39 protein-coding genes, 1 tRNA gene, 2 pseudogenes and 1 CRISPR repeat array are annotated in these 45,488 nt (G+C 41.1%); of the genes and pseudogenes, 20 read left to right on the top strand and 22 right to left on the bottom strand.

Features of this window, described 5'->3' with window-relative positions; all coding sequences use genetic code 11:
- Positions 1-493, top strand: a pseudogene (locus V7K89_RS16315) (hypothetical protein); the annotation flags it as partial.
- Between the two features lie 214 nt (positions 494-707).
- Here V7K89_RS16315 and V7K89_RS16320 read toward each other — a convergent pair.
- Positions 708-1,610 (bottom strand): class I SAM-dependent methyltransferase, encoded by a 903-nt coding sequence (locus V7K89_RS16320; RefSeq protein WP_335188831.1) that lies wholly within the window; start codon positions 1,608-1,610, stop codon positions 708-710.
- A gap of 115 nt (positions 1,611-1,725) precedes the next feature.
- Between V7K89_RS16320 and V7K89_RS16325 the strand changes: the two genes are divergently transcribed.
- The 3 genes from V7K89_RS16325 to V7K89_RS16335 all read left to right on the top strand — a co-directional run bounded on the left by V7K89_RS16325 (position 1,726) and on the right by V7K89_RS16335 (position 3,963).
- The gene (locus tag V7K89_RS16325; protein ID WP_335188833.1) at positions 1,726-1,866 is read left to right on the top strand and encodes a hypothetical protein; all 141 of its coding nucleotides are present in this window, start codon (positions 1,726-1,728) and stop codon (positions 1,864-1,866) included.
- A gap of 74 nt (positions 1,867-1,940) precedes the next feature.
- Positions 1,941-3,452, top strand: coding sequence for a hydroxysqualene dehydroxylase (locus V7K89_RS16330; protein WP_335188835.1), 1,512 nt, complete (start codon positions 1,941-1,943; stop codon positions 3,450-3,452).
- A 145-nt stretch (positions 3,453-3,597) separates the two neighbouring features.
- Positions 3,598-3,963 carry a DUF6464 family protein gene (locus tag V7K89_RS16335; RefSeq protein WP_335188837.1) on the top strand — a complete coding sequence of 122 codons (366 nt, stop codon included), beginning with the start codon at positions 3,598-3,600 and terminating at the stop codon, positions 3,961-3,963.
- A 45-nt stretch (positions 3,964-4,008) separates the two neighbouring features.
- On the opposite strand, the gene fmt is transcribed toward V7K89_RS16335, so the two are convergent.
- Positions 4,009-5,013: a methionyl-tRNA formyltransferase gene (fmt, locus tag V7K89_RS16340; protein ID WP_335188839.1), complete on the bottom strand. Its 1,005-nt coding sequence runs from the start codon at positions 5,011-5,013 to the stop codon at positions 4,009-4,011.
- A 1,123-nt stretch (positions 5,014-6,136) separates the two neighbouring features.
- Here fmt and V7K89_RS16345 point away from each other — a divergent pair.
- On the top strand, positions 6,137-7,471 hold the full coding sequence (locus tag V7K89_RS16345; protein WP_335188842.1) for a hypothetical protein: 1,335 nt from the start codon (positions 6,137-6,139) through the stop codon (positions 7,469-7,471).
- 466 nt (positions 7,472-7,937) lie between these two features.
- Here the strand turns inward: V7K89_RS16345 and minE are convergent, their stop codons facing one another.
- The 5 genes from minE to V7K89_RS16370 all read right to left on the bottom strand — a co-directional run bounded on the left by minE (position 7,938) and on the right by V7K89_RS16370 (position 12,602).
- Positions 7,938-8,234, bottom strand: a complete 297-nt coding sequence (gene minE, locus V7K89_RS16350) for a cell division topological specificity factor MinE (RefSeq protein WP_335188844.1) — start codon at positions 8,232-8,234, stop codon at positions 7,938-7,940.
- Positions 8,235-8,270: 36 nt separating this feature from the next.
- Complete coding sequence (gene minD, locus V7K89_RS16355) at positions 8,271-9,077, bottom strand: septum site-determining protein MinD (protein WP_292871659.1); 807 nt, start codon at positions 9,075-9,077, stop codon at positions 8,271-8,273.
- 172 nt (positions 9,078-9,249) lie between these two features.
- On the bottom strand, positions 9,250-10,293 hold the full coding sequence (minC, locus tag V7K89_RS16360) for a septum site-determining protein MinC (protein ID WP_335188846.1): 1,044 nt from the start codon (positions 10,291-10,293) through the stop codon (positions 9,250-9,252).
- 165 nt (positions 10,294-10,458) lie between these two features.
- Positions 10,459-11,781: a four-carbon acid sugar kinase family protein gene (locus V7K89_RS16365; RefSeq protein ID WP_335188848.1), complete on the bottom strand. Its 1,323-nt coding sequence runs from the start codon at positions 11,779-11,781 to the stop codon at positions 10,459-10,461.
- A 158-nt stretch (positions 11,782-11,939) separates the two neighbouring features.
- Complete coding sequence (locus V7K89_RS16370; protein WP_335188850.1) at positions 11,940-12,602, bottom strand: hypothetical protein; 663 nt, start codon at positions 12,600-12,602, stop codon at positions 11,940-11,942.
- A 388-nt stretch (positions 12,603-12,990) separates the two neighbouring features.
- On the opposite strand from V7K89_RS16370, the gene V7K89_RS16375 reads away from it, so the two are divergent.
- The gene (locus tag V7K89_RS16375) at positions 12,991-13,248 is read left to right on the top strand and encodes a Fic/DOC family N-terminal domain-containing protein (RefSeq protein ID WP_335188852.1); all 258 of its coding nucleotides are present in this window, start codon (positions 12,991-12,993) and stop codon (positions 13,246-13,248) included.
- Here V7K89_RS16375 and V7K89_RS16380 read toward each other — a convergent pair.
- Together V7K89_RS16380 and V7K89_RS16385 are read right to left on the bottom strand one after the other, a co-directional pair.
- A complete protein-coding gene (locus tag V7K89_RS16380) occupies positions 13,239-13,481 on the bottom strand; it encodes a DEAD/DEAH box helicase (RefSeq protein WP_335188854.1) in 243 nt (80 codons plus the stop codon). The genes V7K89_RS16375 and V7K89_RS16380 overlap by 10 nt on opposite strands.
- Positions 13,482-13,552: 71 nt before the next feature.
- On the bottom strand, positions 13,553-13,747 hold the full coding sequence (locus tag V7K89_RS16385; RefSeq protein WP_335188856.1) for a hypothetical protein: 195 nt from the start codon (positions 13,745-13,747) through the stop codon (positions 13,553-13,555).
- 151 nt (positions 13,748-13,898) lie between these two features.
- Here V7K89_RS16385 and V7K89_RS16390 point away from each other — a divergent pair, with 151 nt between their 5' ends.
- The 3 genes from V7K89_RS16390 to V7K89_RS16400 all read left to right on the top strand — a co-directional run bounded on the left by V7K89_RS16390 (position 13,899) and on the right by V7K89_RS16400 (position 15,601).
- Positions 13,899-14,066 (top strand): hypothetical protein, encoded by a 168-nt coding sequence (locus V7K89_RS16390; RefSeq protein ID WP_335188858.1) that lies wholly within the window; start codon positions 13,899-13,901, stop codon positions 14,064-14,066.
- Between the two features lie 22 nt (positions 14,067-14,088).
- Positions 14,089-14,376: a hypothetical protein gene (locus V7K89_RS16395; protein WP_335188860.1), complete on the top strand. Its 288-nt coding sequence runs from the start codon at positions 14,089-14,091 to the stop codon at positions 14,374-14,376.
- A gap of 103 nt (positions 14,377-14,479) precedes the next feature.
- Positions 14,480-15,601, top strand: a complete 1,122-nt coding sequence (locus V7K89_RS16400; RefSeq protein ID WP_335188862.1) for a Gfo/Idh/MocA family oxidoreductase — start codon at positions 14,480-14,482, stop codon at positions 15,599-15,601.
- A gap of 209 nt (positions 15,602-15,810) precedes the next feature.
- Here the strand turns inward: V7K89_RS16400 and V7K89_RS16405 are convergent, their stop codons facing one another.
- Both V7K89_RS16405 and V7K89_RS16410 read right to left on the bottom strand, forming a co-directional pair.
- The gene (locus tag V7K89_RS16405) at positions 15,811-17,100 is read right to left on the bottom strand and encodes a Glu/Leu/Phe/Val family dehydrogenase (RefSeq protein ID WP_335188864.1); all 1,290 of its coding nucleotides are present in this window, start codon (positions 17,098-17,100) and stop codon (positions 15,811-15,813) included.
- 496 nt (positions 17,101-17,596) lie between these two features.
- Positions 17,597-18,106 carry a GNAT family N-acetyltransferase gene (locus V7K89_RS16410; protein WP_335188866.1) on the bottom strand — a complete coding sequence of 170 codons (510 nt, stop codon included), beginning with the start codon at positions 18,104-18,106 and terminating at the stop codon, positions 17,597-17,599.
- A gap of 658 nt (positions 18,107-18,764) precedes the next feature.
- On the opposite strand from V7K89_RS16410, the gene V7K89_RS16415 reads away from it, so the two are divergent.
- Together V7K89_RS16415 and V7K89_RS16420 are read left to right on the top strand one after the other, a co-directional pair.
- Complete coding sequence (locus tag V7K89_RS16415; protein WP_335188904.1) at positions 18,765-19,085, top strand: hypothetical protein; 321 nt, start codon at positions 18,765-18,767, stop codon at positions 19,083-19,085.
- Positions 19,086-19,151: 66 nt separating this feature from the next.
- Positions 19,152-19,292, top strand: coding sequence for a hypothetical protein (locus V7K89_RS16420; protein ID WP_335188868.1), 141 nt, complete (start codon positions 19,152-19,154; stop codon positions 19,290-19,292).
- Here V7K89_RS16420 and V7K89_RS16425 read toward each other — a convergent pair.
- From V7K89_RS16425 to dcm, 7 genes are all read right to left on the bottom strand, one after another.
- Positions 19,283-23,401 carry a DUF1998 domain-containing protein gene (locus V7K89_RS16425; RefSeq protein WP_335188870.1) on the bottom strand — a complete coding sequence of 1,373 codons (4,119 nt, stop codon included), beginning with the start codon at positions 23,399-23,401 and terminating at the stop codon, positions 19,283-19,285. The genes V7K89_RS16420 and V7K89_RS16425 overlap by 10 nt on opposite strands.
- A 69-nt stretch (positions 23,402-23,470) precedes the next feature.
- Positions 23,471-24,013 carry a hypothetical protein gene (locus V7K89_RS16430; RefSeq protein ID WP_335188872.1) on the bottom strand — a complete coding sequence of 181 codons (543 nt, stop codon included), beginning with the start codon at positions 24,011-24,013 and terminating at the stop codon, positions 23,471-23,473.
- Positions 24,014-24,025: 12 nt separating this feature from the next.
- Entirely contained in the window at positions 24,026-24,166 is a 141-nt protein-coding gene (locus tag V7K89_RS16435; RefSeq protein WP_335188874.1) for a hypothetical protein, read from the bottom strand.
- An 11-nt stretch (positions 24,167-24,177) separates the two neighbouring features.
- A complete protein-coding gene (locus tag V7K89_RS16440; protein WP_335188876.1) occupies positions 24,178-24,747 on the bottom strand; it encodes a hypothetical protein in 570 nt (189 codons plus the stop codon).
- A complete protein-coding gene (locus V7K89_RS16445; RefSeq protein ID WP_335188878.1) occupies positions 24,744-26,078 on the bottom strand; it encodes a hypothetical protein in 1,335 nt (444 codons plus the stop codon). Before V7K89_RS16445 ends, V7K89_RS16440 begins: the two co-directional genes overlap by 4 nt.
- Positions 26,012-26,743: a hypothetical protein gene (locus V7K89_RS16450; protein ID WP_335188880.1), complete on the bottom strand. Its 732-nt coding sequence runs from the start codon at positions 26,741-26,743 to the stop codon at positions 26,012-26,014. The genes V7K89_RS16445 and V7K89_RS16450 overlap by 67 nt, the downstream gene beginning before the upstream one ends.
- Before the next feature lie 116 nt (positions 26,744-26,859).
- Positions 26,860-29,007 (bottom strand): DNA (cytosine-5-)-methyltransferase, encoded by a 2,148-nt coding sequence (dcm, locus tag V7K89_RS16455; RefSeq protein ID WP_335188882.1) that lies wholly within the window; start codon positions 29,005-29,007, stop codon positions 26,860-26,862.
- Between the two features lie 499 nt (positions 29,008-29,506).
- Between dcm and V7K89_RS16460 the strand changes: the two genes are divergently transcribed.
- From V7K89_RS16460 to V7K89_RS16470, 3 genes are all read left to right on the top strand, one after another.
- Complete coding sequence (locus V7K89_RS16460) at positions 29,507-29,734, top strand: hypothetical protein (protein ID WP_335188884.1); 228 nt, start codon at positions 29,507-29,509, stop codon at positions 29,732-29,734.
- 93 nt (positions 29,735-29,827) lie between these two features.
- Positions 29,828-30,196 carry a hypothetical protein gene (locus tag V7K89_RS16465; protein WP_442941688.1) on the top strand — a complete coding sequence of 123 codons (369 nt, stop codon included), beginning with the start codon at positions 29,828-29,830 and terminating at the stop codon, positions 30,194-30,196.
- 121 nt (positions 30,197-30,317) lie between these two features.
- Complete coding sequence (locus tag V7K89_RS16470) at positions 30,318-32,162, top strand: GmrSD restriction endonuclease domain-containing protein (RefSeq protein ID WP_335188886.1); 1,845 nt, start codon at positions 30,318-30,320, stop codon at positions 32,160-32,162.
- Between the two features lie 36 nt (positions 32,163-32,198).
- Here V7K89_RS16470 and V7K89_RS16475 read toward each other — a convergent pair whose 3' ends face one another.
- A complete protein-coding gene (locus V7K89_RS16475) occupies positions 32,199-32,360 on the bottom strand; it encodes a hypothetical protein (RefSeq protein WP_335188888.1) in 162 nt (53 codons plus the stop codon).
- 213 nt (positions 32,361-32,573) lie between these two features.
- Between V7K89_RS16475 and cas12k the strand changes: the two are divergent.
- Positions 32,574-34,435 (top strand): annotated as a pseudogene (gene cas12k, locus V7K89_RS16480) (type V CRISPR-associated protein Cas12k).
- A gap of 586 nt (positions 34,436-35,021) precedes the next feature.
- A CRISPR array of direct repeats spans positions 35,022-35,354; the repeat unit is 38 nt; unit sequence GGTTTCAACAACCATCCCGGCTAGGGGTGGGTTGAAAG.
- Positions 35,355-35,740: 386 nt separating this feature from the next.
- On the opposite strand, the gene V7K89_RS16485 reads toward cas12k, so the two are convergent.
- Positions 35,741-35,814, bottom strand: a tRNA-Pro gene (locus V7K89_RS16485).
- A 135-nt stretch (positions 35,815-35,949) separates the two neighbouring features.
- Here V7K89_RS16485 and lipA point away from each other — a divergent pair.
- The 5 genes from lipA (at position 35,950) to V7K89_RS16510 (ending at position 40,739) form a co-directional block, all read left to right on the top strand.
- A complete protein-coding gene (gene lipA / locus V7K89_RS16490; protein ID WP_335188890.1) occupies positions 35,950-36,834 on the top strand; it encodes a lipoyl synthase in 885 nt (294 codons plus the stop codon).
- A 24-nt stretch (positions 36,835-36,858) separates the two neighbouring features.
- On the top strand, positions 36,859-37,791 hold the full coding sequence (locus V7K89_RS16495; protein WP_335188902.1) for an NAD(P)H-dependent glycerol-3-phosphate dehydrogenase: 933 nt from the start codon (positions 36,859-36,861) through the stop codon (positions 37,789-37,791).
- A gap of 707 nt (positions 37,792-38,498) precedes the next feature.
- Entirely contained in the window at positions 38,499-39,749 is a 1,251-nt protein-coding gene (gene sigC / locus V7K89_RS16500; RefSeq protein WP_335188892.1) for an RNA polymerase sigma factor SigC, read from the top strand.
- Between the two features lie 34 nt (positions 39,750-39,783).
- A complete protein-coding gene (locus tag V7K89_RS16505) occupies positions 39,784-39,906 on the top strand; it encodes a hypothetical protein (RefSeq protein WP_335188894.1) in 123 nt (40 codons plus the stop codon).
- 377 nt (positions 39,907-40,283) lie between these two features.
- Complete coding sequence (locus V7K89_RS16510; protein WP_292844215.1) at positions 40,284-40,739, top strand: Fur family transcriptional regulator; 456 nt, start codon at positions 40,284-40,286, stop codon at positions 40,737-40,739.
- A gap of 131 nt (positions 40,740-40,870) precedes the next feature.
- Here V7K89_RS16510 and V7K89_RS16515 read toward each other — a convergent pair whose 3' ends face one another.
- On the bottom strand, positions 40,871-42,001 hold the full coding sequence (locus V7K89_RS16515; protein ID WP_335188896.1) for a peptidoglycan-binding domain-containing protein: 1,131 nt from the start codon (positions 41,999-42,001) through the stop codon (positions 40,871-40,873).
- Positions 42,002-42,010: 9 nt separating this feature from the next.
- On the bottom strand, positions 42,011-45,488 hold a 3,478-nt coding region (gene cobN / locus V7K89_RS16520; RefSeq protein ID WP_335188898.1), incomplete at its 5' end, for a cobaltochelatase subunit CobN.

Genomic DNA, 45,488 nt, shown 5'->3' on the forward strand with positions numbered 1-45,488 from the left:
GTCATTTGCTCACAAGGTGCTGATATCTTCAATCTTTCAGCTTAAGCCTTGTGAGTTTTCTTACAATAGCCCCTCACTTTTAAAACATCCTCTCATTACTGATTTACCTTTAGCAATAGAAGATGATACTAACTTCATTGACGCAATTAAGAGAAGCAGACAACTAAGCAAGGATTTAACATGGCGGATTACTGCCATTATATTCATATCATTTATAATTACTTTACCTATACAAATTTTAGAATGGTTGATTTATAGTAGAGGATTAAACATTTTAATACAACTAATTTCCTTATTGTTATCTGGAAATTGGATAAATGAAAAGAAAATGTTTATCAGTGCATTAATACTGATAATTTTAAATTTAATCAATGGCATAATATTGATGCCCTTTTGGCAATCTATTAAATCTGTAGTTTACTATGACATTATTTGTCGTCGAGAAGGTTTTGATTTAAAAATCAATACAGTTCAGATAAGCCCGAAACTCTGATGTAGAGACATGTATCGCGTCTTGAAAGACTACGTTAATAACCCTTAACCTAAGCGTATTGAATTATAACTAATTAATCAGACACGATATCATAATCATCTATGGATAATTATTGGAATTAAAAGGTATTTATTGTAAAAATAAAAGCACAACAATGTTGTGCTCATGTGATTATTTATATTCCGTTTATTGTGATAACCAGAAAATTTCTTAATTAGTCCAGTTGAGTACTGTACGCACTAAAACCATAAGCCAAAGTTTCTTTTAAATTATCTGATGGCTTAAGACTTCTGTTGATAGCATTAGCAAAAGGCACTGGAATCCCTTTGATGGTTTCCGGTAAAATTGCATATTCTGCTGTTGGTTCAACAATGTATTGTGGACACTTGGCTTTCATCCCAGCAGTAGCTAACATTTCTTGTATTTCAGTAGCTGAATATTGCTTGAGATAAACTGGATTTCTCACAAATGGGTTCAGCCTTCTGATAAAATTATGGATAATATGAGAAGGACAAGACTTATTGTGAAAAGAATGATTAAAAACAAAAATTCCACCAGGTTTTAGCACACGACATATATCAGCCAATAAATTTCTTAATTGTACATCTGGGATATGCATAAAAACACAGTTAGAAATTACCAAATCTATAGAATTATCTTCTAAAGGCAATGTCTCAGCAGAAGTACAAATCAAGTGAAATTCAGCTTCGGGGAAAAAATTGTATTCTTGTTTAACTTTGATTAACCGCCGCAATAAAGGTTCAGAAATATCAATGCCGTAATATTTCTCGCATTTGAGATTTTTTGCTTTCGAGAGATGTAAAGGTGCGCGACCATAACCAGAACCAATTTCTAGAATAGAACCAACAGATTTATTCAAGGGAAATTTGTTCCAAGTACCTCCAGGCGTACCAGTTAGCAAAGTGTAATCTTGTTTAATCGGCGATGTCTGTGCAACTTTTTCAATTTTTTGAGAACCATAATATGTTTTACCAATTGCATCCCATCTTTTTTTATGTTGAGTATTAGTTAATTGTTCATAGTCGCTAGGAAAATAAATACCATCTCGTAGTTCAAAGTCATTCAGACTGGATTTTACGTTTGCTAATTGAGACATTATGATTATTCCTCATCAATAATTAAGTTTGTTTCCTGTTATACTCTTAACTCAGCATTAACCGCAAGCAATTTTTTATGAATTGATCCATCTTAGCTTTTCTCAAAGTCTATATATGGTTCGTAGGTTAGCACAGCTATGCTATCAAAGCACGTATTGTATCCATAGAGGCGTAGCGGCTACTCTAGCCTTCGGCAACGACTACGTTGAACAAGAACGCCAAGGTCGAACCCGCAGGGTACGAAAACCGTTGTAATAGCAAGCCGTTATCTAATAAAAACGGCAAGTTCGTATACATTAGTTGATAGATTGCAACAATCGGAGGCTGCGATGGTAGCAGGGTTACAACAAAAACGGGTGGTAGTTGTAGGTGCTGGTTGGGCTGGTTTAGGAGCAACCTACCATTTGGCAAAACAAGGTTATGATGTGACACTTCTTGAAGCAGGCCCCTATCCTGGTGGATTGGTAGCAGGTTGGCAAACAGCTGCCGGAAAATCTGTTGAAGCTGGCATTCATGGGTTCTGGTATCCTTACAAAAATATTTTTTCTTTAATCAATGAATTAGAAATTAATCCTTTTACTACTTGGACTCGTTCTTCGCAATATTCGCCAGCAGGTTTGGAAGTTGAATCACCAATTTTTCAAGATTTACCGCGACTCCCCTCGCCGCTGGGAACTTTTCTCTACACTCAGTTTAAGCGGCTGCCACTAATTGACCGTCTTAGCGCTCTGCCTTTACTTTATGCTGTCGTTGATTTTGATAATTCCGATGCAGCTTGGCGGCGCTATGATTTTGTAACTGCCCGTGAATTATTCAAAGACTTTAACGTTTCTTCCCGACTTTACCGCGAGGCTTTTGAACCGATGTTATTAGTGGGCTTATTTGCCCCTGGCGAACAGTGTTCAGCCGCCGCAACTTTAGGGATGCTTTACTTTTTTATTCTGGCTCATCAACCTGATTTTGATGTGGTTTGGTGTCGGGGAACTGTCGGAGAAAAGATATTTCGTCCTTGGGTGGAACGTCTCGAAAAAGCTGGTGTGCGAGTGTTGCCCAAGCGTCGGGTTACAGATTTAATTGTTGATAGTAATCATCAAGCCAAGGCTGTGGTCTGCGGTGATGAAGTTTTTGATGCAGATGCCGTGATTTTTGCGGTTGGAATTACGGGGATGAAAAAAATTGTTTCAACTAGCCCGAGTTTACAAAGTCGTGAAGAATTCCGGAATTTGAGCAATTTAGGAGCAATTGATGTTTTAGCAACGCGGCTATGGTTTGACCGTAAAATTAATATTCCTCGCCCTTCTAATGCTTGCTTTGGATTCGACACAACTACAGGTTGGACGTTTTTTGATTTGAATGCTTTACATGATGAATATCGGGATGAGCCGGGAACAGTGATTGAAGCTGATTTCTATCACGCGAATCAATTTCTCAATTTGAGTGATGAGGAGATTTTAGCAATAGTTCAAAATTATTTAGCAACTTGTGTGCCAGCATTTCGTCAAGCAAAGATAATTGATAGTAGTGTAATTCGTCTACCTCAAGCGGTGACTCACTTTGCACCTGGTAGCTATCGTTATATGTTGCCAGCTAAGACAAGTTTTGAGAATGTGTTTATGAGTGGGGATTGGATTGTGAACCGTCATGGTTCCTGGTCACAGGAAAAAGCTTATGTTACTGGTTTGGAAGCGGCAAATTTGGTAGTGTCTTATTTAGGAAAAGGTCAGCCATCTGAGATTTTAGCTGTAGAAGAGGATGAAGTGCATATCCAAGTGGCGCGATCGCTCAACCAAACTTGGCGTAAATTGAGTAAATCTATCCTGCCTGACTTTTGGTTGCCGTAATTTGTAGGGTAGCACAGTAGTGTATCCCTACTGTATGTATATTTCTTGCAAATTTAGTCAATCATTAATTGTAATTTAAATTCGGTAAGCTAAAGAAAGCGATCGCGATACCATCCTTATAATGTAAATCAAATCACATAAGCTTATGGAGCCAGACTCTTTACAAACTGAGGTGATTTTGACGCACCCGCGTGAGTCCCTTGGTAGAGTGCAACTTGATTGGACACCCCAACCCGGAAACTATCTTGATTTTGAAGGTAAAACCTACGCGGTTTTAGAGCGCCGCCATAAATACAAACTTCAAGCTGGGCGCTACCGCTTGCATAATATTGCCATTTATGTACAGTCTGCTAAACGACCATCTGAGAAAAGTTTGGTAGCAGGACGTTGGGTAATCGGTGATGCCACCTGCTGCTACAATGCTCATTCAGAACTCATTCGCTGTGCAGTCAACCCAGATGGCCCTTGCGAATCTTGCCGCTTTTATGAAAAGTTAGAAGTTACAAGTTAAGAGTGAGGAGTTAAAAGTTATTCTCCCTCATCTCCTCCATCGCCGTCAGCTTCCCGTACCAAAAACTTCTCCCACAGTTAAGCGCGTACCATTTACAAAATCCCATCCCGACTGGGGACGTTTACCAGCTAACTGAACTTCTCGCAACAGCAATAAACCGTCCCCAGTTTGGACAATCGCGCCAATGCCTTTGACAATGCTGACTACAACTCCCGGTTGATCTGATACATTTGACAAATCAGGCAATTTATGAATCAATTCCTGTAATTCTGCTGGGAGATCGCGATCGCTTACAGAACTCAAAGGAGCAGAAGCAGTGATTTTCAACAAATTGTCACGAAAGGTAGCCGTGCAGTTAGGGTAAAAGCCTCTAATTTGATTGTGTAATTGGATCGCGCTTTTTGACCAATCCAAAGCATAATCTGGTTTTTGAATCAGAGGTGCATAAGTCGCTGCTAAATTATCTTGGGGAATTGGTTGAATTTCTTTACATTCCAACTTCAACAGAGTTTCCACCAACAAATCTCCACCGATCCCCGCTAATCTGTCGGCTAAATCTTGGGCATTATCCAGTAATTCAATAGGTGTAGTAGCTATTCGGAGCATTGCGCCAGTATCCATCCCCACATCCATTAACATCGTGGTGATCCCCGTTTCTTTCTCACCGTTATACAAACACCACTGAATCGGCGCAGCACCGCGATATTTAGGTAAAATCGAGCCATGCACATTAATACAAGCCAATTTTGGCATATTTAAGATTTTTGCTGATAAAATCTGTCCATAAGCGACAACAACAAACACATCTGCATCTAATTGTTTGAGTTTGGTTAAAGTTTCAGTGTCTTTTTTCACCCGTTCGGGTTGCCATACTGGTAAATTGTGAGCAGTAGCGATCGCTTTTACAGGTGAAGGCGTAAGTTTATTTCCGCGTTCTCGGCGTTTATCTGGTTGGGTGACAACTGCCAGTACCTCAAATTCTGAATGATTCAATAACTTTTCCAAGGTGGGTACAGCAAATTGAGGTGTACCAAAAAATACAATTTTCATTAATAATTAGTTGTTAGTCGTGAGTCATTAGACTTCTTGTATGAATCAATGAGCTTTCACCCTAAATCCCTCTCGTAAACTTGGGAGAGGGACTTTGAATTTGGCTCCCCTTCTCCCAATTTTGGGAGAAGGGGTTAGGGGATGAGGGCAAATTTTGCATTTGTGCAAGAGGTCTATTAGTTAATCGTAAGTGCGCCCCTGATAACTGACAACATTTAAGTTGCATGTTGAAACAGAATGCACTAAGCCAGCATCTAGCAGGCTCCTGGATTCGCGACGGCAGTTGCAAAACACAGTTGTTCGCTGTAAATAATATTCGCTGTTTGGTGGTACAATATTTTCGTATTCATGAAACCAAAGGCTGCTTGATTAACTTAGTTGTTAAGTTAACAAGTGTAATAGCAAAGTATCAGCCGCATCTGCCTCTAGTGAACCTAATCACTTAGTGGTTTATCGTTGTGAGTCGCTAGAGCATCTACCGAGTGACTTTTGTTGTGTTCTTGATCGTCTTTCTGAAATTAGCTTGAAATGTAGTTAAATTTCTGAAAAAATATTGCCTCTTCTAGCTATTTTTTTAGATGAGATAGCAATTTATAACTTTGGGTTGCTGATAGCAATATCTTCTGAGTATGATGTATTATGCGTCCGCGTTCCCAGGTTTTTAATTAACGCCTCACGTTTACCATCATGAGGGTTTGCGCTGTTATATTTAGTGTGTAACCTAGCTTATTTGATGTGTACTAGCGATCGCTAGTACGATCCCCGATAACTAAGTTATCTCACTCTTGTTTGCCAGCCTGATTCCTCAAACTACACCCGAAATATTTCTTAACTAAGACTTATTTTTGGTGTAGTGGAATATAGCGACATTATATATCGTGTAGTAATTACTGAGTTCTCAGCATATTTACTATACTTACATATTTTTGCCAAAAAATATTCAGTACCTCAGTAAGAAAAGGTGTAGACAATGATACTTAATTTTTGTAAAACTGTGCAAACTTTGAAGATATTATTTCGTCATTAGTTTTAGTTTCTTGTTATACATATAACTACCACCTGCCCCATTGCTGCTGATGTATTGCTTCTCACATAGCAATTGCCCCCTCTAGAGAGTCTACAAATGCTTAAACCCCTTTTGCTGTCAGGATGGTTCCGCACACAACCATTTCTCAATTATGTTGTCGCTGTGACACTACTTGCACCTTTATTAGGAGCATCGGCTCACTCGATCCCAGTAAGATCCGAAGTACATAAACTAACTTCGAGGGCTGGAGAATCTGACTCTAGATCAAAGGAAATAGCTGTAGTTGGGGAACCTGAGATAGCTGAAACATTAAAAACAGATCAAATCGAATCGACAACAGAAGAATTTGACTCTGTGCCAACACAAAGTACTGCTGTTCAGGAACCGCAAGTATTACCAGTAGATAAAATTGAGCCTTCGGCTCAAGTAGATAGTTATCTATCAAGCAGTGATTTAGATTTAAGCGATGTAACTGTTCCCGATTCTTTGGCAGCAGTTGAACTCGCACCATCAACAGATGTTCCTGTTAGTCAACTTAATTTAATCCGCAAACTTAAAGCTGCTAATGTCAAGTCTTTGAGAGGACAAGAAAATTATCTCTCTAGAGAAAAATCTTTTACTGAATCATTGACAGCAACTCAAGTAGCACCAACTATTAGAGAATCTCAATCAATCACAACGACGGAAATACCTGTTGTGGAACCAGTGAATGAGTCCCAAGCAGAACAAATAGATCCCATCGGTAGTCCTCATCCGATTCCTTGGAAATGGATTACAGCAACTCAAGAAGCTATTGCTTCTAATGGTGGTTCTGGAGTGCGTCACTATCGCAGCGTACCCGTGATTTCTCCAGATGGTAAATATGCTGTTTATAGTCGGGTGCAACTGGAGGTCAAACCTCAAATGTACAACAGCCGTGTCACCAGCGTTCTGTTTATCCAAGATATGCAAACTAAGAAATTGTGGGTGATGGCTTCAACGACTCCAGTTAGCGATCCTTTATTAAAGGTAAAGGCTGTAAAAGCGGAGTCTTCAGAAGAAACCGATATGAGCGGTAAAATTGGGGTACTAGTTCCAGTTAGCTGGTCAGAAAAAGGCGATCGCTTCTTAGCACGCAAATTTGATGGTATATTTAACACGGGTGATTCTACAGATAGTGCAGTGATCTGGGATCGGCAAAAAAATCACGCTAACACAGTAGCTCCTGTTAGTGACGAAGAACATGAAAAAGTTGCCGTATTGTTAGGCTGGAGTAAAAGGCAACCGGATCATGTGTTGTTCCGTGCAGGTGAATTAGGTGAGGAAAACTGGCCATTAATGCAAGTTGCTAATGATGGTAAGACTGTACCCACAACAGACCAAGATCAGCCGATTACTTTTGGTAAAAAGGTGACAGAAATTTGGGCAGGTCCACAAGTTGCCTACCGATAATTTATTAAATATCTTATATACTCCCGTTGTCGTCACTGGTGACAACGGGATTTTTTTATGTGATAAATATTTTTGGTGTTGCTGAGTTTAGATAGCCTAAGAATAGGTGTAAAAGCGCAGATATGACAACAACGATCACTCTATTGCTGCTTAAAATATCGGCAACAAAACCTGATTATTACAAGTTTGTTACTTCCCTACTGAATCCAATTCATATCAAGTTTGGGTAATTAGTTATGATTTCCACAGTCATTGCACCCCTCCCCTCAATCACCTCTTTGGTTGTGCAGAGGGGAAACAAAACGTAGCTTTGGCGCTGTGGGGTTCTTCGGGTTTAATAAGTAATCAAGCAGATATTATATCACAACTAGCTCAGTCAAAATCTCATGTTGTAATTCTTCATCCAATTGCGTTTGAATAATCTCTTAAACCAAAATTAGATGTAATCCTTACATGAAAATTAAAACTACAGAGGCTTATCACCTCTTTCCCATTCAGGTATTGTACCCTTCACCCGGCGGATGGGCAAATTAGCAATTAAAGCCGTGGTTCGTTGGTTACTTTCTAAAGAAAACTCCAAGCCCTCTGTCTCAACTTCGACATAGCGACAGACTACATCTAGGATTTCTTTCCGCATTTTTTCCAACGTTTGAGGATCTATATCAGCGCGATCGTGAGCAATTACCAATTGCAGGCGACGTTTAACTTGAGTTCGACTGCTATCAGTACCGCGAAAAAAAAGTTTTTCTAGAAGTTCAATCATTACGAATAGGTCTGGGGCGGAGACTGGAAAGGTAAGTTAAACAATCTTTGTCCACAACAACCTTCGTAGGCGGGCGAAGATGCTGTCTTGGGACGAGTCGATCTCCAGAAATTCGACACTTTCTCCTTCTAATCTACGAGCAATGTTCTCAAAGGCTGTGGCAGCTAAAGAGTGATTTTCCGCTAACACTAAGGGTTCGCCGCGATTGGTAGATACAATAACACGCTCGTCGTCAGGGATTACCCCGATGAGGGGAATGGCGAGAAGTTCCTGAACATCTTGCACTGACATCATATCATTTGCCTGCACCATTGCGGGTCTGATGCGGTTAATTATTAAATGAACACGCTTGATACCTTGTGCTTCTAGTAACCCTACTACCCGATCGGCATCGCGAACTGAGGAAATTTCTGGTGTGCTGACAATTAGCGCTTCTTTGGCCGGGCCGATCGCATTTTTAAACCCATTTTCAATCCCAGCAGGACTATCAATTATCACGTACTGATATTTTTGCGCTAGTGCATTCACCAATAACTTCATCTGTTCGGGTGTGACTGCATCTTTGGAGCGATTTTGGGCTGCCGGTAGGAGTACGAGATTGGGTTGGCGCTTATCTTTCACCAAAGCTTGTTCTAAACGGCACTCTCTAGCTAAGACTTCTACCGCAGTATAAACGATGCGGTTTTCCAACCCTAACAGCAAATCCAAATTTCTCAGACCAAAATCCGCATCAACCAAGGCAACTTGACGCCCCATTTTGGCTAAAGCCATACCCAAATTTGCTGAAACTGTGGTTTTACCCACTCCTCCTTTACCGGAGGTAATCACAATAATGCGAGTCATGATAGAAATGCGGTCAGTGAGGGTTCAGGAAATATAAAACAGTAAATTGCAGTATAAAGTATGAAGTATCGTATCAAGTATGAAGAAATATCTGTTCTCCCTGATGAGGGTGAGGCATGAATATTTGTTTTATTTCATCCTTACTTATATACTTCATTCTTTAAGTAAATATTTATGGTTCTTGATTGCTCTTGGTGAATTGGTTTCTGGAAAAATCAGTCGTCCTAGCGATACGAATTCCTTGGGGCGTAATATGTGCCACCTCTGGAAAAAACTGCATTGGCGGTTTTTCTGGTGCTCTAGCTACAGCATCTGCGATCCGCAATTGGGTTGGTTCCATTTGCAAGGCCATAATCAGACACTCACGATTGCCTCCAGCCCCAGCATGAGCAATTCCACGCAGACGACCCCAGATAATAATATCTCCATCTGCAATTACAATACCACCTGGATTTAAATCTCCCAAGAGAATTACTGTCCCAGGATGACGAATTTCTACTCCAGAGCGGACTGTCATTTCTAAATAAAGGGCATCTTCTTGGGGGATCGCTGTAGCTGTTGGCTCGGAACTCAAGGAAGTTACGGGCTGTAATTGTTCTACTGAATACCCTGATGTCACAGCAGCGATCGCCGTTTGCCGCCGACTGGTCGAGACAGATATCAGCCGGAGTTGGACTTCACTCAGAGCCTCGGCGAGTTCTTGGAGTTGTCTGGCATCTACCAAACGATCTTGTGCCATTAAATGCACAGGTGTATTAGATACACGGAAGCGCTCGCCTGCACTCAGACGTTGCCTTATTTGTTGCCAAATATTAGACCAAGTGAGTTCTGAGGCAGATACTTGAGATTCCGAGGGCAAAATTAATAAAAGTCGTCCCTCCTTACTTTTTAACTGGACTTGACTATTATCATTTACACGATGCCCTGGTAATGCTAACTCATCGGGATTTAAGTCAGTCAGGATAAAATCCGATCCAGCATCAGTATTTGTTGACTCTACATCTGGGTCAGCAGGATTTGACTCTACATCCCCAAGAACAGTATTTGATTTTAAGTAAAGGAGGACAGATTTTAATTCAGCATCTGGGAGGATAGAATCTGACTCTACATCAGAAACAGTAGAATTTACCTCTATCTCAGAAAGGATAGAGTTTGATTCTGCATTCGGAAGTGCAGAATTTGACTTTAGATTGGGAATCGCAGAATCAGAAGTCATGTAGTACTAGCCAAAAGACAATAGATTTTAAATTTTGGGTCGCACCTTTGGTGCGCTGACAGCGCAACTTAGATTTTGGATTTGTGTCACTCAAAAGGGGTGTTGGCGTAGCGGGATATTTGTCCGACATTAACCAAAAGACTCTTTAATCTAAAATCTCAAATCTTAAATTGGTACAGTCAACCTCTGATAAACTGTCACCAAGGCATCAGCATCGCCAACGTTACCTGGAAACAGCACCACAGGTAAATCAGGAAACTGAGGATGATCGGATGGCGTTAACACCATTGAACAACCAGCTAAAATTTGACCGAGTAAACGGGCTGAAGTTAAAGCTAGTCCAGTACTCAAGACATCGTTTGAAGTAATGCCACCCTTGCTGATTAAGAATCCTATATCAGATGGTAAACCGCGCACAATATCCATCAATAAACTCGAAACTTTTTTCCCAAAATCCAATCGTGTCTTGACATCTTTAAAATTCAGTTCCTGACGGCTAGTATAAACCACTGGTGTTTTGCCAGCTTTGTGTGCTGCCCGTGTACTTTCTTGAATTTCAGTTAGCAATGCCGCAGATTGATTTGCATCATCAAGTAATCGCGCTACATTCACTTCAATTCCCACTGTTCCTTCTACTTGCAACAGCGCCTCTAATTGCTGGGTAGTCTTTTTCACATGGGAACCAACAATCACTACACCTGGTTTGCCTTGGCGCACATACTGTGCCATGTTTTCGGCGGCAATTGGTTGGGGTGGTAAAGCAGCTAAAGCCGTCAAAATACTTGCTGCACTGCGAAATAAAAAGCGTTTCCCTTGAGTTGCGGCTGCTAATACATCTACTGCAAAGCGGTTGAGATCAGCTTGAGTTTCACCATCGACAACAGCGCACTGATTACCACTCAGTTTTAGCAAGCGTTCTAAACTACCAGCGCGAATCTCGGCGAGGAGAAACCTTTCTACTGCTTCAGCACTAATTCCTCCTTGAGTCTTTTCTTCAACGTACTTGGGTAAGTAACTGTAATGGTAGCTGAAGACTGAATCACGGGCAAATTCGGTTTCATGGACTGGGGTGGGGACACCAGCAATAATTAAATAATGCACGCTGTTGCTGGTAATGCGTCCGCCCTCAAAAAATGCTGGTACGAGAAAATGAGCATCAAAGGGGCCGAGTTCTTGGGCGATCGCATCAGTTTCAATAGGATAATGCCCCCGCAAAGTAGAATCAGAACGGCTGACAATCAGAAAATCCTCAATTCCTTCAGCCTTCAAAGCGATTTTGAGGTTGTGGCAAACTTCTTTGGTAACAGATGCAGCTGACTCTGGCGTTAGCGCTCTAGTATTAGTCAGCACAAAGAAAATCAGCGAATCATCCTGCAACCCACGGCGTAAAGTCTCTATATCCCAGTGCATTAGCAGCAAGCAGCTGTGGACTGTTTGAGAACCTGTAGGGTCATCATCCAGGACAATTATTTTAGGTTTGTTGCTCATTTAAGTCAACGGGGCGATTGTTTTCTGGGAAAGTGTTGAGCGTGTAGAAGTCACTAATACACAAAGCTTAGTCCACTAAGGTGGACTATCAAAGTCAAGGGTTTTCTAAGCTGCGGAGGCAGGTAAAGTTTCGTGTAGCCGCTTTTACAAACATTTTTTTAGCCTTTCTGCAATTTTCTGATTTCTGCTTGCACATCGATCGCAATTTGCAATGATTGATTTAGCAACTGAGCATATTCGCCTGCTTGACTACTAACTTGTAAAGCTCGCAAATTGGCTAAATTATTCACAAACAACTCTTGGTTACTAGCAAGCAATTTTTTATTATCCCGCAAAATTCGTTCCGTTTTCAGAGCGCGGACTAAATCTTCTCTAATCAGTTGTAGGGCAGCAGTTACCTTCTCTCGGTCATGGATACTGCTTTCTATGTTTCCTGATGCTGCCAATTGATCATTAATATCGATGGCAGCAATTAGGTCATGATATTTATCAACTTCATCTAAAAGTATTGTCAGTCCTTCAGGACAGGTTAATTGTCGCCACAGCCATCGCCCCACTAATATTGGCATTGGCACTAAAATTAGTAAAAGAATTCCTAATCGAATTGAAGAACCAATTGTTGGCAGAATAATAAAAGCGTAAACAAAGCCTACAATTATTGGCGTTAGCGCCAGCGTCACCAGTATTTCACTGATAAAAAACCCTAATCGCTTTTTGCCATCTCGCAAAATCGAGGGACGAAAAACGTCTTCTGGATCGAACCCAGTCAAACGTCTTAGTTCCCCTTTACTAATTTCCAAGCCTATTAAGTCCGGCTGCACTGCATACTCCTATGGAAACCCAAGTTGCGTATTCACTCTCTGTGGATTAGACTTTAACCACTATTTCTACGTCCACCAGAGACGTTGTGTTCCCAGTATTACAAATGGATGGCTTTTTACGCACCCGTCCAGAAAAAAGAACTGTGTGAGCTATTTCCTAAAATTCAAACACGTTTTACTGAGCACGTTGGCTAATAATGTACGTAGCGAGCCTAGCTAAGCTATAGCAAGTATACTGATCATTTAAGAAATTCAGCTAAAAGGAATGCGGTTGGTTGCTGTTTACTCTATTATGCGTAGCCTTTAATGATATCATGTAAAAGAAAAAATATTACTTTATTGTTGATAACAAAAGATATTCGATAATATGAATTAAAAATTTTCTCTTGTGAATGGAATTGATAATATGCTTGATACCCATAGAGCAAGTAAATACGTAGAGCAACTTGCTGGATACAAAGCTTTTATACCTAATCCTTTGCTGCCTAAACCTAAATTATGTATTGACGATGAAATGTTTGAACTTTTATCACAAGCAAATAGAGCGTTAGGTCGTTTAGATGGCTCGACAGACGCTTTACCTAATCCTGACTTATTCGTGTTTATGTATGTTCGTAAAGAGGCAGTATTGTCAAGTCAGATATAAGGAACTGGCGAAATCAAAACAGTAAAACTAGCACCTTGATCTCGTAGTAAACGAGTTGCTAAAAAATAAACTAGACTTTTTCCCCAACCAGTGCGTTGGACAACGAGTAACCGCGATCGCACTTTGAGTAACTCTTCAATAGCTTCCCATTGTCCAGGGCGAAAATCGGCTGTGGAGTTATCAAGCGCTTGACGCAGAAGCAATAATCCCTGTTCTTGAAGGTTAGTTGTCATAGATACTAAGTAACTGATTATCACTTCTGTTGTAACATCAAAGACAAGCAGAACTTAGTTGTGTTCAAGACTCATACCACTAAAGGTTTCAGCGTCAGTTTTGGTGTTTCAACAAAAATAGATAAAGTCTGAATAAGCTGCAAGAGCAATTTAGTAGTGTACTGTGTGGGAATCTTTAGCCGATGTTCGAGGTTTGGGTTGTAATCTTGGGCTGCTAATGGTACATACTCAGCATCCATCATGCTGAGGTTATGAATTTCAGTCAAAGTGCAATACCAAAAATATTCCTTAAGTCTAAATTAAAGCTTACTCAAAGAATGAGGTTTTCATTACCAAAATCATTAATAATATACGAGATACTATTCATTAACCTCCAAATATATCAGCCCGATAAATCGATGATTACTGAAAGGAGAAATGGCTAAAAATGAAGCTAAATCAACAGATACTACTTCATTAATTAAAATAGTACATCGCCAAATTGATAAACTTTTTGTAAAATTAGAAAAAGTTAAGGGCGCAAAGTTAATTGAGCAATTCAATCGAATCTATATAATAATATTGATTTTACTATGCAAGAACTGAATAATTAGCCTTCTACCCTGCTTTGCGAGAATATGAAGAAACAGAACAATATGTTGAAGAAGCTGAAGAAGAACATGAAAAAACTTCGGTTATTTTAGAAGAAATTAAGGCACTTAAGCCTACTCAACCTGGGTCTCAAGAAAAAATCAGCGAACTGAAGGAAACAGTTGAGTCTCATGTAAAAGAAAGCGAAATTTTTAATGCTATGTACGAATGTATGAGCAAACAAGAGCTAACTGAATGGGGACAGGATTTTCAAGAAACAAAAGCTAAGTTGGTGTCAAATGTAAAAGCTGCATTAGCAATGTAGGAATACACTTTGTTTTAAATGGTTGTATAAAAAGTTAGTCATATTTTACTCATAATTATGGCATTGAAATTATCAAAATACTCCTTCATCAAAGAGAAGAAAAATGATTGCTGCAAATGGTAAGAATAAGATTCGTTACGCCGTTGTTGGTTTAGGTTGGTTTGCTCAAGAAGCCGCCTTGCCTTCCTTTGTCCACACAGAAAACTCGGAATTAGTCGCACTGGTTTCAGATGACCCCACAAAAAGTGAAGAACTGAGCAAAAAATACGGTATTAATCATACTTACTCTTACGAGGAGTATGAGGACTGTCTGGCAAGCGGCGAAATTGATGCAGTTTATATTGCGCTGCCCAATCACTTGCATTGCGACTACACTGTGCGGGCTGTTAATCAGGCAATTCATGTGTTATGTGAAAAGCCAATGGCAGTAACACAAGAAGAGTGTGAGACAATGATTAAAGCTGCCAATGACAATAATGTGAAGCTGATGATTGCCTACCGCTTACATTTAGAAGAAGCCAATTTACAAGCAGTAGAAATTGTCCGTTCAAAGCAAATTGGTGAACCACGAATTTTCAACTCGGTTTTTACTCAGCAAGTAGAAGAAGGAAATATTCGTTTACGAGATGCCACAGGTGGTGGCACGCTATATGATATTGGTATCTACTGCATCAATGCTGCACGCTATCTATTGCAAGATGAACCAATTGAAGTATTTGCTGTAGCTGCCAATAACGGAGAAGAACGCTTCCGCGAAGTAGAAGAAATGACTAGTGTCATCTTGCGTTTTCCCAACGAGCGATTGGCAACATTTACTTGTAGCTTTGGAGGGGCAAGTGTTTCGACTTATCAAATTGTAGGTACTCAAGGCGATTTGCGAGTAGAACCTGCTTATGCTTGGCAGGGAGAACTGAAGCATTACCTAACAATTAATGGTGAAACCCAAGAGCGGACTTTTGAGGATCGCGATCAACTAGCAGCTGAATTTACCTACTTCTCTGATTGTATTCTCCAAGATAAAGACCCTGAACCATCTGGGACGGAAGGGTTAATAGATGTTAATATCATTCAAGCGCTTTACGAGTCAATTGAGACGGGTAAACCTGTGCAGATCCAAACTCCCGATCGCCATCAACGTCCCACATTGGCTCAAACTATTGAGCGTCCTCCTGTTGAGGAGACACCAGACTTGATTAATGCTGCTGCGCCTTCTAGCGAGTCATAAGGTAGCTTTAAAATATCCTTGACCAAATAATATCAGCTTGGTGAAACAAGTTGCTCTGAGTAACTGGTTAAAGGTGGGGAAACTTCCGCCATCGTTTACTGGTCATATTATAGCGATCGCTCAATAAAAAAGGCAGATAAATTAATGGCGGTTCAAGTAAAATTACTGCCGCCAACGATCTATTCTGCCTCATGAATAACTAAAACAAACTAAGGATAAAGACCTCTGTCAGTTAGTGCCTGAGCCACTCTACCTACCCCCAGTGTGTAAGCTGCTAACCTTAAAGAAATTTGCCGCACCTCCGACTGATGAATCACCTTACAGTACGCTTGTACCATTAAATGTTCCATTTCGCGGTTGACACGCTCCTCATCCCAAAATACGTAAGAAAGACCCTGTACCCACTCTAAATAACTCACCACCACACCGCCAGCATTCGCCAAGATGTCCGGTAGCACTGTCACACCTCGTGCCTCTAACGCCAAGTTAGCCTCAAGAGTAACTGGCCCGTTAGCTGCTTCTGCCACAATCTGCGCTTGCACCTGATTCACATTTTCTTTAGTGACTTGATTCTCCAAAGCCGCTGGTATTAAGACATCACAGGGTAAAGTTAATAAATCTGCATTGCTAATTGGTACAGATTGTGGGAAACCCGCAATACTCTTGCGATTTTCAACAGCGTAGACTTTCAACTTGGGAATATCAAGACCAACTTCAGAGAATATTCCCCCAGCACCAGTTGAAACCGCGATAATTTTCGCGCCTGCTTCATATAATAATTCTGCCACGGCACAGCCGACGTTACCGAAACCCTGAATAGCGACTCGCACTCCTCCCAAGGATTTACCTCGATCTGCTAGCGCCTCACGTACAGTAATCATTACGCCCCGTCCAGTTGCCATTTCTCGCCCTAGAGAACCACCAATTGAAAGGGGTTTTCCAGTTACAACTCCTGGTACAGCATTACCAACATTCACAGAGTAAGTATCCATCATCCAAGCCATCTCACGGGCAGAAGTACCCATATCTGGCGCAGGAATATCTACAGAAGGTCCAATATCTTTAATCAACTCGCTGATATAACGGCGGCTGATTCGCTCTAATTCACCAACACTGTAGCGTTTGGGATCTATAGCAATGCCACCCTTTCCACCACCGTAAGGAATACCTAATAAGGCACATTTCCAGGTCATCAGCATTGCTAAAGCGGATACCTCGCGCAATGTCACAGCCGGATGGTAACGAATTCCGCCCTTGTATGGGCCTAAGACATCACAGTGCTGTACCCGATGTCCAGTGAGAACCTGTATATCCCCATCATCTAGCTTTACGGGAATGGAAACCGTGACAACTTTACGCGGGTGGCTGAGAATTTCTAGCAAACCCTGATTTAAATTTAATTCTTTAGCTGCCGCCTCTAAGTAGCTACAGGCTTGGTCAAATGGGCATATATGCCCTGGAGAAGCAGTTTCCGCCAACAAAAAGGATTTTGAAATCATAAAATTTTCTCCTAATCACGGTATTTTTACGAACCGGATATCATCTGTACTTAAGCTTGTCTTTCTTTGGTAAAAATAACATTTTTGTAGTTTTTGTTACAGTTTTATATTATATATTCTGCAATATCTGCAAAGCAGTATACGGACTAATACATTCACTCTAGACAATTTAGATTTTCTCTAGTTCGCCAGTTTCTCGGATGTTGAAATCGCTTCATATTGTCATCAACCTAAGAAACGTAGCCTTCAACTGGAGTGGCTTTTACCTCCTTATTTTTAACTCGAACTCAGGTTGGTTACGATCGCCTTATCTGGCAGATTTCGTTAGATAGCTCAATGGCTGCGATCGCACTCTGATGCGATCGCTTTTTGATCTAGTTTGAACGAAAAATCATCGTTTCAAGCACTTAAAATAATCGAATGTACAAAAAGCCTTGCAATATCGTAACCAGATGAATTTCTTCATCCACTATGAATAATGCTATCGAGTTGGAGTTCAAGATAGAATGCTATCGAGTTGAAGTTCAAGATAGATAGTTTTAAATCCGCTGCTGTTTAGGGATTCACCAATTTGGTAAAAACCGCGTTTGAGATAAAGCATCCGGGCTACATAAGAAGAAGGATGTTCCCAAGTATACAACCGTAAGTACCTTTTTGCTTTTGCTTGTGCTAAGTCGATGGTAAAGTCTAATAGCTCTTTTCCAATTCCTTTTCCTCGAAATCGTGATGCTACACAAAACCAGCCCAACCAGTCAGCTTCTTGTTCGTCTTCACTTTTGCAGTATAACCCAGTTAGCCCAATTACTTGGAAAGATTCCTCATCGATAGCAACCCAGTAATTGAGTTGGGTAATTCCGCTGTTTGAAAACCATTGGGTATATTCATCTAGATATAAACTTGCCAGCAGCGATTGCCCTTCACTACTGTTACTCACGCCTGGGAAAACTTCCTCTCTTAAGTGAATTGCTTGCTCCAAGGTTGCTATCGATAATGATTCAATGTACATAGTACTAGTCAGCCCCTGCGGGGAAGTCAAAAGTTAAAAATCAAAAGTTAAAAGTTAAAAGTAACAACCCCATAAATAAATTTCGGGGCTTGTACCTTTTTCTTTATAGTCACTCAAACTTAAAGTAGCCATACCTATATCTAGGCTACGATCTGTAGAGCAACAAATTAATTGACCTGTCGAATAACTAATTATTTGTCGTCTTAACTAATTAGTGTCGTTTATTTAAAATAGCTATAAGCCTTACAGAACAAAGTATATAGCTTTTTTATGCTAAATTTAATACCATTTGTTATTTAACTAATTAGCTGTCGTAAACTAAATACATAACATTTTAAGCGTCGTTTTTTCAAAAACAGCTTTAAAAATTTTTAGGGTATCGATAACGAAATAAGTGTCGTTTTTTTAAGTGAGATAAATATATAAAATTCAATGTCGCTTTTTGGAACAAAATAGTATTATATTAAATAGTATGCAAACAAAAATAAGTAATAAATAAGACATATGAATATTAGTGTCTTATTGTTTCTCTCTGCTTGCGAAGTCATACTCCTATTCCGGCTTTATTTCGATGCAAGCTAAATCTGTAAACTTGGCTTTTCTTAGAGAGACTTGCTGTATTGCCTAATCAATTAGTTTCAAGCTATGAAATTTGTTTATGGGTGAAACTCCAAACTCCAATCAGGTTGATGAATTTTTGCTTTTGCACGCTCGCTCGGATCAGGTTGATAAAACTTCGGAGAGTGCAGATGCAAAAGAAAACAATGTAATTGTTACTGAACTTTCGGCAGAGGCTAAGTTGAGAGTGGAGGTATTACAAAGTCTGATTGGGCCATGCGATCGCCATCAATTACGCTTACTCACAAAATGCACTAACTGCGAGACACCCTTCCCGATTCCAGCAGATTGGGTACAAGGGGAGTGTCCGCATTGTTTTTTATCATTTGCGACGATGGCGAAACGTCAAAAGCGTTGTTGAAGTTGGCTACTGTAGTTTTTTGAAAACGATACCTTCTCTTGAAAACGCTTACGCGACAGCCTCGCTGTGAATTGGATTCCTGGGCTAATTATTTTCTATTGTGTCACCCAAAAGTTGAGCGGATCGCCCTATCGGAATTTTCCTGTATTAATAATGGCGATCGCTCAAACAATGTTTAGCATCGAACCAAACAAACATCATTCATAGGGGAAGCGAATAGCGGTAAAAATTGATTTTGACTTGGGAGTTAAGCCTTGTTCCTGTGCTTCTGTGTAGCCTTGCATGATTTCTGATCGTAAATTTTCAGGGTTTATGTCCCAAAGAGGATGTATGAGGATTATGGCTTCGCTATTAAAACTATCGATACCTGCTAATAAACTACCGAAAGTCGTTTGCTTCAAACCCAGCCCTGAGAAGTAGGAATTAGCTGTACTGGATACCAAATCCACCCAGTAATCATAATTTAAATCAATTTGTGCATTGGGATTTAGTGCAAGACGCACCATATCGTAACCAAGTCGCCAGTCTAAAATCGAGTGGTAAGCCATATTACCAAACTCCCGCAAACATCGATGGCAAGATGTAGAACATTCTTCTTGATGTCCGTTAAAAAGTAATGGAATAGCAAAAGTTTGATTTGAAGAATGTTCGTCACCGAGAATAAAATGCAGGAGGTTTTCAAAACGTTCTGGCTCCGCTAAATGTGAGCTATAACCCGCTCCATTTTCTAGACTATCAGACAAAAATATCCGAGCGGATAGTGGGGCAAAAGGGCTGCTAAGGTCTGTAAAGGGCTGAATACCAACATCAAGCTCAGATTCTGCAACATCTAAGCTGACAGCAGCAGCCCGCCTAATAAGAAAACCAAATGAGTACCAAGCAGCTCTTGCTTCCGGTAGTGCTGGATTTAAATTGAGTCCGAAACCGCCATTGGGGATGCCTGCAATTAATATATCGGTTGTAGAAATGGCAGCCAAAGCTCTAACAATCGGTTGGACAGAGGGATCGTTAACAGGCTCAGTAACCCTATCACGTTCTTCTCGTGATAAATCCAACAAAGCTTGTTCAAATGCTTCCCTAGTTATCCAAACGTGCTGGTTAGAGACTTTGAAAAATTCAAAGTCTTTGCCGTCGTTATCATTAATGCGATAAACCAAAGCTTGTGGAATACATCTAATATCAAAGTTTTGACGAGTTTCAAAACTATATTCCTCAGAAGGTGTACCCAAACGTGTCTTGAGTGCCCGTGGAGTAAATTCAAATGCTCCATTATACTCGGCGTTAATTGCCCACCATGTATTAAATCCTGGTGGTTCGCTAATATCAACCGTTCGGTATCCCTTTTCATCTCTGGGAGCCGAGCAATAAGGGCAACCCCTTTCTTCTGACGGATTCTCGACTAAAGCTTGACATTGGCGACAAACACCAACACGGACACCTTGCCCCAAGGGATTTGGTTGGAATACAGTTTTATTCCCCGAAGGGATAGGATCGATAATTCCTACTGCGGTAAGGAGCATATCATCTTTTACAGTTTGGGCACCTGGAGCGAATTGACTAATTGCAATATCTAATTCTCTCTCCACAACACCTGTTTTTGGAGGCCATTCCCCTGCTTGCATTGTTGGGCGTTCATGGTACAGATAACGGCTGCGGGTAGGAAATCCAAACATGGGAAGAATGCCACGCGATGCTAAACGCTGACTTAAGGCTAAGTGTTGAAAGTCCGTAGAGTCATCAACAACTGCATCAATATCTTGTAGCAGTTTATTATGGATGTAATCAACGATTTCTGCTTCATTTATTGAAGTACGGCGTAAAATTACTTCACATATTTCTTCAATTTCTGATGGGTGATTTTGTATCCATTCTTCAATGATTGGTCTATGTTGTAACCATTGCCAGATTTGACCAAATTCACCGTGAACATTATCTCCCGTGTATTCAAGAGGGACATTTTGAAATGCTCTATGGAGAATTTCTTTGTTTATAACTCGCTTGGCAATTTCTTCACGCCTAACGTCAACGTAAGGTTTTGGTGGAGGTTCGGCAGTAATAAGTCGGGGACGTTCAAAATAGTAATCATCATGACTACGCCCACGGCATAATGTTAAAGCAACAGACATACCTAAACCGCGACGACGACCAGCCCTTCCCACGCGTTGCTGATAATTAAAACGGATTGGAGGCATATTTGCCATACCGATAGCTTGAAGTGAACCAATGTCAACTCCTGCCTCCATAGTGGTTGTGACACTTAAGAGGTTAATTCTAGAAGGATCGGGTTGTTCGGATGGTTTAAAAACATCTTGGAAAAGGCGTTGTCGCACACGTCGAACACCAGGATCAGTTTGACCTGTGAGTTCTTCAGAATTAAGCGAAAATATTGGTTCGTTAGAACGTGCTAAGTATTCATAATAATCGCAATCTTCCAAATCATCACTTAAGTTGTAAGTACCTGGAATGTTCGGTAAAGGACTGTTACAACTGGTACAGATTCCTCCTGAAGCATGTAGGTGAATCCGTCCGCATTGCCCGCAGGCGTAAATATCTATTTGGTTATTTTCGTTATGACGTGGACTAAGAACCTGTAAAGACTGGGGAACAACTCGCCATTGATCTAAAACTGAATTAATGATGTTTAAAGTTGCTTGCTCTAATTCTTCTCGATTGTAGCCCCTGATTTCAGCCACACGGTTAAGGTACTGATTAATGTAACCAGGAGGGTTATGTTGTCCGGGATAACCTGAGCCGTTCCAACGTCTTCTTTGTGCCAAAAGCCGGATGACAGAAGCAGCAACTTGCTCTTCTAAGCTAGAAGGTGGAGAATCGTCAATCCACAAAAAACCAAGCTTGAGAGACTCGAAATCACGAGCGCCACTAGCAAATAAAACAGCTTTTACAACCGACTCTAATAAATCGGTTTCAATTTGTCTCATTGCATCTCGTTGTGTGGGCTGTAAATTTAACTGGTAACATCTTGGCGTTGAATTCCAATCAACTAAATCAGTCCACAAACGCTCATCATTATCGGAAAATTTATATTTTGCTAAGGAAGGACTTGAACCACCAGGGTTTAAACCAATTGAAAGTAACCCTTCTCTAACAGCGTCTAATAAAAAATTAAATGGAAGGCAAATAACGCCTCCAGCACTTGTCGGAGGTGTTAATGCTAGAGGTGGATTTCCTACGCCACCAGTAGATGCATCGCTAATCACGACACCTACTATTTCAGTAGGCAATAAATTACACAACTGTGAATAACGAGCAATGTTAGCATTAGCTGCATCTTGTATAATCTGCCTTTGCAAATTAAATAACTCCGAAGCTAACCTATATTGAGTCTGAGCCTGCAAATACTGTGTTTCTGATTCCTGTGCTTGACGCAAAAGCCTTTCGTAAGCAATTTGACGGACTGTATCAAGATAATGATCGCGTTTAATACCTGTAGATAGTTTGGCAGCATCTTGACGGCTATCTGAAAATAAAACCAGTTTCCGACCTATTTCGGGTGACATCTGCCGCATTAAAGCATCAGATAATACTTGTACTACTCGTTGAAAACCAAAGCCAAGGTCACGAATCGAAGAACTGACTCGCCTACCACACCAGTCAGCTTCACAATGAGGACATTTCGATGGAAAAGCGTTTGCCTCATTTTTTGGTGCTATAAAAACATAGCCAGCAGTAGAACCACTTGAAGCAGTATTTGGAGAAGCAGGTAATGTTAAACGTCCTAACAGATGATTGAGTAACGCAGGTCTCCATTCATAAACCTTCTCCTTTTCCTGCCACTGCCATCGTGGAATACGAGTCTGGGTTTGTTTTATTAGTGGCCTTCCGTTTGCAGGCCAAAATACTAAAAATTCCCCGAAGGTGCGGCTTAACGATGCTGCCTTATCTGGAACGTTTTCAAGATAAGGGTAATCTGGAGATAAATACCAAGCATTTGATGAATCCTGGTCTTCACGTTTAAACCCACCAAGAAATACTTCGCCACATGATTGGCAGTAAAGAAGCTCAATAACTCTCGAATTACAGCGATCGCATTTTGGTTTAGGATCTAAAAAGAGTTTACCAACAGGCGGTGTTTGTTCTCCTGATGGAGTTACCCCCGATCGCCCGGAGCAATTAGGATTTACACAAGCCCAAATCCTGCCTGCATTATGGAAAAAGTAGTGCGAACGTAGGCGGAGAAGGGCTTCATTGTCAGAGTTTCTTGCTAAAACAATAGTTCGAGCTAATCCGCGAGCCGCAGCTTGTCCGCTTAACGACACATCGCCAAAAACTGCTTCTGCCAATTCTTTGACTGTCAATGGATATTGGCTGGCTGAGGTTTGTACAGCCCCAAACGCTTGGATGTGATTTAAGCCCTCAGTTAAAACTTACCTTGGTGGAGCATCTACGTTAGGAAGATGAAGCGTATTCGCTAACGTTGTTGCTGCTTCCTCAATAACCGCATCCTCATCATTATTTTGGCTTTGGTTAAGGATGTTGTCGATTTGTGCAAATGTCTCTTTGTAAGGTTCTAGTGGGTTTGGCTGATGTTCTGGGGTCGGGAAATTTTGTTGTTCCCCAGGAAGAATCGAAAATGTATTGCGATCGCGTCCAAAAAATTGTTCGAGATAATCGAGACTTTCTTCATCGTTCTCAATAGAGGCATTAGTGGCAATAATTCGTAATTGTGGCGAATCCGGCTCCAAGCCAATCCGATTGAGTAAAGCCCTCAAAAGATAGCCAACCTCGGTTCCGGGTGTTCCTCGGTATGTGTGAAGTTCATCTATGACAAGGTGGAAAATATGATGCTGCCGATCTTGCTCCAACCACTGCTTGGTTTGTTCAAATATGTCATTTTCAACACTACGTATCAGCATGATATTTAACATACTGTAGTTGGTAATTAGGATATCGGGAGCTTTATCCTGCATATCCCAACGAGATCACATTTCAGAACCATCAGGATTTTGAAAATAGTAAATGAGTTCCTCATCAGAAACTTGATCTGACCACTCATTATCCATTTCTAAAAGCTGTTTTTTAAGCTTTCCCTGCTTTTGAGAATTAACATTCCCATCTTTCATGCGTAATCCCGCTACAGGTGTCGCTCCGTATCAACCCATTTTCGAGATTGCCAATCGAATGACTGAGCCGACCATCCAGCTAGCGGAGTTGCTTCCTCTGCGATTTCTAGTTGCTTGAGAATAGGGTTCAAGTCTTGGCTTAAACATTTTGCTTGTTGGGGAACAAAAGGAATACCAATAATGGCAGCTATTTGGCGAATACCCTCTTCTGTACCCCTAACACGTATTTCAGCTATTTTTTGAGATATCGTATCGTTAATTATTTGACAATTTAAGGTTGCTGCAACATCGCACATCTGCGAAAGCAATTTCGGTGTTCGCCCTCCACACAGTACGGCGGTATTAGGACAATTAAGCAATCCTGCGAGTATTGGTGGACGAACTTTCCATCTTTGGGAACCATCAATAAAAAAATCTATATGACTAGCCTCGGACAATTGAAACCGGAGATTTCGACATAAATAGCTGATATCGACATCAAGATGTTCAAAAGAAGCAAACTCTGTGACTGCTCTACGAAAAGTTATCCATGATCTCTCTTGCTGATGAGTTAGCCAGTAAAGCAATGTATCCCAACTCATCGTTTATATCTCCTTTTTTGTTGTCGCTTGATTTCGCGTGCAGCTTGCATATAACCCTTCCAAGCTACTTGTAAATTAGAAGCTTTTTCTTCGTCGTAAATCGATGCTAGTTTGGGACGACGAATAGCCGCGTTGTAAACCAGTGATGTCCAACGTTCTATCTCCGATGGGATTTGAGTCTTTGCTATGGAGAGTTTTAGCGTTTTAGGACGGGGTGGACTCTTTGTCAAACAGACAACTCTTGCTCCTGTACCTGACCCGAATTCTATAGCCCACACTGCCTGAAAAGAAGATTTGACTATTATTCCCTGTTGGGATTCATAGATTGTTGCTTGCGTTACCTCACCAGGATTTGCGCCTATGATTGTCCAATTACCTGGGGGGAGAACTACATGAGAACCCGTGACATTGGTGCGGTAAAAATTTTGTCCTTCTTTATCAAAATTAATTTCAGGTTCAACAATCTCAATCTTTTTGCATACCGAAGCGACTTCTATCCAATGAACTCCTGGATGCATCAAATGCGATAAGTCAACTAAAGTTCCATCTTCCGCAATAGTTACGGGTATACCATCAATTTTGGGTTGTTGACCTTCTTGTAAACCCGTAATCATTAAGCGGGGGGGCGCACCTAAAAGCCATGCCGACTTTTTGCCCAAACGTAGTCCTCCCGATAGCACTATATCTACAGATGACTCTACGTAAAGTGATTCCAGTCCAGAAGGTATATTTGCTATATACTTTTCAGCCTTTACGTCACGAAACAAACACCAACCATCAGGGAGTCGTTTATCGTGTATAGGATTAAAGCTACGAGATGAAATTTCCTCAAAGTATTCTCTTGCATTTTTGGCTACATCCTTGTGTACCAAGACGTTGCAAGCGATGCCAGTGGGTAAACTATGGCGAGAAACAAACCCTGTATAATCCGAACTGGGAGCAAGTGCGATCGCAGAACAACCCGCCCTTTGTAAAACAAATTGAATATTGTTAGATTTTGTACTCCAAGAGAAACCTTCACGTAAATCTCGTCCGTTTTTCTCTCCAAGCGAAATCGGATTGTACCATCCCTCTCCGCTCGACTCTAAATATAATTCTTCACAATCAAAAAAGGAAGGAAACGAGTCTGGACATCTGGGAAGAAAAGAAAGTTGCGGTTGTCGTCGCACAATATCGAGAAGAATCTCTACAGATGCACTTCTTCTACCGTATGAGTCATTTATCGCACCATCCCACAGTTCAAGCTCGTTGTTAACCTGTGCAATTACAGCTTTGAGTCTCTTATCAGCAAGGGCTTTTTTCCGGTAAGCGTGAAGTAGCAACTTCCCCATCTTGAAATATCTACTTCTAACTTATTGATTGGAGCTATTTGTCCGGGAGTATAACCAGCCCATGCAAAAAAATTTGGTAGCTTTTCAATATCAACTTGACGAAGAGGTACGTGGGTTAAAGGGAAAGCAATATATATTTTCTTTGCTGTATTTGCTTCTGGCATTGCCAAAAGCAACGATTTTTTTTGCTTAAGCCATTTATTTAGTAATTTCCAAAGCTTTTCAAACTCATCTGTATGAAAGCCTTTAGGAAAACCCCTGACTATTTTACATCCAAGAAGTTCCGCAAGTCTAGGGTAATAAGCTCCGGTGCTAACTTCTTCATCCGAATGCATTCGATAAGCAGCTAAAACACACAAAGCTAAAAAAGCAATATATTTTGGAAACCCGTTTTCATCGTCTCCATGCAAGACACTAAATCCTGCTGAATATGAAAGTACCCTGTGGCGATATACTGATGAAACTACATCAACAAAATCTTGTTCTGCTTCTTCAGGTGACAATTGAATTACTTGAATCTTCGCAAAAGCAGCAGCCAGACTTTTTGGAGATATCGTCAAGTAAATTTCTTGTTCATTGGAATTGTTAGAGAAAAAGTATTCTGCGATCGCACGATTCCAAAGAGTATATTTTTGTGATAGTGAGAGCGCATTTAAGTGGCTCATGGAATAACGGTAGTACCCTTGCAGTAAAAAACTAGTGCTTATTTTTACATTTTATTTACAAATAATACAGTGGTAGTTAAGTTTACACAAAAAACACGATAATTTTACATAATCTATTAAAGGTCAAAAAGAAATTCTGCTATGGCTTTAGTTACAAGTGGACAGACAGCATTAGCTAATTGCTGTTGCTTGTGTACTAATCCACCGTTTATGCTATCGATACTTCCAGCAAAACGGAACCAATCTGGAATTGATTGTAGTCGGGATGCTTCCCTCAAAGATAGACCTCGATGTTGTTGTGGGTGAATTAACATACTCTTGCGATAGTGTCCAATAGTAATAGATGGTTCATCCCAGCCAAGCCTTCGGTAGATGTTACTATGAGTTCTTTGAACATCACTGTAATTAGTGAGTTTGTCTTCAATATCCTGCCAATTTCCTCCAGGTGGTATCTGTTGATAACGTTCAATTACATATTCAGAATGACGGGAAGTAATATGGTCTGTGATTAAACCAACAGATGCTCCTTCTCTCATAGCTTCTAAAAAAGGATTTGCTATAAGTTCTTTATCCCTTAGTTCTTCATAAGCCATATTGTGTTCAAGACATCCGTTACCAATAGTAGGTAAATCTTGTATTGCATCTCGTACTGTTACATAAGGCTTGTCTTGACCCAAACCATGCATAGGTAAAGGGAATGGCCCCCACTCACCGAAATCATCTTTTCTATAGCCCAAATCTTTATGTATGCCAAAAAAGAAAAAGCGGTTACGATGTTGTGGTACTCCATACCAAGCTGCATCTATAAGTTTTGGGAAAACAATATATCCAGCTTTGTGCATACGTTTAATTACCCAATTTACAACATTGATTTGAGTAGAACTTTGACCTGCTTTTGGTGTCCACAAGATACCCTGGACATTTTCCATTAAAAAACAGCGAGGTTTTAATTTCTCAACATATTTGAAAAAAGTATTTACAAGTTGGTTATTTGGGTTTTCGCTATTCCCTGAATTCCGATTGGCGCTAGAAAAACCCTGACATGGTGGGCCACCAATTAATATATGGACATCGCCTAATTCCCTGCAACGACTTTCTGTAAATTTTTGTGCTTCCTTTGTACGTAAGTCAAGAGGTTCTATTTGTTCTGGAACACAATCAACTCCAGATATCTGAGAGAGTTGACGAAAAGCCGCGTGGTTATGTTTAAGAGTCTCTACATAAACAGGATTAACCTCACCGCAAAAACCTATCTTATAGTGTTTATTTGGTTTGGTTGCCATTAAAAAACCAAGTCCCATTGCCCCTGCCCCGGCAAATAGTTCGACAACATTCAATCCATGTGATGAATCACCTAAAGTTTTTTGCAGGCTTGCTCGTCTCGAAGGACTTTGTTCTTTAGTAAAAGTAAGATTTATATCTTGTTTGCAGGCTAAAGTTATATTAGAACGAATGACTAATCCGGCATACTTATCTTTTGTATTTTGTGAACATGAGCTTGATTTAGTGTCCAAAGCAACTATTTTGCTCCGCTCTTTTTTTCTAAGGATTGTTCTGATCCATCGCACCCAACCTACTGTTTGTACTAAGTCTTTTAGCCCTAATTCCGAGGCTGAAGACAGAGCAAAAATTGTATTTGAACCAAATCCTGATACACCACCTCTATAAGCTACAATTAGACGAGCAGAACTATTATCTGGTAAAAGTACGTTGGGTAATTCAGCTATGCTGTAATTTACGACTTGTCCCGTTGAATATTCTATGATCGGCTCTTCTTGCCACTCTATATCTGAATCTAATAATGATGCTGCAACAATTTCTTTTGAATTATTGTAGTGAGGATGCTCACTGCCTAAGCGCACTTTAGTAGAAGGGCGAATTTGTAGCGTAAAACGAAAATTCCGCGATTGAATCCCTTGAATAAAGCGCTTCTTACATCCATACAAAGCACTCGCAATAACCATAGCTTCACTTCGTCGTGGCTTTAGACTATCAAGTAAATCTAATGCCACATCCACTTTCTGGTTTTGTTGCGATCCACTAGATAATTTTGCTGGGCAAAACTGTTCTGCGATTATTGTTGGTTCATTTTCATCAATATAGTGTAGACGCACTTGCACAGGATGAGGCAAATTGTTTGATATACCAACTACAGGACGTAATACAGAAGTATTACTATTGTCCTCGATGAGTAAAATATGGGACACAAAAAAGTCTCTAGAAAAATTGGAGCTAAATTGCACGATTTTAGTATTATTAATCACACCCTCAAATATTTATAAATGTTTTAGCCATTTGACATAGTAATTTTCTGCGTTGCCTGTAAAAACATCACATTTTTTGAATTAAATTTTACATTCACTTTAATAGTATATTAGCTAGAATGCTAACTTTTCATACTCTATACTAAGTATAAAAAAGTTGAATCTGCAATATTAAGGTAGTTACAGCCTCACTATTGTTGAGGCAGAGTTTGCTTCTTCTAGGAATCCGCACAACAAGATCGCTAATGAGACGATCTTTCTTGTTCCTCCGCCATCTCACAGCTTACTTGATAGACATCTTTGTATGAGTTTGTATGGGATTGCTCTGGCTTATCAACTCAAAAAGGATTTGCTGACAGTTGAACATATTCTCATTATTTATGAACACGTCTACTCACGATTCATGAGTAAAAGTGCTGCTCAGATTAAGTAGGGTGATAGACATCATTCGCCCAAGGGCTGAATATAGAATCGACGCGCTCAGTGAAAATTGGAGCCGATGGAATACTGTAAAAAATGGGTTGATATGTCCCCCGATGACCGGGGCTACAGAAAAGCCTGCATAGCCGCTCTCGCCGAAGCAACTGGGCTGAGTCCAAGGACTATAGGTAATTGGGGTTCCAACTTCGAGAAGCGCCCCAATTATGCAGCGCATATCTTATGCATGGCTGATATGCTCAACCAAATCAAAAAAATAGTCCTACCCCCTGACTTTCCACAACAATAATTTACTCGTGATTCGTGACTAAAATACTTGTGCTAAGAGCAGATATTTCTTAAGTTGAGGTCAGCAAGTATGGGTTTTGGTTGCAGTAGCTAGGTGTCTTCACAATTCCCTGCTGCTATAACCCTTACTAACTCACGAACGCTCAAGATGCAAACTGGGAGGCAATCCCACCAAAACAAACATCAAATTAATATCCTCTGTCAGTTGCCCCTAGAACCGATGGAGTATTGTCGTCGTTGGGTTACTCACGAACCAGGACGTAATTATCGCAAAGCTTGCATTAATGCGATCGTGCAAGTTACGGGGACAAGTCCCAAAACTGTAAAAGACTGGGGAAGAAATTTTCGCTACAGACCCAAATACGTTACCCGAATTTTACGGCAGGCTGATTTAATTAATCAATTTAAACAGCTTGTTGCTCAAGGAATTATCAATTTACCTTCAGACTTTACCCAGGAATAATTTAGTCGCTAGTCACTATCAGTTACTCTAAAAAACCATTGCAATGACTGCAAGGTTTCTTTAACCTGACATACAGATTATCTTTTAGACGTGAGTGATGGTAGCAACAGCAGAACATCAAATGGATTCAATTTCGACATTTGATATTACAAAATATCCCTTATTCGATGTCATGAAGGACATCAAAATTGGACGCATTCAACTACCAGATTTTCAGAGGGATTGGGTGTGGGACGATACTCATGTGCGTCGTTTGCTGGCAAGTATATCGCTGGCTTACCCTATTGGTGCAGTCATGATGTTACAGCAAGGTATCGAGCGCCAACAATTTAAACCGCGTCTACTTGACGGTGTAATAAATGCTGCAATTCAAACGCCGAATTTGCTTGTGCTTGATGGTCAGCAAAGATTAACCACTTCTTTCATGGTGCTGCTATCTGAGCAACCCGTCGTTATCAAAGACCCCAAAACCCAGAAATTGGCGAAAAAATGGTATTACCTAGATATTCAAAAATGCCTTGAACCAGAGTGCGATCGCAAAACCGCCATTATCGCTTTACCCGAATCGAAAGTTATGCGAACTCGAAACGGCGATTTTATTGACTGTTCAACCCTCAAAAACGAGTATGAAGCACTTTTATTTCCGTTATCCAAAGTATTCTTTTTCTCTGAATGGCGCAGCAAGTTTTCCAAATATTGGCAGTACGACTCTCAAAAACTCGAACTAATTGACACTTTAGAATTAGAAGTTATCAAGAAATTTGAGCATTATCAAATACCAGTCATTCAACTACGTGACTCATTACCAAAAGAGGCAGTATGCCAAGTTTTTGAGGATACTAATACAACCGGATGCGACCTCAATTTCTTCGATTTAATGAGTTCGAGTTATTGTGTGGGTGATTTTAGCCTTCGAGATGATTGGAAACACCGCGAAAATCGCTTTCAAACATTCAAGGTTTTGCGGAAGGTTCGTAGTACCGACTTTATGCAAGCTGTTACCTTAGTAGCTGGTTACGCTCGAAGAATCGAAGCAGCTAAACAGGGTTGGAATTTAGATAAATTGCCTGGTGTTGCTTGCGGTCGTACCGAAGTATTAAAATTAACAAAAGAAGAATATCAAATATGGGCTGACCCAGTTAATAAAGGTTTTGAAGAAGCGGCTCGTTTTTTACGCGGTCAAAAAATCTTTGATGCTGATGATATTGCTTATCCCATCCAATTAGTTGCCTTGAGTGCAATTTTGACTATTATTGGCGATCGCTCTCGTTCGTTTCAAGTACGTTCCATGTTAGAGCGTTGGCTGTGGTGCGGAATGTTTGGTGAAATTTATACCCACTGGCACGATTCCCAAGCTGGACGCGATATTGTCGAAGTACCAGCATGGATTGAAGGTGGTTCCGTTCCCTTTGGTATCACGCAAGCAAATTTCTCGTTTGAACGACTTCTGAGCGTCAGAAAGCGACTTGGCGCAGTTTATCAGGGATTTGCGGCATTACTACGGCGTGAAGGCGCAGTAGATTGGATTACAGGCGAGGAAATTAACGACGTTGTTTATTTTGAAGAACAAATCGATTCGCACCACATCTTCCCGGTAGCATGGTGTCACAAACAAGGCGTTGACCCCAAAAAATATAACTGCCTAGTTAATCGCACTCCTCTAAGTGCCAAAACCAATAAAAGAATCGGCAGCAAAGCACCTTCGACTTACCTCAAAGAGTTCGAGCTACATGGAACTGCGGTAGCTAGCTTGGATGAAATAATGCGATCGCATGGCATCAAACTAGAAATTTTACACAACGACGACTTTGAAATATTTTTCCAAGTAAGAGCAAAAGCATTAATGGAACTAATTGGGAAAGCTATGGGCAAAAATTTAAGCCTTGAATTAGTTGAGGATACTGATGGGGATTTATGTAATGGGAATGGTTACAGGCTAGATCCAGAAATCATCACCAAATATTAGGTGATTAGCTGTAGAGTCAGCACTTCCAAGCCAACTCTATTTCTCAGCAGATGTAGACTCTTGTTTTTTCAACCAATCCTTAATAGCATCTTCCAGCGCTGCCGTCTGGGTTACTTCCAAACGAGCGCAGGCAATCTCAAATGCAATTTTTAACTCTTTAGGGATTCTTCCCCTAACTTCTCTTGTTTCTTCAGTCATCTCAGCACCAAGTCCCTGTCCGGGCTTAATTTTTGCATAGTATATTAACAAAAATGTAATTGCGCTATTTAGCTCTTGCGCTATTGCGTTATTAAGCTCATAATTAAATTGGGTTATTAATTACAACAATGCTTACGTGCATCTATGAGCGTGATCACGATTCAATGTCGTCTAGTTGCAGATGATGAAACCCTCCGCCATCTTTGGGAATTCATGGCAGAGAAAAATACGCCCTTAGTCAATGAAATATTGGAACGATTAGGAAAACATTCTGAATTCGAGATATGGGTTAAAACTGCAAAAGTTCCCAAAACTGCGATCAAAGAATTGTGGGATTCTCTCAAAACCCAAGAACCATTTAGAGGTCAACCAGGTCGTTTTTATACGTCTGCAATAACCTTAGTCACGTATATATACAAGTCTTGGTTGGCTTTAAATAGGCGACGACAGCTTAAAATTGAAGGGAAAGAGCGATGGTTAGAAATGCTCAAAACTGATGTAGAACTTGAGCAAGAAAGTAACTCAAGTTTAGAAAATATCAGAACAAAATCAACTGAAATATTAACTTCATTTGCAACACATCAGACTTATGAGACAAATCATAAGCTGAGAGTGAGAAGAAGCAGGAAGCCTAAAGATGAAAAAGCTGATAGACCAGATAAAGTTGTAACTATTAAACCAAGCTGTTTATTTGAAGCTTATCGCCAAACAGAAGATGCTCTGACAAGATGTGCCATAGTCTACCTCCTCAAAAATAATTGTCAGGTAAGTTTTGTTGAAGAAGACCTCGAACAATATACCAAACAAAGACGAAAAAAAGAAATAGAAATTGAACGGCTGAAAATCCAATTAACAAGCCGAGTTCCTAGAGGACGAGATTTAACTGGTAACAAATGGCTAGAGACTCTAGAACAAGCAGTTCAGCAAGTTGCCCTAGATAAAAAGGAAGCTAAATATTGGCAAGCCGACCTTTTAAGGAAATCAAGTTCTATTCCTTTTCCAGTTGTTTATGAAACTAGCGAGGATATAAAATGGGAAATTAACGATAAAAAAAGACTTTTTGTTGGTTTTAACGGTTTAGGAAAGCTAAAATTTGAACTATACTGCGACAAAAGACATCTTCATTTATTTAATCGTTTTCTAGAAGACCAAGAAACTAAACGTAAAGGTAAAAAACAACATTCCAGCAGCTTATTTACTCTGCGTTCTGGACGAATATCTTGGTTAGAGCAAGAAGGTAAGGAAAACCTTGGAACGTACACCGTCTAGTTCTTTTTTGCTCTTTTGATACTCGTATGTGGACTGTTGAAGGAACTCAACAAATTATTGAAGAAAAAACAGCAGATATCAATAATAAGTTAGCAAAAGCCGAAGAGAAAGGCAAACTCAACCCTCAACAGAAAGATGATGTCATCCGTAAACAATCTACACTTGCTATAATTAATACACCCTTTCCTCGTCCCAGTAAACCCTTATATGAAGGTAAATCGAATATTCTAGTTGGTGTTAGCCTTGGTTTAGAAAAACCTGTAACCATTGCTGTTTTCGATGCAGCTAAAAACAAAGTCCTCGTTTATCGCAGTGTTAAGCAGTTACTAGGTGATAATTACAACTTACTTAACCGTCAACGACAGCAAAAACAACGCTCTTCTCACGAACGTCACAAATCTCAAAAACAGTTTGCGCCAAACGATTTTGGTGAATCCGAGTTAGGACAATATTTAGACAGGTTACTAGCCACAAAAATTGTGGAAATTGCAAAAGTATACTCTGCTGGAAGTATTGTTATACCGAAGCTTGATGATATGCGCGAAATTATTCAAAGCGAAGTTCTTTTCAAAGCTGAGAAAAAAATACCCGGTTTTATCGAAGGTCAAAAGAATTACGCCAAAGAGTACCAACGACAAGTACATAACTGGAGTTATGGAAGATTGATTGAGAATATCCAAAATCAAGCCGCAAAAGTTGGAATCTCTATTGAAATAGAACGGCAAGCAATTAGAGGTAGTCCACAGGAGCAAGCACGGGATTTAGCCTTATTTGTTTATCAATGCAGAATTACTTCATCAATCTAAATAAAATACTGAACCTTGAAAACTTAATATGAAAAATAACAGCGCCGCAATTCATACTGTTTACAGCCTCTGTATTGCGAAAAATCTGGGTTAGTTTGACAGTTGGAAGACTGTTATGCTTTCTGACCCTGGTAACTGCCCGCTCTTGATGCTGCTGTCTAGCTTGACTAGACAGGATATACCCTTTTTTGTAGCTTGCTTGGATAAACCAATTATTTTCCGACCTGTTCAGCGACGAAAAAAGAAGTTTATACAAGGATAGCAAAATAAGGACAGGTGCGCTCCCAGCAATAAAGAGTAAGGCTTTTTGCCCTAGCCGTTTTCGTAACGGTGCGGTTTACCGCAGTGGTGGTTACTGAATCACCCTCTTCGTCGGGGGAACCCTCTCAAATATTTTTTGGCAAGGCAAAGCGTGGGCAAAATCCCTGGACTCCCGCCAAAAACTGAAAACCCTTGTCCAGCATTAAATTCAGAAATCAGACTGTCAGTTAATTTAGTTTTTGAATTTTCAGTTGGACATGCTTTAAAGCAGACCTGACAAAAGTGTTTGTGGACAGCTTGCAAAACAAGGGTATTAGACGGGTCGAGTTTCAACAACCATCCCGGCTAGGGGTGGGTTGAAAGTTGGGAAATTGGCAAGTGTGATGACCAAGATGCAGGGTTTCAACAACCATCCCGGCTAGGGGTGGGTTGAAAGAAATTCCTTTACTTATCAAGCTACTGTGGGCTATTAGGTTTCAACAACCATCCCGGCTAGGGGTGGGTTGAAAGGCTTTGGATTCTGGAAGATACTGATTTAGCCACTTACGGTTTCAACAACCATCCCGGCTAGGGGTGGGTTGAAAGTAATTATCATTGCCAGTTCTGGACGAAAGAGAATAGGTTTCAACAATCATCCCGGCTAGGGGTGGGTTGAAAAAACTTTTCATCATTACAACTTTATTAAGAGGGTTGAAAGGCGCACTTCGTTCGGGATTATTCTGAATATTTGCATTTAAACCATGTCCATCTTGAAAACTGAAGGTTTTTAAACAGCCTGTTGATACATGTAGCTTTTGGTATATAAGCTTTTCAAGCAATATTGATTGCAAATACCACAGGTTTAAACCAGGATAAAGTTTATATTAGACTTTGGGGAAGCTTGATTTTGAACCAGCCCCAAAAAAGACAGTCGGCGACATTAATTTGTTAACGTTTGTAAGAGCAACTTTGATGACATTAATTTGTTAACAGCGATATTAATTTGTTAATAACGACATTAATCTGTTAATGACGACAAATAATTAGTTATTCGACATATCTATATCGGGATGACTGGATTCGAACCAGCGGCCCCTTCGTCCCGAACGAAGTGCGCTACCAAGCTGCGCCACATCCCGCCATAAAGATGGCACTGTAAATTAAGAATATCACAACCTGTGCTAAATAGCAGAATTCATCTATATACGATCGCTTCATCAAAGACTTTGCTTGCTAGGATTGAGTTTGTATAACTCTAGTGGTAAAAGCGGATTGTGACTGTAAAACCAGACTGGTTGCGGGTGAAAGCACCTGGACGTGAGCGCATCGGTAACGTTAAAGAAATTTTGCGGGATTTAGCCCTCAATACAGTTTGCGAGGAAGCGTCCTGTCCGAATATTGGTGAATGCTTCAACGCTGGGACTGCTACGTTTTTGATTATGGGCCCGGCTTGTACACGCGCTTGTCCTTACTGCGATATTGATTTTGAGAAAAAACCCAAACCACTAGACCCTACGGAACCTACACGACTGGCCCAAGCTGTTCGCCGCATGAACCTTAATCATGTAGTTATCACTTCTGTAAACCGAGATGATTTGCTTGATGGTGGTGCATCTCAGTTTATGGCGTGTATTGATGCAGTTAACTCTGTTTCACCCAACACCACAATTGAAGTGCTAATTCCTGATTTATGCGGTAATTGGAATGCTCTAGAGTCGATTCTACAAGCTGCACCAGAGGTATTAAACCACAATACCGAAACTGTTCCACGCTTATATCGCCGGGTGCGTCCCCAAGGAAACTATGATCGCACATTAGAATTATTGCAACGCACTCGTCAACTTTCTCCTAACACATACACTAAATCCGGGATCATGGTTGGACTCGGTGAAACTGATACCGAAATCCGCCAAGTCATGCAAGACTTACGAACAGTGGATTGCGACATTTTGACCATTGGACAATATCTCCAACCCAGTCAAAAACACTTGCAGGTAAACGAATTTGTCAATCCAGAACAATTTGCTGACTGGAAGGCATTCGGTGAAGAAATCGGATTTTTACAAGTTGTTTCTTCACCATTGACAAGAAGCTCATATCATGCAGAACAAGTCAGGGAATTGATGGAACGTTACCCACGCTCAAATGTTAGGAGTTAGGAATTAGGAATTATGGGTGAGCAGATGTACTCCAACACAAAACTTTCTGTTGCAATTCTTGGTGCAGGTGCTTGGGGTGCATCTCTGGCAAATCTCGCTGCTGCAAATGGTCATCACGTGCGCGTGTGGTCGCGTCAAGGTTGCCAAATCCAAGCAGTTTTAAAAGATGTCCAAATAGTCTTGTCCGCTATCTCGATGATTGGTGTGAGAGATGTTGCTTCCCAAGTTGAGTCTTTCCCCCTTTCTCCAGAAACAATTTTTGTGACAGCGACGAAAGGCTTAGACCCTCAAACCACCTGTACGCCATCACAAATTTGGCAAACAGTATTCCCTAACCATGCAGTGGTTGTTTTGTCTGGGCCTAATTTATCAAAAGAAATTCAAATGGAATTACCAGCAGCCACAGTGGTAGCCAGTAATATTCCCACGGCTGCGGAAGTAGTACAGTTAGTATTTTCTTCTCATCGTTTCCGGGTATATACCAATCCCGACCCCTTGGGCGTGGAACTAGGGGGAACACTGAAAAATGTGATTGCGATCGCAGCTGGTGTGTGCGATGGTTTACAACTGGGAACCAATGCCAAAGCTGCTTTAGTCACCCGTGGACTGACAGAAATGGTTCGCATCGGCAACAACTGGGGTGCCAAGACGGAAACATTTTATGGTTTATCGGGTCTAGGAGATTTGTTAGCAACGTGCAACAGTCCCTTAAGTCGCAATTACCAAGTCGGCTACCAGCTAGCTGGTGGTAAATCACTTACAGAAACTCTCGCAAATTTACAAGGAACTGCTGAAGGAGTAAACACTTGCCGAGTTTTAATGCAACGAGCCAAGCAACAAAACATCGCAGTCCCAATTACTGAGCAAGTTTATCGGTTACTTCAAGGCGAAATCACACCCGGACAAGCACTTGATGAACTGATGTTGCGAGATATCAAGCCAGAGTACAACTACTAGTAGTCTGCCAACCTAAAAATGTTAGGTGGAGGTTGGGTAAAGGTTAAAGGGAAAAGGGTAAGGGATAAAAAACCTTTTCCCTTTCCCCCTTTTCCTTTACCCCGCTGGCGTTGCCAAGGCGTACTACTAGTAGTCTGTTAAATTGAAATTGGCAAGTTAAGGCTGATATGCAAGAGGATACGGGGACACGGAGAGAGGATTTGATAATTTATCCGCATCTTCTATCTCCGTGTCGAGAGAATTTTGCCGTTAATGCTAATCACTTCTCCAATATCTATTAGTTCTACTTATACCTGAATAATCCTGAGAAAAAATTGCTAAATCGTCAGGATATTACTTTTGTCGCCATGTAAATGTGACTATGCCAATTATAAAGATGACATTCACTGAAGGATGTTTATACTGGGTTGCAAAAATTACTATCAAAAAACCATCAAGGTTGAAATGTTAACTAAGTAATTTAAATATTGAAAGCCTAGCTGTGAATTGAAATAGCTATTGGTTGAATCAAAAGTTTATCAGCCGATTAAGTTCAGTAATACTGTATCTAATAAAACCCTTACAGTTAATTCTAAAAAAATTGTAATGGAACGTTCAACCATGTTAGTTCATCGTAAATCACGGGAACAATAGCAACAGTTGAATAGCTGACCGTAATCTAAGCTGACCGAAATCTATTGTTACCTGGAGCCATTGAGACGATCTTTATGCCAGCAACATCTTTTTATGCAGACGCCCCCTACAACACCAAAAAGTCTAGCCAGGCTTTCGACTCGGATCTCACGGTTGATGACAGTGAGTTATCGGTAGATGACCTACAGGAGCTAGAGATGGCTTCTGTTGACAATGCTAACTTTGCTACTAGCACCAACCGTCGGAGTACAGACCTAGTACGTCTATATCTTCAAGAAATTGGTCGAGTTCGCTTGTTGGGGCGCGATGAAGAGGTTTCAGAAGCTCAAAAAGTCCAACGCTACTTGCGGATGCGGATAGTACTTGCTAACGCCGCCAAGCAAGGGGATGCAGTGATTATACCCTATCTTCGGTTAATTGAAGTTCAAGAACGCCTTACTTCTGAACTGGGACATCGGCCGTCTTTGGAAAGATGGGCTGCTACTGCTGATATAATTTTATCCGATCTTAGGCCGACTTTGGCAGATGGCAAACGTCGCTGGGCAGAAATCGCCAAGCTAACTGTAGAAGAGTTGGAACAAGTTCAATCCCAAGGACTCCAAGCTAAAGAACACATGATTAAGGCGAATCTTCGCTTAGTTGTGTCTGTTGCTAAGAAGTATCAAAATCGTGGTTTAGAATTGTTGGATTTAGTCCAAGAAGGTACATTAGGTTTGGAGCGGGCTGTAGAAAAATTTGACCCAACTAAGGGTTATCGCTTCAGTACCTATGCTTACTGGTGGATTCGTCAGGGTATTACACGGGCGATCGCTACTTCTAGTCGCACGATTCGCCTACCGGTTCATATTACCGAAAAGTTAAACAAAATCAAAAAAGCCCAACGCAAAATTGCTCAAGAAAAAGGTCGCACCCCAACTCTAGAAGATTTAGCAACTGAGTTAGAGATGACACCGACCCAAGTACGAGAAGTTTTGTTGCGCGTACCTCGCTCCGTTTCTTTGGAAACCAAAGTAGGAAAAGATAAAGACACTGAGTTAGGCGAATTACTCGAAACTGACAGTGTAACTCCAGAAGAGATGTTAATGCGAGAATCTTTACAAAGAGATTTGCATCATCTTCTGTCAGATTTAACTAGCCGGGAGCGCGATGTAATTCTGATGCGGTTTGGTTTAGCAGATGGTCATCCTTATTCTTTAGCAGAAATTGGCCGCGCTCTTGACTTATCGCGCGAACGAGTCCGCCAAATTGAATCCAAGGCTTTGCAAAAGCTACGTCAACCCAAGCGCCGCAACCTCATCCGCGACTATTTGGAGTCTTTGAGTTAGTCATTTGTCATTAGTCATCTCTTACAAAGTTCTGATGCCTACGGCGGGCTGCACCAACGCCGGAAGTCGGCGCTCAACGCCAGTTCGCCCAAGTCGGGAAACCCTTCCTGTGCGACTGGCTCGACTTTGCACTTTGTCATTAGAAAACTACACTTGACAAATGACTAAAGACAAAAGGCTGATTTAATCCCTAAGTTAAAAGCCTTTTATCGGCTTACAGCCAATAATTGGCATTAAATTTTACACAAGTTTTTCCCAAATCTTTACTCAGATATCTTGAAGGTGGGGAGCAACAAGTAATTCAAATTTAACTTATGCAAAATTCAAAGTCAAGGGATGCAATCGTTACAAGTATCTTAACTATTAGCTGTATGCAAATTAAATGTACTACAGCTTATTACTTGAATTTTGCTCAAGATTTGATGAATTGTTCTTAAATATTTAGTAAGAATTCTCAATAGGCAATGATTGTTGCAAATTGCTCAAAAGATTTGTTATATTCTCAATTAACGATATTTGTTGAGAAATATTAGTATGACTGTCTACACAACTACTTCACTTAAAGCAGAATTGAACGACCGAGGCTGGCGTTTAACTCCCCAGCGCGAAACAATTTTACACATTTTTCAAGAACTTCCGCAAGGTGAACATCTAAGTGCTGAGGATCTTTATCATCGGCTAGAAACTGATGGTGAAGGTATTAGTCTGTCAACTATTTATCGGACTTTAAAGTTGATGGCAAGGATGGGAATTTTAAGGGAACTAGAATTGGGCGAGGGACATAAGCATTATGAGATCAACCAGCCCTATCCCCACCATCACCATCACTTAATTTGTGTTCGATGCAACTCAACTATTGAGTTTAAAAATGACTCAATTTTAAAAATTGGGTCAAAAACCGCTCAAAAAGAAGGTTTTCACCTACTGGACTGTCAAATGACCATTCATGCAGTATGTCCCAAGTGCCAACGGGCGCTGATGCCCCTTTAGTACTTGGGTGGATAAATAAAACGAAACTACTCAAATTAACCAAATAAATGGAATCTGAGCAGTTCGTAATTTGCTGTTACTGGAGGCAAGCAACCAGTTTGGAACTGATACTAACGACACCAAAGCGGATGTTAAAAGCGTCCGCTCTTAAGATCCTTGAGGCTAATGCCGTAGAATTCTTGGGCTTGTTTAATCGCTTTTTTAGTGTCATCTGCCATCACACCATTCAGCTTGCCTTTATAAAAACCCCTCTCCCGTAGTCGGGTTTGAATTTCTAAAGTATTAAATTCGCTTTTGCTAGTAGTATTAACTGAGTTATATAACTTAGCTCGTGTGGTTGGGCCAGCAACACCACTTGCTGTTAAGAAATTAGCTGCCTGAAATCTCTTTACAGCATCAGCAGTATAGGGACCATAGTAGCCATTTGGCTCTCCCTCTAAATATCCTGCCTGGATCAATTGTTCTTGAACAATTCTAACTGGCTCACCGCGATCGCCTACACGAAGTTTGTCTCGATTGACTACCTTTGAGGGAGCCTCTTCTCCGTCACCGATGCCAACTCCGGGCAATTTACTCAATGTTGCTGGACCTACAATTCCATCAACGTTTAATTTGTAAGAATCTTGGAACCGCTTGACAGATTCTTCGGTAATTGGACCAAATATGCCTGTAGCGTTTCCGTAATAAAAGCCTGTGATTCTTAACTTTTCTTGCAAAGCTTTGACATCTTCACCTTCATCTCCCTTTGCAAGGTAGTTGGAATTGCGGCGCTTGCTAGTGGCTGGATTAGTAGTGCTGGGCTTTTTGACTTGTGCGCTTACAGTAGTAGTTCTTTTAGCTTGTGTAGCCCTAGTTGTGGGCTTTTTCACCTGCCAATTTTCTAATTTTTGCAGGGTGTTTGCTCCAACAATACCGTCCACAGGTAAACCAGCGGCCTTTTGGAAGCGCCGTACAGCTTCTTGTGTGGATGCGTCATATACTTGGGTAACAGAAGCTTGGTAAAAACCTGCTGTTTTCAACTTTTGTTGTAGATTTCTGACAGAAGGGCCTTGATCGCCTTTTTCCAGTGCCATAACGCTACTGACAGCGCCAAGAATAGATAAAGACAGAGCAAGGGGCAACATATACTTCCAAGCTTTACCTGAAAGCCTTTTCCAGTCTGGTGCAGCTGCGTCCTTAAACAAAGAACTGAGAGAGACCAATTCACTGGGTGTGCTGTCTTCGTAGGCGAAAGCTAGGTGCAAATACGCAAGATTCTCCATATTTTTTTCCTACACCATTGATTTTTCTTCGATAACTGCTTCAGCTTGATGTACTAGGTTCCTCAAAGCTTCTAATGTTCCTATATTTACATCCTCCCATAAATTGCGCTTGTATGCTTCTAATAATTTTTCAGCAATATCACGCAGTGCGTAAGGGTTCTTTTGCTGAATAAATTCTACAACAACTGGATCTAGTAAATAAGCATCCACTATGCCTTGATACATGTAATCTTCGACACATTTAGCTGTGGCATCGTAGGCGAATAGGTAATCTACCGTCGCCGCCATTTCAAAGGCTCCTTTATAACCGTGGCGCATAACTCCCGCAATCCACTTAGGATTAATTACGCGAGAACGATACACCCGTGCAATTTCTGCTTTCAGTTGACGAACGCGTGGTTGGGCGGGTATAGAATTATCACCAAAATAAGTTTGAGGATTTTTTCCCTGTAGAGAACGCACCGCCGCTGTTAAGCCACCCTGAAATTGGTAATAATCATCAGAATCTAGTAGGTCGTGTTCGCGGTTATCTTGATTGTGCAGGACAATTTGCATTTGCGCCAAGCGTTGCTCGAAGGCTTTGATATTGGGCATGGGGCATGGGACATGGGGCATTGGGCATTGGGTATTGGGCATTGGGCATTGTTTATTCTCCTTATCTCCCCCTGCTCCCCCTGCTTCCTCTGCTTCCCCTGCCCAGTTTCCCGAAGAGTAGGCGTAAGAACTCCAGTTAATGTAGGCGCGGGCTAAATCTTGGTCGTCTGTCCAGTTTTGCGATTCGATTAAACCTTGGAGTCCGGCGCCGTAAGCACCTGGGCGAGAACCAAAGATGCGATAGCGCGATCGCACCACGGCTGCTTCTAAAGTTAATCCTTGGCTTGTCCACAAATCAGTTTCTTGGCGAACTGCATCCGCTAGGGGATTTTGTTCTGGCGGTTCATCCAAGTCTGCTACTGCTGATACTGCTTGATCGAATAAGTCAATTAAGTTGGGAAAAGCATCGCGGAAAAATCCAGAAATTCGCAAGGTGACATCTACACGGGGACGCCCTAAAATCGCTAAAGGCAAAATTTCAAAATCCACTACTCGCCGTGCTGCACCATCCCATACAGGTTGAACTCCGAGTAAAGCCAAAGCTTCGGCTATATCATCACCGCCAGTTCTCATAGTGGCTGTTCCCCACATTGATAAGCCTAGTGTTTTAGGATATTCACCATGCTCTTGAGTGTAATATTCAACGAGGGTTTCAGCAGCTTTTCTGCCGATATCCCAAGCTGTCTCTGTGGGAATGGCGCGAATATCGACAGAATAAAAGTTTTTCCCTGTTGGTAGAACTTCGGGGCGGCCGCGGGTGGGTGCGCCAGATGGAGCGCTGGGGATATAACCGCCATCGAGTCCGTGTAATAAATGGGTGATTTCTTCGGGGGTTTTTTGTAAAGCTGGAAGTAGGCGATCGCGTATCCAGGTAGAGACGCGATAAATCGCGTCTGTGCTGGGGGGGGAGACGCGATTCATCGCGTCTGTACAAGAGTTTTGATTTATTAGTTTTTCTACTAGGAGGGCGGCGTGTTCTTCTAGGACTTCGACGATATCACCGAGGGTACGGCATTCTGTGCCATTGACTATTGAGTATTCACCGCTAGGCATTGACAAATCGGCTGTGAGGGGATCGAAGTCTAGACCCCAATCTTCAGCTATGGCGCGGGTAATACCTGAAGAATGGCGATTGGGTATGCGAGCGATCGCTACTATTAAATCCCTTAATTGCCGTCCTTGGGGACATTGCCCGAAAATGTGCAAGCCATCGCGGATTTGGGCTTCTTTTAATTCACACAGATAGCCACCGATGGAATTCAAAATTAAAAATTCAGAATTAAAAATTTCTGTTTCATTTTGGATTCCCAAATCCTGGTGTAAATTTTCTTTGATTATCAGTTCGTGGATGCGATCGCGAATCACTGGCAAACGCGAAGGATCTAAACTGTCTGCTTCATAATACTCATCAATTAAATTTTCTAATTGTTGCAAAGAACCGTAGAGTTCCGCACGAGTCATCGGCGGCGTGAGGTGATCTACGATCACCGCTTGAGCGCGACGTTTAGCTTGGGAACCTTCACCAGGGTCATTCACGATAAACGGGTAGAGATGGGGAAGTGCGCCGAAAGCCACTTCTGGATAACAATTACTCGATAAAGCCACACTTTTACCCGGTAGCCATTCTAGATTTCCGTGTTTTCCCACATGAACTACAGCATCAGCACCAAAACATTCTCTGACCCAATAGTAGAAAGCTAAATAAGCATGAGTTGGTTCTAAATCCGGTGCATGATAATTCAAACTGGGGTCATTATCATAACCTCTTGCTGGCTGAATTCCCACGAAAATGTTGCCGAGTTGAATTCCGGGAACGGGGAAAGAGGCAGAGGGGCGGGGTGCAGGGGGCAGAGGTGAAAACTCTTCTCCCCTGCTAAGAGCTCCCTCCCCCATTTCCCAACGTTTACTAATACCTTGCTGCACTGCTGGCGGTAATGAAGCGAAATATTTTTGATATTCTTCCCAAGAAACACTTTGGTGTACCGGAAGCCATTCTCTACCTTCCGGATCGTTAGTTACACCATCTGTTAGCCGTTGAATCAACTCGTCTCCTTGAGCAGGTGGATTTTCTACTTCATACCCAGCTTGATGTAAAGCTTGCAGGATTTCTACACAACTAGCTGGGGTGTCCAGTCCCACACCATTGGCGAGGCGGCCATTGCGGTTGGGGTAGTTCGCCAAAATTAGGGCAATTCGCCGTTCCTGGGGTGGTTTGGAACGTAGACGCGCCCAATTTGCTGCTAGTTTCGCAACGAACTCGATGCGATCGCTCACTGGTTCATAAATTACCACATCTGTCTCTAAATGAGGATTACGAGTTTGCAATGCTTTAAAAGACACAGCACGAGTAATAATCCGCCCATCAACTTCTGGTAACGCCACATTCATCCCAATATCGCGAGGAGAAAGCCCTTGAAATTGTGACTCCCACTGCTCAATTGAGCCGCCACTGAGGATCACCTGCAACACAGGCACATCCAATTTTTGCCACAGGTCGGTTTGGGGTGTTTCGCTTTCCAAGCGTGCTAGAGAAAAACTGGTGGTATTTAGCAGCACGGCAATTGATTCGGCTTCTTTAGGTTGGAAAAATTCACTCAACTCAACTTGTACATCTGGTTCGCGCAATGAGGAAACAAATACTGGCACTGGTTGTAAATTTTTCTGTACCAAAGCTTCGCATAAAGCATCAATTACTTTAGTATTTCCAGCTAAATAATGAGCACGGTAGAAAAGGATGCCAACTTTGGGGATTGGGGATTGGGAGATTTGAGGTTTTAAGGTGGATTCATCCAGTTCCGAGGTGGATGAACGAGTATCTGAGGTGGATTCATCCAGTTCAAAGGTGGATGAACGAGTATCTGAGGTGGATTCATCCAGTTCAAAGGTGGATGAA

Origin of the sequence: Nostoc sp. (assembly GCF_036917515.1) — a bacterium.
Lineage (GTDB): Bacteria > Cyanobacteriota > Cyanobacteriia > Cyanobacteriales > Nostocaceae > Nostoc.

Excerpts from the sequence above, each read along its gene's own strand:
- V7K89_RS16320 (WP_335188831.1), bottom strand. The coding sequence starts at position 1,610 with ATGTCTCAATTAGCAAACGTAAAATCCAGTCTGAATGACTTTGAACTA.
- V7K89_RS16325 (WP_335188833.1), top strand. The coding sequence starts at position 1,726 with ATGGTTCGTAGGTTAGCACAGCTATGCTATCAAAGCACGTATTGTATC.
- V7K89_RS16330 (WP_335188835.1), top strand. The coding sequence starts at position 1,941 with ATGGTAGCAGGGTTACAACAAAAACGGGTGGTAGTTGTAGGTGCTGGT.
- V7K89_RS16335 (WP_335188837.1), top strand. The coding sequence starts at position 3,598 with ATGGAGCCAGACTCTTTACAAACTGAGGTGATTTTGACGCACCCGCGT.
- fmt (WP_335188839.1), bottom strand. The coding sequence starts at position 5,013 with ATGAAAATTGTATTTTTTGGTACACCTCAATTTGCTGTACCCACCTTG.
- V7K89_RS16345 (WP_335188842.1), top strand. The coding sequence starts at position 6,137 with ATGCTTAAACCCCTTTTGCTGTCAGGATGGTTCCGCACACAACCATTT.
- minE (WP_335188844.1), bottom strand. The coding sequence starts at position 8,234 with ATGATTGAACTTCTAGAAAAACTTTTTTTTCGCGGTACTGATAGCAGT.
- minD (WP_292871659.1), bottom strand. The coding sequence starts at position 9,077 with ATGACTCGCATTATTGTGATTACCTCCGGTAAAGGAGGAGTGGGTAAA.
- minC (WP_335188846.1), bottom strand. The coding sequence starts at position 10,293 with ATGACTTCTGATTCTGCGATTCCCAATCTAAAGTCAAATTCTGCACTT.
- V7K89_RS16365 (WP_335188848.1), bottom strand. The coding sequence starts at position 11,781 with ATGAGCAACAAACCTAAAATAATTGTCCTGGATGATGACCCTACAGGT.
- V7K89_RS16380 (WP_335188854.1), bottom strand. The coding sequence starts at position 13,481 with ATGACAACTAACCTTCAAGAACAGGGATTATTGCTTCTGCGTCAAGCG.
- V7K89_RS16390 (WP_335188858.1), top strand. The coding sequence starts at position 13,899 with ATGGCTAAAAATGAAGCTAAATCAACAGATACTACTTCATTAATTAAA.
- V7K89_RS16400 (WP_335188862.1), top strand. The coding sequence starts at position 14,480 with ATGATTGCTGCAAATGGTAAGAATAAGATTCGTTACGCCGTTGTTGGT.
- V7K89_RS16405 (WP_335188864.1), bottom strand. The coding sequence starts at position 17,100 with ATGATTTCAAAATCCTTTTTGTTGGCGGAAACTGCTTCTCCAGGGCAT.
- V7K89_RS16410 (WP_335188866.1), bottom strand. The coding sequence starts at position 18,106 with ATGTACATTGAATCATTATCGATAGCAACCTTGGAGCAAGCAATTCAC.
- V7K89_RS16415 (WP_335188904.1), top strand. The coding sequence starts at position 18,765 with ATGGGTGAAACTCCAAACTCCAATCAGGTTGATGAATTTTTGCTTTTG.
- V7K89_RS16430 (WP_335188872.1), bottom strand. The coding sequence starts at position 24,013 with ATGCAGGATAAAGCTCCCGATATCCTAATTACCAACTACAGTATGTTA.
- V7K89_RS16435 (WP_335188874.1), bottom strand. The coding sequence starts at position 24,166 with ATGAAAGATGGGAATGTTAATTCTCAAAAGCAGGGAAAGCTTAAAAAA.
- V7K89_RS16440 (WP_335188876.1), bottom strand. The coding sequence starts at position 24,747 with ATGAGTTGGGATACATTGCTTTACTGGCTAACTCATCAGCAAGAGAGA.
- V7K89_RS16445 (WP_335188878.1), bottom strand. The coding sequence starts at position 26,078 with ATGGGGAAGTTGCTACTTCACGCTTACCGGAAAAAAGCCCTTGCTGAT.
- V7K89_RS16450 (WP_335188880.1), bottom strand. The coding sequence starts at position 26,743 with ATGAGCCACTTAAATGCGCTCTCACTATCACAAAAATATACTCTTTGG.
- V7K89_RS16460 (WP_335188884.1), top strand. The coding sequence starts at position 29,507 with ATGGAATACTGTAAAAAATGGGTTGATATGTCCCCCGATGACCGGGGC.
- V7K89_RS16470 (WP_335188886.1), top strand. The coding sequence starts at position 30,318 with ATGGATTCAATTTCGACATTTGATATTACAAAATATCCCTTATTCGAT.
- V7K89_RS16475 (WP_335188888.1), bottom strand. The coding sequence starts at position 32,360 with ATGACTGAAGAAACAAGAGAAGTTAGGGGAAGAATCCCTAAAGAGTTA.
- V7K89_RS16495 (WP_335188902.1), top strand. The coding sequence starts at position 36,859 with ATGTACTCCAACACAAAACTTTCTGTTGCAATTCTTGGTGCAGGTGCT.
- sigC (WP_335188892.1), top strand. The coding sequence starts at position 38,499 with ATGCCAGCAACATCTTTTTATGCAGACGCCCCCTACAACACCAAAAAG.
- V7K89_RS16505 (WP_335188894.1), top strand. The coding sequence starts at position 39,784 with ATGCCTACGGCGGGCTGCACCAACGCCGGAAGTCGGCGCTCAACGCCA.
- V7K89_RS16510 (WP_292844215.1), top strand. The coding sequence starts at position 40,284 with ATGACTGTCTACACAACTACTTCACTTAAAGCAGAATTGAACGACCGA.
- V7K89_RS16515 (WP_335188896.1), bottom strand. The coding sequence starts at position 42,001 with ATGGAGAATCTTGCGTATTTGCACCTAGCTTTCGCCTACGAAGACAGC.